General features: G+C 65.2%; 55 protein-coding genes (2 of these 55 only partly in view). 29 read left to right on the forward strand and 26 right to left on the reverse strand.

Annotated elements, in window-relative coordinates:
* Nucleotides 1-179, reverse strand: partial view of a threo-3-hydroxy-L-aspartate ammonia-lyase gene (locus MA07_RS23595; protein ID WP_052003473.1) — the beginning only. 823 nt of this gene lie to the left of the window's left edge; only the first 179 of its 1002 coding nucleotides appear in the window; it begins with the start codon at nucleotides 177-179; its stop codon lies off the left edge, out of view.
* Between the two features lie 223 nt (nucleotides 180-402).
* Between MA07_RS23595 and MA07_RS23600 the strand changes: the two genes are divergently transcribed.
* The 6 genes from MA07_RS23600 (at nucleotide 403) to MA07_RS23625 (ending at nucleotide 7006) form a co-directional block, all read left to right on the forward strand.
* Nucleotides 403-1467, forward strand: a complete 1065-nt coding sequence (locus MA07_RS23600) for a hemerythrin domain-containing protein (protein ID WP_160195488.1) — start codon at nucleotides 403-405, stop codon at nucleotides 1465-1467.
* 405 nt (nucleotides 1468-1872) lie between these two features.
* Nucleotides 1873-2682, forward strand: coding sequence for a septum site-determining protein MinD (gene minD, locus MA07_RS23605; protein ID WP_036357626.1), 810 nt, complete (start codon nucleotides 1873-1875; stop codon nucleotides 2680-2682).
* On the forward strand, nucleotides 2679-2957 hold the full coding sequence (gene minE, locus MA07_RS23610) for a cell division topological specificity factor MinE (RefSeq protein WP_036357629.1): 279 nt from the start codon (nucleotides 2679-2681) through the stop codon (nucleotides 2955-2957). The genes minD and minE overlap by 4 nt, the downstream gene beginning before the upstream one ends.
* A gap of 88 nt (nucleotides 2958-3045) precedes the next feature.
* Nucleotides 3046-3981, forward strand: a complete 936-nt coding sequence (locus MA07_RS23615) for a DUF5996 family protein (protein WP_036357632.1) — start codon at nucleotides 3046-3048, stop codon at nucleotides 3979-3981.
* A gap of 231 nt (nucleotides 3982-4212) precedes the next feature.
* The gene (locus MA07_RS28135) at nucleotides 4213-4884 is read left to right on the forward strand and encodes a helix-hairpin-helix domain-containing protein (RefSeq protein ID WP_052003474.1); all 672 of its coding nucleotides are present in this window, start codon (nucleotides 4213-4215) and stop codon (nucleotides 4882-4884) included.
* Nucleotides 4885-5185: 301 nt separating this feature from the next.
* Nucleotides 5186-7006: a PAS domain S-box protein gene (locus MA07_RS23625; RefSeq protein ID WP_036357635.1), complete on the forward strand. Its 1821-nt coding sequence runs from the start codon at nucleotides 5186-5188 to the stop codon at nucleotides 7004-7006.
* 73 nt (nucleotides 7007-7079) lie between these two features.
* Here MA07_RS23625 and MA07_RS23630 read toward each other — a convergent pair whose 3' ends face one another.
* The 3 genes from MA07_RS23630 to MA07_RS23640 form a co-directional block, all read right to left on the reverse strand.
* Nucleotides 7080-8252, reverse strand: coding sequence for an ABC transporter substrate-binding protein (locus MA07_RS23630; protein WP_036357639.1), 1173 nt, complete (start codon nucleotides 8250-8252; stop codon nucleotides 7080-7082).
* A gap of 126 nt (nucleotides 8253-8378) precedes the next feature.
* Nucleotides 8379-9155 carry an SDR family oxidoreductase gene (locus tag MA07_RS23635; protein ID WP_036357643.1) on the reverse strand — a complete coding sequence of 259 codons (777 nt, stop codon included), beginning with the start codon at nucleotides 9153-9155 and terminating at the stop codon, nucleotides 8379-8381.
* Between the two features lie 75 nt (nucleotides 9156-9230).
* A complete protein-coding gene (locus MA07_RS23640; protein WP_036357646.1) occupies nucleotides 9231-10430 on the reverse strand; it encodes an ABC transporter substrate-binding protein in 1200 nt (399 codons plus the stop codon).
* A 139-nt stretch (nucleotides 10431-10569) separates the two neighbouring features.
* On the opposite strand from MA07_RS23640, the gene MA07_RS23645 reads away from it, so the two are divergent.
* Nucleotides 10570-10962 (forward strand): GFA family protein, encoded by a 393-nt coding sequence (locus tag MA07_RS23645; RefSeq protein WP_036357649.1) that lies wholly within the window; start codon nucleotides 10570-10572, stop codon nucleotides 10960-10962.
* Nucleotides 10963-11010: 48 nt separating this feature from the next.
* Here MA07_RS23645 and MA07_RS23650 read toward each other — a convergent pair whose 3' ends face one another.
* Nucleotides 11011-11943 carry a 3-keto-5-aminohexanoate cleavage protein gene (locus tag MA07_RS23650; RefSeq protein ID WP_036357653.1) on the reverse strand — a complete coding sequence of 311 codons (933 nt, stop codon included), beginning with the start codon at nucleotides 11941-11943 and terminating at the stop codon, nucleotides 11011-11013.
* Nucleotides 11944-12224: 281 nt separating this feature from the next.
* Between MA07_RS23650 and MA07_RS23655 the strand changes: the two genes are divergently transcribed.
* A complete protein-coding gene (locus tag MA07_RS23655; RefSeq protein WP_348270421.1) occupies nucleotides 12225-13907 on the forward strand; it encodes a cache domain-containing protein in 1683 nt (560 codons plus the stop codon).
* A 139-nt stretch (nucleotides 13908-14046) separates the two neighbouring features.
* Nucleotides 14047-15282 carry a peptidase T gene (gene pepT / locus MA07_RS23660; RefSeq protein WP_036357656.1) on the forward strand — a complete coding sequence of 412 codons (1236 nt, stop codon included), beginning with the start codon at nucleotides 14047-14049 and terminating at the stop codon, nucleotides 15280-15282.
* 6 nt (nucleotides 15283-15288) lie between these two features.
* Here pepT and MA07_RS23665 read toward each other — a convergent pair whose 3' ends face one another.
* A complete protein-coding gene (locus MA07_RS23665; RefSeq protein WP_036357659.1) occupies nucleotides 15289-16044 on the reverse strand; it encodes a sulfite exporter TauE/SafE family protein in 756 nt (251 codons plus the stop codon).
* Between MA07_RS23665 and MA07_RS30290 the strand changes: the two genes are divergently transcribed.
* On the forward strand, nucleotides 16043-16192 hold the full coding sequence (locus tag MA07_RS30290; protein WP_160195489.1) for a hypothetical protein: 150 nt from the start codon (nucleotides 16043-16045) through the stop codon (nucleotides 16190-16192). The genes MA07_RS23665 and MA07_RS30290 overlap by 2 nt on opposite strands.
* A 13-nt stretch (nucleotides 16193-16205) precedes the next feature.
* Entirely contained in the window at nucleotides 16206-16442 is a 237-nt protein-coding gene (locus MA07_RS23670) for a hypothetical protein (protein WP_036357661.1), read from the forward strand.
* A 33-nt stretch (nucleotides 16443-16475) separates the two neighbouring features.
* Here MA07_RS23670 and MA07_RS23675 read toward each other — a convergent pair whose 3' ends face one another.
* Both MA07_RS23675 and trkA read right to left on the reverse strand, forming a co-directional pair.
* Nucleotides 16476-17966: a TrkH family potassium uptake protein gene (locus MA07_RS23675; RefSeq protein ID WP_052003475.1), complete on the reverse strand. Its 1491-nt coding sequence runs from the start codon at nucleotides 17964-17966 to the stop codon at nucleotides 16476-16478.
* A gap of 9 nt (nucleotides 17967-17975) precedes the next feature.
* Nucleotides 17976-19361, reverse strand: a complete 1386-nt coding sequence (trkA, locus tag MA07_RS23680; protein ID WP_036357664.1) for a Trk system potassium transporter TrkA — start codon at nucleotides 19359-19361, stop codon at nucleotides 17976-17978.
* 913 nt (nucleotides 19362-20274) lie between these two features.
* Between trkA and MA07_RS23685 the strand changes: the two genes are divergently transcribed.
* The 6 genes from MA07_RS23685 to MA07_RS23705 all read left to right on the forward strand — a co-directional run bounded on the left by MA07_RS23685 (nucleotide 20275) and on the right by MA07_RS23705 (nucleotide 22664).
* Nucleotides 20275-20484 carry a cold-shock protein gene (locus MA07_RS23685; protein ID WP_036357668.1) on the forward strand — a complete coding sequence of 70 codons (210 nt, stop codon included), beginning with the start codon at nucleotides 20275-20277 and terminating at the stop codon, nucleotides 20482-20484.
* A gap of 107 nt (nucleotides 20485-20591) precedes the next feature.
* Nucleotides 20592-20792, forward strand: coding sequence for a hypothetical protein (locus MA07_RS29800; protein ID WP_152569000.1), 201 nt, complete (start codon nucleotides 20592-20594; stop codon nucleotides 20790-20792).
* Nucleotides 20793-20835: 43 nt separating this feature from the next.
* Nucleotides 20836-21204: a DUF6481 family protein gene (locus MA07_RS23690; RefSeq protein ID WP_348270422.1), complete on the forward strand. Its 369-nt coding sequence runs from the start codon at nucleotides 20836-20838 to the stop codon at nucleotides 21202-21204.
* 16 nt (nucleotides 21205-21220) lie between these two features.
* Complete coding sequence (locus MA07_RS23695) at nucleotides 21221-21415, forward strand: hypothetical protein (RefSeq protein WP_036357674.1); 195 nt, start codon at nucleotides 21221-21223, stop codon at nucleotides 21413-21415.
* 87 nt (nucleotides 21416-21502) lie between these two features.
* Nucleotides 21503-21802, forward strand: a complete 300-nt coding sequence (rpsU, locus tag MA07_RS23700) for a 30S ribosomal protein S21 (RefSeq protein ID WP_036357677.1) — start codon at nucleotides 21503-21505, stop codon at nucleotides 21800-21802.
* Between the two features lie 142 nt (nucleotides 21803-21944).
* Nucleotides 21945-22664, forward strand: a complete 720-nt coding sequence (locus MA07_RS23705) for a lysophospholipid acyltransferase family protein (RefSeq protein WP_036357680.1) — start codon at nucleotides 21945-21947, stop codon at nucleotides 22662-22664.
* Between the two features lie 14 nt (nucleotides 22665-22678).
* Here MA07_RS23705 and MA07_RS28140 read toward each other — a convergent pair whose 3' ends face one another.
* From MA07_RS28140 to MA07_RS23730, 5 genes are all read right to left on the reverse strand, one after another.
* Nucleotides 22679-24952: an EAL domain-containing protein gene (locus MA07_RS28140; RefSeq protein WP_052003476.1), complete on the reverse strand. Its 2274-nt coding sequence runs from the start codon at nucleotides 24950-24952 to the stop codon at nucleotides 22679-22681.
* A gap of 166 nt (nucleotides 24953-25118) precedes the next feature.
* The gene (locus MA07_RS23715) at nucleotides 25119-28499 is read right to left on the reverse strand and encodes an ATP-binding protein (protein ID WP_081929139.1); all 3381 of its coding nucleotides are present in this window, start codon (nucleotides 28497-28499) and stop codon (nucleotides 25119-25121) included.
* Nucleotides 28500-28897: 398 nt separating this feature from the next.
* Nucleotides 28898-29986 carry a sensor histidine kinase gene (locus MA07_RS23720; protein WP_052003477.1) on the reverse strand — a complete coding sequence of 363 codons (1089 nt, stop codon included), beginning with the start codon at nucleotides 29984-29986 and terminating at the stop codon, nucleotides 28898-28900.
* Nucleotides 29983-31485: an ATPase domain-containing protein gene (locus tag MA07_RS23725; RefSeq protein WP_036357682.1), complete on the reverse strand. Its 1503-nt coding sequence runs from the start codon at nucleotides 31483-31485 to the stop codon at nucleotides 29983-29985. Before MA07_RS23725 ends, MA07_RS23720 begins: the two co-directional genes overlap by 4 nt.
* On the reverse strand, nucleotides 31475-31825 hold the full coding sequence (locus MA07_RS23730) for a HigA family addiction module antitoxin (RefSeq protein WP_036358019.1): 351 nt from the start codon (nucleotides 31823-31825) through the stop codon (nucleotides 31475-31477). The genes MA07_RS23725 and MA07_RS23730 overlap by 11 nt, the downstream gene beginning before the upstream one ends.
* 233 nt (nucleotides 31826-32058) lie before the next feature.
* On the opposite strand from MA07_RS23730, the gene MA07_RS23735 reads away from it, so the two are divergent.
* Together MA07_RS23735 and MA07_RS23740 are read left to right on the forward strand one after the other, a co-directional pair.
* A complete protein-coding gene (locus MA07_RS23735; RefSeq protein ID WP_036357685.1) occupies nucleotides 32059-32295 on the forward strand; it encodes a NepR family anti-sigma factor in 237 nt (78 codons plus the stop codon).
* Nucleotides 32285-32833 (forward strand): sigma-70 family RNA polymerase sigma factor, encoded by a 549-nt coding sequence (locus MA07_RS23740; RefSeq protein WP_036357689.1) that lies wholly within the window; start codon nucleotides 32285-32287, stop codon nucleotides 32831-32833. Before MA07_RS23735 ends, MA07_RS23740 begins: the two co-directional genes overlap by 11 nt.
* A 184-nt stretch (nucleotides 32834-33017) precedes the next feature.
* On the opposite strand, the gene MA07_RS23745 is transcribed toward MA07_RS23740, so the two are convergent.
* Complete coding sequence (locus MA07_RS23745) at nucleotides 33018-33254, reverse strand: BrnA antitoxin family protein (protein ID WP_036357693.1); 237 nt, start codon at nucleotides 33252-33254, stop codon at nucleotides 33018-33020.
* A 171-nt stretch (nucleotides 33255-33425) separates the two neighbouring features.
* Between MA07_RS23745 and MA07_RS23750 the strand changes: the two genes are divergently transcribed.
* The gene (locus MA07_RS23750) at nucleotides 33426-33725 is read left to right on the forward strand and encodes a hypothetical protein (RefSeq protein WP_052003478.1); all 300 of its coding nucleotides are present in this window, start codon (nucleotides 33426-33428) and stop codon (nucleotides 33723-33725) included.
* 45 nt (nucleotides 33726-33770) lie between these two features.
* Here MA07_RS23750 and MA07_RS23755 read toward each other — a convergent pair whose 3' ends face one another.
* Nucleotides 33771-34148 carry a hypothetical protein gene (locus MA07_RS23755; RefSeq protein ID WP_052003479.1) on the reverse strand — a complete coding sequence of 126 codons (378 nt, stop codon included), beginning with the start codon at nucleotides 34146-34148 and terminating at the stop codon, nucleotides 33771-33773.
* A gap of 241 nt (nucleotides 34149-34389) precedes the next feature.
* On the opposite strand from MA07_RS23755, the gene MA07_RS23760 reads away from it, so the two are divergent.
* Both MA07_RS23760 and MA07_RS23765 read left to right on the forward strand, forming a co-directional pair.
* Nucleotides 34390-34668 carry a SemiSWEET transporter gene (locus MA07_RS23760; protein WP_036357696.1) on the forward strand — a complete coding sequence of 93 codons (279 nt, stop codon included), beginning with the start codon at nucleotides 34390-34392 and terminating at the stop codon, nucleotides 34666-34668.
* A gap of 1 nt (nucleotide 34669) precedes the next feature.
* Entirely contained in the window at nucleotides 34670-35011 is a 342-nt protein-coding gene (locus MA07_RS23765) for a PQ-loop domain-containing transporter (protein WP_081929140.1), read from the forward strand.
* A gap of 57 nt (nucleotides 35012-35068) precedes the next feature.
* On the opposite strand, the gene MA07_RS23770 is transcribed toward MA07_RS23765, so the two are convergent.
* Together MA07_RS23770 and MA07_RS30540 are read right to left on the reverse strand one after the other, a co-directional pair.
* The gene (locus MA07_RS23770; RefSeq protein WP_036357699.1) at nucleotides 35069-35317 is read right to left on the reverse strand and encodes a hypothetical protein; all 249 of its coding nucleotides are present in this window, start codon (nucleotides 35315-35317) and stop codon (nucleotides 35069-35071) included.
* A 140-nt stretch (nucleotides 35318-35457) separates the two neighbouring features.
* On the reverse strand, nucleotides 35458-35595 hold the full coding sequence (locus tag MA07_RS30540; RefSeq protein WP_200879423.1) for a hypothetical protein: 138 nt from the start codon (nucleotides 35593-35595) through the stop codon (nucleotides 35458-35460).
* A 235-nt stretch (nucleotides 35596-35830) separates the two neighbouring features.
* Here MA07_RS30540 and MA07_RS23775 point away from each other — a divergent pair, with 235 nt between their 5' ends.
* Nucleotides 35831-36142, forward strand: coding sequence for a hypothetical protein (locus MA07_RS23775; protein ID WP_081929150.1), 312 nt, complete (start codon nucleotides 35831-35833; stop codon nucleotides 36140-36142).
* 11 nt (nucleotides 36143-36153) lie between these two features.
* Here MA07_RS23775 and MA07_RS23780 read toward each other — a convergent pair whose 3' ends face one another.
* Nucleotides 36154-36387 (reverse strand): hypothetical protein, encoded by a 234-nt coding sequence (locus MA07_RS23780; protein WP_036357705.1) that lies wholly within the window; start codon nucleotides 36385-36387, stop codon nucleotides 36154-36156.
* A 204-nt stretch (nucleotides 36388-36591) separates the two neighbouring features.
* Between MA07_RS23780 and MA07_RS23785 the strand changes: the two genes are divergently transcribed.
* Nucleotides 36592-36819: a hypothetical protein gene (locus MA07_RS23785; protein WP_036357708.1), complete on the forward strand. Its 228-nt coding sequence runs from the start codon at nucleotides 36592-36594 to the stop codon at nucleotides 36817-36819.
* Between the two features lie 26 nt (nucleotides 36820-36845).
* Here MA07_RS23785 and MA07_RS23790 read toward each other — a convergent pair whose 3' ends face one another.
* The 3 genes from MA07_RS23790 to MA07_RS28145 form a co-directional block, all read right to left on the reverse strand.
* Nucleotides 36846-38393, reverse strand: a complete 1548-nt coding sequence (locus MA07_RS23790) for an MFS transporter (RefSeq protein ID WP_036357711.1) — start codon at nucleotides 38391-38393, stop codon at nucleotides 36846-36848.
* Nucleotides 38394-38601: 208 nt separating this feature from the next.
* Nucleotides 38602-39042 carry a response regulator gene (locus tag MA07_RS23795; protein ID WP_036357714.1) on the reverse strand — a complete coding sequence of 147 codons (441 nt, stop codon included), beginning with the start codon at nucleotides 39040-39042 and terminating at the stop codon, nucleotides 38602-38604.
* Nucleotides 39039-40463 carry a sensor histidine kinase gene (locus MA07_RS28145; protein ID WP_052003480.1) on the reverse strand — a complete coding sequence of 475 codons (1425 nt, stop codon included), beginning with the start codon at nucleotides 40461-40463 and terminating at the stop codon, nucleotides 39039-39041. The genes MA07_RS23795 and MA07_RS28145 overlap by 4 nt, the downstream gene beginning before the upstream one ends.
* Nucleotides 40464-40589: 126 nt before the next feature.
* On the opposite strand from MA07_RS28145, the gene MA07_RS28150 reads away from it, so the two are divergent.
* Complete coding sequence (locus MA07_RS28150) at nucleotides 40590-41573, forward strand: histidine kinase dimerization/phosphoacceptor domain -containing protein (protein WP_052003481.1); 984 nt, start codon at nucleotides 40590-40592, stop codon at nucleotides 41571-41573.
* Nucleotides 41549-42001 (forward strand): response regulator, encoded by a 453-nt coding sequence (locus tag MA07_RS23810; protein WP_052003482.1) that lies wholly within the window; start codon nucleotides 41549-41551, stop codon nucleotides 41999-42001. The genes MA07_RS28150 and MA07_RS23810 overlap by 25 nt, the downstream gene beginning before the upstream one ends.
* A 146-nt stretch (nucleotides 42002-42147) precedes the next feature.
* Here the strand turns inward: MA07_RS23810 and MA07_RS23815 are convergent, their stop codons facing one another.
* Entirely contained in the window at nucleotides 42148-43467 is a 1320-nt protein-coding gene (locus MA07_RS23815; RefSeq protein ID WP_036357717.1) for a tetratricopeptide repeat protein, read from the reverse strand.
* Nucleotides 43468-43597: 130 nt separating this feature from the next.
* On the opposite strand from MA07_RS23815, the gene MA07_RS23820 reads away from it, so the two are divergent.
* Nucleotides 43598-44413: a helix-turn-helix transcriptional regulator gene (locus MA07_RS23820; protein ID WP_036357719.1), complete on the forward strand. Its 816-nt coding sequence runs from the start codon at nucleotides 43598-43600 to the stop codon at nucleotides 44411-44413.
* Between the two features lie 42 nt (nucleotides 44414-44455).
* Here the strand turns inward: MA07_RS23820 and MA07_RS23825 are convergent, their stop codons facing one another.
* On the reverse strand, nucleotides 44456-47839 hold the full coding sequence (locus MA07_RS23825; RefSeq protein ID WP_036357722.1) for a hybrid sensor histidine kinase/response regulator: 3384 nt from the start codon (nucleotides 47837-47839) through the stop codon (nucleotides 44456-44458).
* A 391-nt stretch (nucleotides 47840-48230) separates the two neighbouring features.
* Between MA07_RS23825 and MA07_RS23830 the strand changes: the two genes are divergently transcribed.
* Nucleotides 48231-49247, forward strand: coding sequence for an LLM class flavin-dependent oxidoreductase (locus MA07_RS23830; protein WP_036357725.1), 1017 nt, complete (start codon nucleotides 48231-48233; stop codon nucleotides 49245-49247).
* A 33-nt stretch (nucleotides 49248-49280) separates the two neighbouring features.
* On the opposite strand, the gene MA07_RS23835 is transcribed toward MA07_RS23830, so the two are convergent.
* From MA07_RS23835 to MA07_RS23845, 3 genes are all read right to left on the reverse strand, one after another.
* A complete protein-coding gene (locus MA07_RS23835) occupies nucleotides 49281-50714 on the reverse strand; it encodes a phospholipase D-like domain-containing protein (RefSeq protein WP_244445339.1) in 1434 nt (477 codons plus the stop codon).
* A gap of 414 nt (nucleotides 50715-51128) precedes the next feature.
* Nucleotides 51129-53420, reverse strand: a complete 2292-nt coding sequence (locus tag MA07_RS23840) for an EAL domain-containing protein (RefSeq protein WP_160195491.1) — start codon at nucleotides 53418-53420, stop codon at nucleotides 51129-51131.
* Between the two features lie 474 nt (nucleotides 53421-53894).
* Nucleotides 53895-54497: a hypothetical protein gene (locus MA07_RS23845; RefSeq protein WP_152569002.1), complete on the reverse strand. Its 603-nt coding sequence runs from the start codon at nucleotides 54495-54497 to the stop codon at nucleotides 53895-53897.
* Nucleotides 54498-54915: 418 nt separating this feature from the next.
* On the opposite strand from MA07_RS23845, the gene MA07_RS23850 reads away from it, so the two are divergent.
* On the forward strand, nucleotides 54916-55495 hold the 5' portion of the coding sequence (locus MA07_RS23850; protein WP_244445340.1) for a class I SAM-dependent methyltransferase. 188 nt of this gene lie beyond the right edge of the window; 580 of the gene's 768 nt are visible here — the first part of the coding sequence; it begins with the start codon at nucleotides 54916-54918; its stop codon lies off the right edge, out of view.

Raw genomic sequence — 55495 nt, forward strand, 5'->3', positions numbered from 1 at the left:
AAGTTCTCCGCCTTGAAGAACAGCCTGCCGCATGTGCGCTCGTCGGCGGTGCGGGAGGTGAGAACCGGGGTGCGATGGGCCAGGCCCTCGATGCGCTGTGCCGCTGCCAGCACATCCTCATAGGTGGGTAACCCCGCCGGGACAGCGCGAAGGGCATGCTGCTGTGCTTGTGCGTTCATCCGTTTCCCGTGCTCCTCAGCGTTACCGGATCACGACATCACACCTCGACAGGGGCGGGTCCGGCCTGAGCCTTTTCATAGCAATTCCGGCGGAGCCTTGTCAGTAACGGATTGCAGGCGGGCAGTTCCTTCATGGCGACTTCGCCCAAAGGAGCGCCCTGGTCGGAACAGCCGTCCACCCAAGCCGTTCATGCATCAGGCAAAGGCTCTGAAGGAGGCTTCCATGGACCTATGGCAGATGGTGACGAACGATCACGCGAATATCGAGGAGCTCTGCCGCGAGGTGCTGCGGGCCACCGGCACCGGCCCGAACAGCCGCTCCGAGCTTTTCGACGATCTGCAGGACGAGCTGGAGCGGCACATCGCAGCACAGCAGAACGTGCTCTATCCCGCCCTGTCCCACCATGAGCGCACAGCCAGCTATGTGGCCGATCTCGAGCGCAAGCAGGACGAGATCCTGCGCCAGGTCGACGAGCTGTCCGCCCGACCGGACAAGGACAGCCACGATTGGGCCGTGGATTTCAAGGACCTGACCGGCTCCATCAGGCATGCCTTCACCCTGGAGGAGAACGGCGTGATGATCGTCGCCCGGGGCATCTTCTCGCCCAGCGAGCTCAAGAGCCTGCAGCGGGACTATGAGCGCGAGCGCATTGCATCCTATGAAGCCAGCCGCTGGCACATGCCGCAGGCGATGATGCCGAGCCGCTACGGCCTGCCCACCGGCACCGTGTTCGGCGCGCTCGCCGGTGTGATGGCCGTCGGTGCCGGAGCCCTGCTGTGGAACATGAATCGGTCCGGCTCCATGGGTTCCGGGCGGAGCCAGCCCATGCGTCCGGCCTCGCGCCGTCCGCAGCCGCCGTTCCCGCTCAGGAGCGGCGTCATCGACCGCAGCCTCGAAGGCTCGCGCCGCAGCGGCATGGGGCAGGGGGCTTCCGGGGTGCGGACCTATACCGGAGCCGGCGCAGCATCGGCAGCCGGAGCTTCCGCCACCTCGGGCACCGCTGGCCGGACAGGCGGCCAGACAGGCCAGGGTGCGGCCCAGGCGGACGACGCCCTGCTGCATGGCGCAGGCAGCGGATCCTCGCCGGCGGCTGGCGGCAGCCCGTCAGACGACAACTGGTTCTCGTCGGCCCACCCGCCAAAGGCTCCGTCGGGCCTATCCACGCCGCTGCAGCCGAGCGGAACCCTCCCGGCCGGCGGCCCCGCTGCCTCCGCTGGTGCCATCGGCACCGGCGGCGCCCAGACCGGCGGGGCGGATTCAGGCGGCCTGAAACGCGACGGACGGTAAGAACGACAGGGCCTCACGGTCTGCGTGAGGCCTTTTCCAACCCCATCGCGATCCGGGCAGGACTTGGCCGAATGGTCGTGGCGCACCGAGCTGCCGAGCGGAGGATTATCCGCTGGCGCTGTTACCGTATTGAGAAGCCCAAGCTCGCTCTGCAGTTCGCCGCATCTCGCAACGGCACTCGGCGAAATCCGCCAAAAACCTTTGTTTTCCGCCGAAAATCTCCCTTTCTGACCGAAATCTTAACCGTCCGGTAACCATAACGGGCGTCGAATAGATTTCATTCCGTTGCGTAAGAAATCGCGACAGCTCGATCCGCCTCCGCTCTCCGAACATGTTCTGCGGTTTTCCGGGGAACCTGCTGGTGATGCCGTCGCAACAACAGTTCTGAAGGGTAGGAGACCAAGGATGGCGAAAGTTCTTGTGGTGACATCGGGCAAGGGAGGCGTCGGCAAGACGACCTCCACGGCGGCCCTCGGCGCGGCGCTGGCCCAGTCGGGACAGAAGGTGGCGATGATCGACTTCGATGTCGGCCTGCGCAACCTCGACCTGATCATGGGCGCCGAGCGGCGGGTGGTGTATGATCTGATCAACGTCATCAAGGGCGATGCGAAGATCGAGCAGGCGCTGATCCGCGACAAGCGCGTCGAAACCCTGCACCTGCTTCCCGCGTCCCAGACCCGCGACAAGGACAACCTGACGGACGAGGGCGTGGCCCGCGTCATCGAGGGCCTGCGCGAAAAGTTCGACTGGATCATCTGCGACAGCCCGGCCGGCATCGAGCGCGGCGCAACGCTCGCCATGCGCCACGCGGACGTGGCCGTGGTGGTGACCAACCCGGAAGTGTCGTCCATCCGCGACTCCGACCGCATCATCGGTATGCTCGATTCCAAGACCTTGAAGGCGGAGAACGGCGAGCAGGTGGAGAAGCACCTGCTGCTCACCCGCTACGACGCGGGCCGCGCACAGCGCGGTGAGATCCTGAAGGTCGAGGACGTGCTCGAGATCCTCTCCATCCCGCTTCTGGCGATCATTCCCGAGAGCACAGAAGTGCTGCGCTCTTCCAACCTCGGCGCTCCGGTGACGCTCGGCAGCCCGAACTCCGCGCCGGCGCGTGCCTATCTCGATGCCGTGCGCAAGCTGCAGGGCGAGACGCTTGTCGAGGTGCAGAAGCAGCGCGGCCTGTTCAGCAAACTCTTCGCCAGGAGGGCCGCATGAGCCTCTTCAGCTTCTTCAAAAAGAACACCACGTCCGCTCCGGTGGCCCGCGAGCGCCTTCAGGTCCTGCTCGCCCATGAGCGCACCATCGTGGGAGGCGGCGAGTCCGACCTCGTGGCGATCCTGCGCGAGGAGATCATGGCCGTGATCGCCAAGCACCTGGCGGTGCCGCAGGACAAGGTGCAGATCAAGATGGATCGCGGCGCCTCCGTGTCGACCCTCGAAGTCGACATCGAGATTCCTGCCGCCTTGACGGGCCTGCGTCCGGCCGCATGACAAAACGTGATCGCAGGCTGTGCTGTCCAGCCTGCGATCCTGCCTCTATACTGGCCATCCGCAATCCCGCTCCGCCCGGAGGTGATTCATGGATGACGGTGGCTGGCCTGAGCTCTCCTATCCTGAATGGCGCGAGACCGCCGCGACCCTGCAGCTCTGGACGCAGATCGTCGGCAAGGTCCGTCTTGCGCTGACGCCCTGGCTCAATCACGGCTGGCATGTGCCGCTCTACGTCTCCGCACGAGGCCTGACCACCTCGCCCATGCCCATCGGCCGCGAGATCCTGGAGATCGAGTTCGACTTCATCGCTCATCAGTTGCTCGTGCGCACCAGCCGCGGCGATGAGCGCATGCTGCCGCTCCGGGCGCAGAGCGTCGCGGCGTTCCATGCGGATCTCTTCAGCCTTTTGAATGAGATCGGCGTCAGGGTCTCGATCAACGAGATGCCGAACGAGGTGCAGAACCCCATCCGTTTCTCGGAAGATCACCAGCATGCGTCCTACGATTCAGACGCCGCCCATCGTTTCTGGCGCGTGCTGATGCAGGCGGACCGGGTGTTCAAGCTCTTCCGCAGCGGATTCCTGGGCAAGGTCTCGCCGGTGCACTTCTTCTGGGGTAGCTTCGATCTCGCCGTCACGCGCTTCTCAGGCCGCGAGGCACCGCACCATCCCGGTGGTGTGCCGGGCCTGCCGGATACGGTTACCCGCGAGGCCTATTCCCATGAGGTGTCGAGCGCAGGCTTCTGGCCCGGCAGCGATGCCTATCCGCAGGCCGCCTTCTACTCATACGCCTATCCCGAACCGCCGGGGTTTCGCGATGCGGCTATACCAGTGGGCGCAGAGTTCGACTCAAGCCTCGGTGAGTTCATCCTGCGCTACGACGTCCTGCGCCAGGCGCCCGATCCGGACGCGATGCTGCTCGAGTTTCTGACCTCCACCTATGCGGCGGCGGCCAATGCAGGGCACTGGAACCGCGCCGCTCTCGAATGCGATTTCGGCAAACCCGCACGCGTGCGCAAGGTGTGACACGCGTATTTGCGAAAGGTGATGACGTTGCCGAAGCAGGCATCGTCCCGCAGAAAACTCGCGCACCTATCCCGAATTGCCGTTGATCCGGGAAGATCCCGGCAGATTGCCACGCCTCTGCCACATCCCGCCTCTAGCCCTAGCGCTGCATGCGGAAAGACGAACTCCGCTTTTCGCACGCACGCTCATCAAGAGTGGAGCATCCACCACGAGTAAAGGTGCGAGGACCCCATGCAGATCGGCAACCTGTCACGAACCCGCCATCCCCATGAAGGGCACGACAATCCAGCGCTTCAGGCGCTGCGGGTTCTTCTGGTGGCTGGCCTCATGGCTGGCGGATCGCTGGCCCTGTGGCTCTCCGGGGGCACCAGCGCCCCTGCCGGCGGCATGGTCACCGCCGCACCGCCGCAGATCCTGGCGGGCGAGCCGCAGATCGTGGAACTGCCGCAGCGGGATGAGCGCGTGCAGGTGGCCGATGCGGATCTTTCGACGATCATGAGAGCCTCAGGCCCACGGGCGGAAGCGCCTTACCTGCCGGCGTCGGGTCCCCAGGACTCTGTCCCGGCTTCCACGACAGCCGAGGTCTTGCCGCTTGCCCACGGGCAGGTCTCCGCTGCTCCGGAGCCGACACTGTCCGCCCCTCCCACCGACGTCGACATGACGGGTACTGTCGCCAAGCATGCGAGCCTTACGGAGCCCACAGGCCTTGAGAGCCCAGCGGCCGATCTGGTCGATCTCAACCGGGCCTCCTTCGAGCAGTTGAACTCCCTGAAAGGCGCAGGGGCCCTCGGCCGCGCCATCATCAAGGGGCGGCCCTACAAGTCCGTCGACGACCTGATGCGAAAGAAGGTTCTGCGCCGCCCGATCTTCGAGAAGATCAAGCACCAGGTGAAGGTGCAGTAGAGGCGGCAGCGGAGCGCGGCACTCCCGGCGCCTGCGTCAAGGAGGTGCTGCCGGCCCCATTGCCCCGGCCGGGGAAGGCGCTACAAAACATCAAAGCGTCGCCATTCCAAGCCATAGACTGATCCCATGCCTTTTCGAACAGCTCCGGACGTGTCCGTCACGCCAGAGCTTCCAAACCCGATCCCCGTGGGAGCGGGGTTCATCGTCCCTTGCGGATCCAGCCAAGCTGTACTGCTGGACCGTTCCCTGCCGGGCGGGCGCATCGTCCGGGCCGAGGCTGTCGGGAGGAGGGGGCAGGGCGATGGACATTAGAACCCCGCCAAATATCGATTTCCTCCGGGATGGCGGCGAGGCCGGGGCGCTGATCCGCGGCTATGACTGGGCCGGCACTCCCATCGGGCCTATCTCCGGCTGGCCCCAGAGCCTGAAGACCACCGTCGGGCTGATGCTCCGCTCCCCGATCCCCATGGTTCTGCTGTGGGGCGAGCATGGGGTGATGATCTACAACGATCCTTACTCGGTCTTCGCCGCGGGACGTCACCCGCGGCTTCTGGGCTCGAACGTGCTGGAGGGCTGGCCTGAGGTCGCCGAGTTCAACGCCCATGTCATGCAGGTCGGCATGGCAGGCGGCACCCTCTCGTTCCGGGATCAGGAGCTGACCCTGTACCGGAACGGGGCTCCTGAGCAGGTCTGGATGAACCTCGATTACTCTCCCGTCATCGATGAGAGCGGGCAGCCCGGGGGCGTGCTCGCCATCGTGGTGGAGACCACCGACCGCGTGACCATGGAGGCCGCCCTGCGCGAGAGCGAGACACGCCTGCGCGGCGTGCTCGACGGCATGGGGGAGAGCCTGGCCCTCATGGATCGGGATTTCCGCATCATCGACATGAATGCGGAAGCCCTGCGCCTCGAGGGGCGGCCCCGGCAGGAGATCATCGGCAAGACTCATTGGGAAGCCCACCCCGATGCCGATCCCGCTCTCGGAGATATGTTCAGACAGGCCATGACGACCAAGATGCCTGTTGAGATGAAACATCGCTATGTCTGGCCCCACGGACGGGTGAGCTGGATCGCCATGCATGCCTACCCGGTCGGCGAGGGTTTGGCGGTGTTCTACGGCGACGTCACCGAGCAGGTGGAATCCGAGGAGCGTCTGCGGGAGAGCGAGGAGCGCCTGCGGCTCATGGCCGATGCCGTGCCGCAGATCGTCTGGGTCACCGATGCTGAAGGGAGGACCGAGTTCTTCAACCGTCAATGGTTCGAGTACACGGGTTCGACAAGCAAGCCTGAAAGCGCAGACCAAGTGGCGACCGACTTCGTTCATCCCGATGATCAGGCGCCCACGATCCACGCTTTCGAGGAGGCTATACGCAACCAAAGCATCTTCGAGGTCGAGCACCGCATCCGCTCGAAGGCAGGGGAGTATCGCTGGTTTCTCGTGCGGGCGGAGCCCTACTGCGATCCAAGGACAGGCGAGGTCGTGCGCTGGTTCGGCGTCTCCATCGACATCCACGACCGCCGGATCGCGCAGGAGCACCAGCAGCTGCTCATCAACGAGCTGAACCACCGGGTGAAGAACACGCTCGCCACCGTGCAGTCGGTGGCGTCGCAGACCCTGCGCAATGCGGGCTCGACCGAGCAGGCCAAGGAGGCGCTGGAAGCCCGCCTGTTCGCCCTGTCCCGCGCCCACGACGTTCTCACCCGCGAGAACTGGGAGGGCGCGGACCTGTACGACATCGTCGAGCAGGCCGTGGCGCCTTACTCGAGCCGTGGCGAGGATCGCCTGCACCTCGAAGGCGCAAGGGTTCGCGTGCCGCCCCGCATGGCCCTGGCGGTCGCCATGGCGCTGCAGGAACTGGCCACCAATGCGGTGAAGTACGGAGCTCTGTCCAACGAGGCGGGGACGATCAGGATCGTCTGGAGCGTGCATCCCGGCGACACCGGGCCGCGCCTGCATCTCAAGTGGGAGGAAAGCGGCGGCCCCGTTGTCTGGCCGCCGTCGCGGCGGGGTTTCGGATCGCGGCTGATCGAGCGCAGCCTCTCACAGGATCTCGATGGCACAGCCCAGATCGCGTTCCCGTCCACCGGCGTCGTGTGCATCGTGGATGCGCCGCTCACCTGAAGCCGCAGAGATCCATGAATCGTCATGTGAAAAGCGCCGCTCTTCAGCGGCGCTTCTCTGCTTATTACTGTGATCAGTTGGCCTTTGCGGCCTTGACCGGGTCCTTGACGTTCGGAATCGTGGCGAACTCCACGTTGTAGAGCTCCCCGTCCTTACGCTCCACCTTGCGCACATAGATGTTCTGGATGATGTCGCGCGTCTGCGGGTCGATGGAGACCGGGCCGCGCGGGCTGGTCCAGCTCATGCCCTTCATGGCGTCGATCAGCGCCTGACCGCCCTGGCCGTTGGTCTTCTTCAGACCCTCGTAGATCAGGTGCATGCCGTCATAGCCGCCCACACCCATGAAGTTGGGACGCGTTCCGTTGCTGATCTTCTTGAAGGCTTCCACGAACGCCTTGTTCTCAGGGCTGTCGTGCGCGACCGAGTAATGGTGCGTGGTGATGGCGCCCAGCGCCACATCGCCCATATTGTTGAGCACTTCATCGTCCGTGACGTCGCCGGGCCCGATCAGCTTGATGCCGCTCTTGTCGAAGCCGCGCTCCACGAACTGCTTCATGAACTGCGCGCCCTGGCCTGCGGGCACGAACACGAAGAGCGCGTCGGGTTTGGCGTCGGCCACCTTCTGCAGGAAGGGCGAGAAGTCGGGATTGGCCAGCGGCACGCGCAGGTTCTCGACCTGGCCGCCCGCCTTGGTGAACACACCCGAGAAGGCCTTTTCGGAGTCGATGCCCGGCCCGTAATCCGACACCAGCGTCACGACTTTCTTGATGCCGTTCTTGGCAGCCCAATCGCCCATCGGCTCGGTTGCCTGCGGCAGGGTGAAGCTTGTGCGCGCGATGAAGGGCGAGGCCTCCGTGATGGTTGCCGTTCCCGCCGCCATCACCACCATGGGGACCTTCGCTTGGGTCGCGAGCGGCGCGGTGGCCAGCGCCAGCGGCGTGAGGCCGAAGCCCGCCAGCACGTTCACCTTCTCGTTGACGATGAGATCCTGGGCCGTGCGCTTCGTCGTGTCCGCGACGCCGCCATCGTCCTTGACGATAAGCTCGATCGTGTGGCCCGCGACCGTATTGCCCTTCTGCTGCATGTAGAGCCTGGCGCCCGTTTCGACCTGGCGCCCGATGGCCGTGAAGGGGCCGGTCAGCGGCAGGATCAACCCGACTTTGACGGTCTGCTGCGCCTGCGCGCCGGACATGGTCGCCATGAGCGCGGCGGCGCCTGCGGCAAGAATAAGCGTTCTGCGGTGCATCGTTGGTCCTCCCATCGTTTCTCTGTCTTATGGCACAGGATGAACAAGGATACTCGGGCGGCCAATGGATAAAGCAAGCAGGAGATTGGACGAATCGAACATCTCAGGCACGCATGCCGGTCACGGTCATGCGAGGGACTGGGTGTCCCCGTCTATGGCGATGGCCTGGCCTGAGATCGTTCGTCCGCGCGGCGAGCACAGGAACACGATCTGATCGGCGATCTGCTGCGGCTTGACGGCGGTTCGCAGGGAGACATGCCGGAGGAGCTCGTTCTCCATCTCCTCGTAGCTGATCCCGCGCGCTTCGGCCTTGCTGCCGATCACGCGGCGGATCCTCTCCCCTTCCACCACGCCCGGCAGGATGGCGTTGACGCGGATCCCGAGCGGGCCGAGCTCCATGGCAAGCGTCTTGGTGAATCCGACCGCTGCCCATTTCGCAGCGGAGTAGGGGGAGCGTAGCGGAAAGCCGAAACGGCCTGCCGCGGACGAGAGGTTGATGATGGAAGCGTTGCTGCTCTCCCGCAGATGCGGGACGGCGAGCCGCGCGCAGTTGAACTGACCCGTGATGTTGACCGCAAGCGTCCGGTCCCAATCATCGGGATCGACCTCGTCCACCCGTGCGGTCGGACCGGCAATGCCCGCATTGTTGACGAGCACATCGAGGCCGCCGAGCCCCTGCAGGGCCTCATTGAACAGGCGGCTCACATCCTGCCGGTTCGCCACGTCGGCGCGGGATTGCGTGAGATCGGGATCGCTCGTCACGAGGGAGGCAAGCGCCGCATCGTCCACATCGCAGACATGCACCTTCGCACCCTCGCGGACGAAGCTTCTGGCGATTTCCAGCCCGATGCCGGCGGCACCGGCCGTCACCAGAACACGCAAACCTTTGATGTCCAGATCCATGGCTATCTCTCTCCGTCGCCGAACCACAAAAGAGATAGGGCCGGGCAAACCCGACCCTATCGTTGCCGTTTGCGATCAGCCCTTCACGAGGGGGCAGCCGCCTTCGTTGAGAGGCCGGAAGGCCTGGTCGGCCGGGATCGTGGCGAGCTGCTTGTAGAGATCCCACGGACCCTTCGACTCGGCCGGCTTCTTGACCTCGAACAGGTACATGTCGTGGACCTTGCGGCCATCCTGACGGATCATGCCCTTGCCGAACAGCGGATCGTCGGTGGGCATCTCCTTCATCTTGGCCATGACCTGAGCGGTGTCCTTGCCCTTCAACGCTTCGACAGCCTTGAGGTAGTGAAGCGCGCCGGCATAGACGCCCGCATGAACCATGGTGGGCATCTTGCCGCCGTTCTTCTCGGCGAAGCGCTTCGACCAAGCGCGGGTCTGGTCGTTCTGATCCCAGTAGAACGCTTCGGTCATCACGAGGCCCTGGGCCACCTGAAGGCCGAGGGAGTGAACGTCCGTGATGAACACGAGGAGCCCCGCGAGGCTCTGCCCGCCCTGAACGATGCCGAACTCGGCCGCCTGCTTCATCGTGTTGGTGAAGTCACCGCCCGCATTGGCCAGTCCGATCACCTTGGCGCCCGAGGATTGCGCCTGCAGCAGGAACGATGCGAAATCCTGGCCCGGGAACGGGTGCCGAACCGTGCCGACGACCTTGCCGCCCGCCTTGGTCACGAGCGCCGAGGTGTCACGCTCGAGCGCATGCCCGAAGGCGTAGTCCGCCGTGACGAAGAACCATGTGTCTCCGCCGCGCTTCACCATGGCGCCGCCGGTGCCGTTCGCGAGCGCCCAGGTGTCGTAGGTCCAGTGGACGGTGTTGGGCGAGCATTGCGATCCCGTCAGATCCGACGTACCGCCGCCGGAGTTGATCAGGATCTTGTTCTTCTCACGAGCGATGCCGTTGACCGCGAGCGCCACCGAGGAGGTTGGAACGTCGAGGATCACGTCGACGCCCTCCTGGTCGTACCATTGCCGGGCGATGCTGGCGCCGATATCCGGCTTGTTCTGGTGGTCTGCCGCCACGATATCGACCTTGATGCCCTTCTCGGCCGCCTTGAAATCCTCGGCGGCCATGCGGGCCGCGATCACCGATCCTTCGCCGGTGAGGTCGGAGTAAACACCGGACCGGTCGTTCAGGACGCCCAGCTTGACCGAAGTCTGCGCCTGCGCGGCTCCTGCCATGGCCATGACGGCCAGAGCGCTGAGAACATAACGCGTTTTCATTGTTTCCTCCCTGTTAGGGTGTCCATCTTAGGCATGCCTGCAAAGGATTGGAAAGCCGGGCGGAAGCGGCGGGCAAGTGCCATGACAATGCTCTCGGTTATGATAACTTCCGCCCGCTTGATCCTGGAGGAGGCGCAGCATGGACCGGTTCACGGGCGGATGCTTGTGCGGCAATGTCCGGCTTGTGGCGTCAGGGCGCCCATACCGGGTCGGTCTTTGCCACTGCCTCGACTGCCGCAAGCACCATGGCGCCCTCTTTCACGCTTCAGCGATCTTCCCTCAGGATGCGGTGACGATCGACGGTGAAACACGCGACTATGCCGGGCGGTTCTTCTGTCCCCGCTGCGGCTCGTCTGTCTTCTCACGCAGCGCAGACGAAGTCGAAGTGAACTTAGGCTCCCTCGACGCTCCTGATCAACTGGTGCCCACTTACGAACTCTGGACCGTCCGTCGCGAGTCCTGGCTGCCGCCGTTTCCGCTCAAACGGCGATACGAGCGCAATCGCGATGCCACCAGCCGTTCCGAGGAATAGGCCGCGCTCACGGCAGCGGGCTCTTCGGCGCGGCTCTCTCACATCGTTTCAGAAGGCTGTGTTCTGGCGCCCTTTCGTCTGAAGCATGCTGCGCGCATCGTCCGGGGTCGCGATGGTGAGGGAAAGCTCCTCCAGGATGCGGCGGATCTTGCGGACCTGATCGGCATTGGACGGCGCGAGCTCGCCCTTGCCCAGATAGAGGTTGTCCTCCAGGCCCACGCGCACATGCCCGCCGAGGATGGCCCCCATGGTCACATACGGCAGCTGATGGCGGCCGGCGGCCAGGATGGAGAGGTAGTAGTCGTTCCCGAACAGCCGGTCGGCCGTCGCCTTCATGTGCATGAGGTTCTCGGGCTCCGGCCCGATGCCGCCGAGAATGCCGAAGATGGCCTGCACGAAGAACGGCGGCTTGACGAGTCCGCGCTCGGCGAAATGGGCGAGGTTGTAGAGATGGCCGACATCGTAGCACTCGAACTCGAAGCGGGTGCCGAGCGCACCGAGTTCGGTCATGCCCCGCTCGATCTGCGCGAAGGTGTTGGACAGGATGAAGTCTTTCGTCATGTCCAGATAGGGCTTCTCCCAGTCGTTCTTGAACGACGCGATGCGTCCGCCCGCGCCGGAGATGTTGAAGTTGAACGATCCCATGTTCATGGAGGCGATTTCGGGCTGCGCCCATTTCGCGGCGGCGAGACGTTCGTCGAGGCTCATGCCGAGCCCGCCGCCGGTGGTGATGTTCACGATGGCGTTGCTGCCGTCCTTGATGGCCGGCAGGAATTGCTTGAACACCTCGGGGCTCTGGGTCGGGCGGCCGGTCTCCGGGTCCCGCGCGTGCAGGTGAAGGATCGCGGCCCCGGCCTCCGCCGCCCCGATGGCGCTCTCGGCGATCTGCTGCGGCGTCACCGGCAGGTAGGGCGACATGCTGGGCGTGTGGATGGACCCGGTGATCGCGCAGCTGATGATGACTTTGTCCGACCGCTTCATCGAAACCTCCGGGGCCCTCAAGACCGCCTTGTTCCTAGGGAACAATCCCCAGGTTAGGCGAAACGGCAGGTGCGGGTCCATAGAGCAGCGGGGCCAGCGCGTGATTTTCGCTAAAATGCCGACAGTTCAGCGCCGCATGAACCGCTTTTTAACCAAACGCGACAACTTATAGGTTCGTCTGCTCCCGCAAGAATTCAGATGAAGCTGACGGAAGGTTCTTCCGCGTCGGATTGGGCAGAACATCACCATAAGCAAAAGAATTGCAGATTCTGGGGGACTGCATGCGCATGAAATTCGGTATCGGGACGAAAATCCATTCCATTACATTGACCGCGCTGGTCGGCATTGCTGCGATCATCGCCGTTACATTGTTTTATCTGCGCGAGGAGATCACCCAGGCGCAGATGGTCAAGACCCAACATGTGGTCGAGTCGGCCTACGGCATTCTCGCGCATTACGAGGCCGAGGAGCGTGCCGGTCGCCTGACCCGCGAGGCAGCCCAGAAAGCGGCGGCCGATGCGATCAGGGTTCTGCGGTACGACACCCAGGAATACTTCTGGATCAACGACATGCATCCCAAGATGGTGATGCATCCCATCAAGCCGGAACTCGTCGGCGCCGACCTGACGGAGAACAAGGATCCCACGGGCCTTCGCCTGTTCGTCGCCTTCGTCGACAAGGTGAAGGAGAGCGGCGCCGGGTTCGTGCCGTATCTGTGGCCCAAGCCAGGCGCGCAGGAGCCCGTCGGCAAGATTTCCTATGTGAAAGGCTTCAAGCCTTGGGGGTGGATCATCGGCTCGGGCGTCTATACGGACGACACCGCGTCCAAAGTGCGGAGCACGGCCCTGAAGCTCCTGTCCGGCGTGGCCATCATCGTCCTGGTCATTGGTGTGGTGGCTACCTTCATCGGCCGCAGCGTGACCAAGCCCATCCTGGCTCTTGGGCAGGTCATGCGATCCCTTGCAGAAGGCGACCGGCAGATCGACGTGCCAGCGCGGAACCGCAGTGACGAACTCGGCGCCATGGCCCATGCGGTCGAGGTGTTCAGGGACACGCTGATCGCCAAGGACGAGGCGGACAAGATCTATGCGGTCGACGCCGATGCGCAGGCCCGCCGGGCGCAGCGTCTCGACCAGCTGACACGCCAGTTCGAAGCCAATGTCGCGGCTCTCACCCAGACACTCTCGGGCGCAGCATCCGAGATGGAGGGCACGGCCCAGACGATGGCGTCCACCGCCCAGCAGACCAACATGCAGTCGCAGACCGTTGCGACGGCGGCCGAGCAGGCATCCCTGAACGTGCAGACCGTGGCTGCGGCGACCGAGGAGTTGTCGATCTCCACCCGCGAGATCGCTGCCCAGATCTCCCAGTCGGCAAGGGTCGCAGGCGCGGCCGTCGAGGAGACCCGGCGCACGGACGTTACCGTTCAGGCCCTGGCCAGCACGGCGGAGAAGATCGGCGCCGTCATCGCGCTCATCAACACGATTGCCGGCCAGACCAACCTTCTGGCGCTCAACGCCACCATCGAGGCGGCCCGCGCCGGCGAGGCCGGCAAGGGCTTCGCGGTCGTGGCCTCCGAGGTGAAGGAGCTGGCGAACCAGACCACCAAGGCCACGGAGGAGATCTCGGCCCAGATCGTCGAGATCCAGCAGGCGACCCGCGAGGCGGTGAGCGCGATCCAGAACATCGGCAGCACCATCAGCCAGATGTCCGAGACCTCGGTGGCGATTGCCGCCGCGATCGAGGAGCAGGGGGCAGCGACCGGCGAGATCGCCCGCAACGTGCAGGAGGCCGCGCGCGGCACCGCATCGGTCAGCGGCAGCATCCTCGACGTGAGGCAGGGCGCCGAACTGACCGGCACGGCCGCAAGCCGCGTGCTTGGCGCGGCCCAGGAGCTGGCGCGCCACTCCAGCGATCTCAGCCGCGAGGTGCAGAGCTTCCTCACGGACGTGAAAGCCGCCTGAGCACGGCATTTCAAGAAGCCCCAGGTCGACACATCGGTTGACCTGGGGCAGCTATCCTGTCGATTTCCCGGCACCCCATTCACGCGGCGTCCTTTCCCGGCTACAAGTCCACGTCCCTTCGCGATATGGATGACAATTCATGGCCGTCAGCGTTACCGACCGTTTCCTCCGTTACGTCGTCATCGATACCCAGTCCGACGCCTCCTCCAAAACCCAGCCCTCCACCGAAAAGCAGAAGAATCTCGGCCGACTGCTGGTCGATGAGCTCCTGTCCATCGGCGTCTCCGACGCGCATCTCGACGAGCACGGCTACGTCTACGGCACCATTCCGTCGAACACCCCGAAGAACAGCGTTCCGGTCATCTGCATCTGCGCGCACATGGATACGGCGCCGGACTTCTCCGGCACGAACGTCAAGCCGCAGATCGTCAGGAACTACCAGGGCGGCGACATCCGCCTGCCGGGCGACTCCTCCCGGGTCATCCGCGTCGCCGACCATCCGGTCCTGAAGGACATGATCGGCCACGACATCGTCACGTCGGACGGCACCACGCTGCTCGGCGCCGACGACAAGGCCGGCGTCGCCGAAATCGTGGCGGCCGCCGAGTTCCTGATCAACAACCCGGACATCAAGCACGGCACGCTGCGCATCCTGTTCACCACGGACGAGGAGATCGGCCGCGGCGTCGACAAGGTCGACCTGAAGAAGCTCGGGGCCGATTTCGGCTACACCATGGACGGCGGAGCCGCCGGCAGCATCGAGGACGAGACCTTCTCGGCCGATGCGGTGGAGATCGCCATCAGGGGCGTGGCGATCCACCCGGGCCAGGCCTATGGCCGGATGGAAAACGCGATCAGGATCGCGGGCGACATCGTCGCGCGCCTGCCGAGGGACATGGCGCCCGAGACCACGAAGGGCCGCGACGGCTTCATCCATCCCACGGGTGTGTCGGGCATGATGGAGAAGGCGAACCTGAGCTTCATCATCCGCGACTTCACGGAAGAAGGCCTCAAGACCAAAGAGGCGCTGCTGGAGAAGATCACGCGGGACGTGATGGAGAACTATCCGGGCTCCAGCTACACCTTCACGGTCAAGGAGCAGTACCGCAACATGAAGGAAGTGCTCGACCGGCATCCGGAGATCATCGAGCACGCCGTTGAGGCGGTCCGCCGGGCCGGCATGGAGCCTCGGCGCGACAGCATCCGCGGCGGCACGGACGGCTCGCGCCTCTCCTTCATGGGCCTGCCCTGCGCCAACATCTTCGCGGGCGGCCATGCCTTCCATTCCCCACTGGAATTCGTCTCCAGCCAGGACATGGAGAAGGCGGTGAAGACGATCGTCGAACTGGCGAAGGTCTGGGAGGAGCGTTCCTAGCGCTTATCAAGCCTGAAGAGCCGATTTCAGCACGAGTTCAGCCCCGAGAAGCAGCAGGCCGATGAGAAACCATCGCCGGAACGTTTCGGGGCTGACCTTGCGCCTGACGAGCTGACCCAGCCACATGCCCGCGAGTGCGGGCGCGATGGCGAGCGACGACAGGACGAGGCCGTCGAGCTGGAACGCTCCGCGCCATCCAAGGCCAACCGCAAGCGCAATGGTCGATACCGTGAAGGACAGCCCTAAGGCCTGGATCAGGTCGTCCTTGCGCAGCCCGAGGGCCTGAAGGTAGGGAACGGCCGGGATGACGAAGACGCCCGTGCCTCCCGTGACGATGCCCGTCGTCAGGCCGACCAGGGGCGATGCCCATGTCTCCCACCGAGTCGGGACGAACAGCTGCCGCGCCAGCAGGGTGAACCCGGCATAGACCACAAGGGCGGAACCTAGGCCCGCCGTGGTCCATCGCGTGTTCCCGTCGACGAGAACGAACGAGCCGGCCACGGTGCCGATCACGATGCCCAGCATCATCGGCCACAGCCGCCGGATCAGCGCCGTGAAGCTCGGGCCGGCCGCCAACTGCCAAATATTGGTGACGAAGGACGGCACGATCAGCAAAGCGGCGGCCGTCACGGGCGCCATGAGCGCTCCCAGCACCCCCATGGCCACCGTCGGCAGGCCCATGCCGGTGACGCCCTTGACGATGCCGGCAAGGAAGAAGGTCAGGCCGACGGAGAGAATGAGCCACAGGGACGGATCGCGCATGCCCTATTGGCCCATGAGCGGACGGAGGCGCAATGCGTATCTGGCGCAGCAAGCCTTCGCGGGGGAGACGGGTGAAGCGGGGATCGCGCCGATGGAACGCGTCGGCGGGACGGGAATTGCCTTGGGAGGCGGCGATGAGGCCGCCTGAAGGAGTTCGCCCCATGCCCAACCGCATGCAGGATGGTCAACAGCCCGAGGCTCTGCGCTCCCTGAAATCGGCCGCCAAGGCGGGCAGCCAGAAGCCCGACGATCAAGGTCTGGAAGCCCGCGCCGACACCGCGCCGGTTCCGGCCTCCCCGGAGCAGGAGCAGGATGCCGCCGCGAAGGTGCTCCGGGAGGGAGTGAAGAAGAACCCTCGCGGCATGGAGGAAGCCGCCAAGAAGGCTCCCCGGCGCTGATCGCCTGATGCCGTTCTTTCCAGCCAGCTGGCCTTAGCCGCGCCAGAACTGGGGGAAGAACAGGATCAGCACGGTGAACAGCTCCAGACGGCCCAGGAGCATGCCGAAGCACAGAAGCCACTTGGAGGCATTCGGCAGCGCGGCGAAGTTGCCGGCCGGGCCGATGATCGGCCCTAGGCCCGGACCGATATTCGAGAGCGCCGACACGGCGGCGCTGGCGCTGGTCAGGAAGTCGAGATCGAACGCCATCATGGCGACCGTGAGCGCGCTGTAGCAGATGAAGTAGAGCGAGAAATACACCACCACCGAGCCGATCACGTCGTCCGGCAGCAGCCGGCCCGCGTAGATGCGTGGAAACACGCCCCGGGGATAGAGCAGGCGCAGGAACTGGCTCTGCAGCATGCGGATCATCACCTGGAAGCGGAAGATCTTCATCCCGCCCGTGGTCGATCCCGTGCAGCCGCCCACGAACATGAGGCCGAAGAACAGGCCGACCATCAGGTTGCCCCACAGGGTATAGTCGGCCGTGGCATAGCCGGTCGTCGTCACCACGGACACCACGTTGAAGGCGGCCAAGCGGAGAGCATCGGCAAGGCCATGCCCGGCCACCAGGATCAACCATGCCGCAACCGCCATGATCACGGCCACCAGGAGGATCGCCAGGAAACGCACCTGGCTGTCGCGCAGGGCATCCTGCTGTCCCTGGAGCAGCCGCAGGTACAGAACGAACGGCACGGCGCCGGAGAGCATGAACACGGTCGCGATCCAATGCAGGGCGGGATCGTTCCAGCGGGCCAACGAGACATCGGATGTGGAGAACCCGGCCGTCGAGACCGTCGTCAGCGCATGGGCGATGGCATCGAACGGCGTCATCGCCACCAGCCAGTAGGCAAGCGCGCATGCTGCCGTGAGGGCCGCATAGATCAGGACGATGCCGGTTGCGATCTCCCGCACGCGCGGCATCACCTTCTCGGACCGGTCGGAGGATTCCGTGCGGAACAGCTGCATGCCGCCCACGCCGAGGGCGGGCAGGATCGAGATGGCGACCCCGATGATGCCGATGCCGCCGAGCCATTGCAGGAGCGCCCGCCACAGAAGAATGCCCTTGGGAGCGTCGTCGAGGCCGACGATCACCGTGGCGCCCGTCGTCGTCAGGCCTGACACGGACTCGAAGAACGCGTTGGTGAAGTGGTCCCTGAGCTGGGCGTAATCGGAGATGTAGAGGGGAATGGCTCCGAACAGGGCGATGGTCGTCCAGGCGACCGGCGTGAGGAGAAAGGCCTGGCGCAGGGTCAGCCCGCCGGACAGCCGGCAACGGGTCACATAGGTCAATGCGGCGGCGCAGACGAAGGTGATGCCGCTGCCGGTGAGAAAGGCTCTCCAATCCGGATCGCCCGTGAAGGCGTCGGCCCCTGCGGGCAGGAGCATGGCCGCCGCGAGAGCGAAGAGCATGCGGCCCGTCAGATGGAACACTGGGCGGATATAGGGCGGCGCCCATCCGCCTGAGATCAACCTCTCGCGCATCGATCGACCCTAGTGTCCCGTCTCGGTCGACGGGCCGGCCAGGATCGCCTCGGCCTTGCGCAGAGCCCGGTAGGCCACCACGGCGATGATGCTGTCGCCGGGATGCACCCTGGTCGAGCTGGTCGGAATGATGACCTCGTGGTCGCGGACGATGGCTCCGATCAACATGCCGTCCGGCATGCCGACATCCCGCAGGGTGCCCTTCACCAGCCGTGAGCCCTCCTGGGCCGTCGCCTGGATCACCTCGCCGAAATCCTCCCGCAGCGTATAGAGAGCGGAGATCGAACGGTGGCGCACATGGCGCAGGATCGTCGAGATCGTGATGGCGCTCGGGCTCACGACCGCATCGATCCCCAGCGCCGGCAGAACGTGCTCGTAGGAGGTCTTGTTCACCAGGGTGATGGCCCGGGTGCAGCCCTCGCGCTTGGCCAGAACCGAGGCGAAGATGTTCGTCTCGTCGTCGTTGGTTACGGCGATGATCGTCTCGGCGCTCTGCACATTGGCTTCGAGCAGAACCTCCTTGTCGAGGGCATCGCCCTGGATCACCACGGCGGAATCCCTCAGCTCGCGCGAGATGTACTCGGCCCGCTCCCGCGAATGCTCGACCAGCTTGAGTGCGACATAGGGGGCATGACGGGCGATCCGGGTCGCGAGGTTGAGGCCGACATTGCCGCCACCCACGATGACGATGCGGCGGGCGACCTGTTCCTCGTGGCCCAGGAACGTCATGACGCGATCCACGTGCGACGTCTCCGTGATGACGTAGACGTCGTCGCCCTGCTGCACCTGATCCTCGGCTCTCGGCACGAAGGCCTGACCGTTGCGCACGATCACACCGACGACGATCCCGGAGCCGCCCGACGCGGAAAGCTCCTTCATCCGCCGCCCGACCAGGGAGCATGAGCCCGTGTTGCAATGAACGCCGAGGAGATGAACCCGGCCATCGGCCAGCGCCACGGTGTCGAAGGCGCCGGGCGTCTTGAGACGCCGGACGATCCCGTTGGCGACCTCAACCTCGGGCGAGATGATCACGTCGATCGGCAGCTGGTCGGAGGCGTAGAGACCCCGCCAGATCGGCTCGAGGTAGCCGTGATGGCGGACACGGGCGATGCGCCGGCGGACATTGAACAGGGAGTAGGCCACCTGGCAGGCGACCATGTTGACCTCGTCGGACCGGGTCACCGCGATGAGCATATCCGCATCGCGTGCGCCGGCCCGCTCGAGAACCTCGGGGTGAGCCGCGTGGCCCACCATGCCGCGGACGTCGTAGCTCTCGTCCGCCCGTCTGGCCTGATCGGGTGAGAGATCCACCACCGTCACATCGATGCCCTCGGAGGCGAGGTGGCGGGCGATGGTCGAACCGACCTGTCCGGCACCACAGACGATTACTCTCACGGCAACTTTACTCCCCGGATACGCTAGAGCATCGGATGCATCCGATGCTCAATCTTTCAAGCAGCGCATCGTGTGGGCCGGACCCAGGAGTCCGCACGATACGCTTGGCTCCGGGATAATGTAGGGCACAGGTCCGTGGAATACACAAACCCTCTTCAGGACCGGCCCGCTTCCGGGTCTCGCGCCTGAGGGCCGGGCGATCAGCCGATCATTTCAAGGACGATCTGGCGGATCTCCTCCCGGGACAGGCCGGAAGATTGCGGCTTGGGTGCCGATTTGGCCTGCAAAGGGGCCTTGGCATGCTGATGAGACTTCTTGGAATTCTGGGATTGAATGACAGTCGACATGATAAACCTGTGGCCGCATGGGGCAGGGCCCTGACGGCTTCTTCTGTGAGTGAAAACGGTCGGCGCCGCGCGCCGACAGGCAAAATCCGCCCGAAAGGGCCGGAGGTAACAAACGATGGGAACGGTAAGCGGGCTCGGCGGCTCGATCACGAGCTAGGGAGAGCAGGCCGAACATCTCGGTTGGATACAATCCATATGGGGCAGCCACCGGCTCATGGCAAGATAAAACTTCCCAAAACAGGATAAATTGGCACTTTCGAGGAAAGTAAAACCACGGGCCAGGCGGGGATTATCTCATGGTTTTCCCAGAAAAATCATCCCGCCTCGAAGAACAATGCTCATGTGAGCGGCGGCACTTTCTCGAAATGGTGTCTTGTATTTGGGGTTTGGAAGCCCTACATCAGGATCATCGACCTTTGGCCGGACAATTGGGCCGTTTCGCCTTGGCATGCCAGGCGCACGTTCAGACGCTCTTCCCAAACTTCGACGAACCCGAGCTTGAGGGCGTGCTTCCGCACGTCTCCAAGCTCACGTGCACTAATGCATAAACTCCAAGGAATACCGCCATGATGACAGGCACCGTCAAGTTCTACAACGATCAAAAAGGCTTCGGCTTCATTCAGCCGGACAATGGCGAGAAGGACGTGTTCGTCCACGCCACTGCTCTCGAGCGCGCCGGCATCCGCGGCCTGCGTGAAGGCCAGAAGGTGTCCTTCGACACCGCCGAGGATCGTCGTTCCGGCAAGGTTGCCGTCAACAACATCCAGACGGCCTAATGATGACGGGCGCCTCATACAGCGCCTGAACGACGAAGCCGCTCCCGCGTGGGGCGGCTTCTGCTTTTTGCAACGCCATCTTCGATGGCAAAACCGGCGAGGACGCGATGAACACCTTTAGAAAAGCGACTGCGGCGAAATCCGTGATGTTCGTGGTGGATTATGCCGACGCTCGCAGGGCCTATCTCTGGGTCGACAATCCAGGCAAAGCCAGCGATCCCCGCGCCGTCGGGCTGATCGCACGCACCCAGCAGGAGCAGGGCACTCTCCCGGGCGGCGATATCACGAGCATCCGACGCGTTCGGTAATCGGCCTCGAATTCGACAACGTAACGAAGGATCAATAAGCGGAATGAAGCATCAGAATTTCGGCGAGCGGCTCAATGCGGCCAAGAACGCGAAGCAGGCCATGGCGGAAAAGTTTCGGCAGCGTCCGGGACTCGACGATCCGGCGGTTGCGGAGCGGCGGGCTGCCCGGGCCTCGGTGAGCGCCGCGCGCGATGCTCGCATCGCCGAGCGCGAGGCCAAGCGCCTTGCCGATGATGCCCGCATGACCGCCGAGCGCGAAGCCCGCGCGGCCGAACAGGCCGAGCAGGACAAGTTGCAGGCTGAGCAGAACGAGCGCATGGCAGCCGAGAAGGCTGCCGATGACGCAAGGCTCGAAGTCGAGCGCAAGGCAGCCCGCGACGCCCGCTATGCGGCCCGCAAGGCCCGCAAGTAAGGGAGGAACCCAAGCGATGACTCACAAGTTCAAAGTTCGACAGATGGTTCGGTTGGCGCAGCCGGGGTTTTCCGATACCCGGATGAATGCCGGCAACGTCTATGAGGTCGTGCGGCTCATGCCGGCCGACCAGACCGGCGAAGTGTCATACCGGATCAAGTCGGGCATGACCGAGAAAGCCGTCCGCGAGGGCGAAATCCGGAGCGCCTAGGCGTCCGCGCCTGACATTCGTCATTCGTCGATCCGCCAGGCGCAAGCCGAGGCGGAGCAACACACCAACATGTAGAGAGGACATCCATTGCAGGTTCTGGTACGCGACAACAACGTCGATCAAGCTCTCAGGGTTCTCAAGAAGAAGATGCAGCGCGAAGGGATCTTCCGCGAGATGAAGGCGCGGAAAGCCTATGAGAAGCCCTCCGAGCGAAAGACCCGTGAGAAGGCCGAGGCCGTCCGGCGCAATCGCAAGGCCGCCCGCAAGCAGGCCATCCGCGAAGGGTTGATCGCGGCTCCCAAGCCGAAGCCCCGTCCCGGTGCCGGTGGCCCCCGCCGGCCGATGGCGGCTCCGAGCGCCGCGCCTCGCACCGAGGCTGCAGAGTAAAGCCTGACAACAGGACACCCCATCGGTTTTGCAGGCGGCGCATGTGATCATGCGCCGCTTCGTTTTTTGTTGATCGTAAGCCGGCGTCGCGGCAGAGCGTATTGCGCATCGAACGCTGATTCATCTGAAGCATTTCATTGTCATGCAGTTTCTCCGCTCCAAACTCTTCGATCTCTATCTGGCTGTCTGGACCGGCCTCTTCGCGCCCGTGCTGGCCGTGCTGTGGCTGTGCGGTTCTCCCGAGCGCAGCGTGCGCCTGGCCTCGCGGCTGTGGGCGCGGGGCATCCTGGCCGGCTTGAAGTGGATCGTCGGCCTGACCTATGCGGAGCGCGGGCTGCACAACATTCCCGACGAGCCCTGCCTGATCATCGCCAACCATCAGTCGACCTGGGAGACCCTGGCGTTCCTGGCGCTCTTTCCGGACGTGGCCATCGTGGCCAAGCAGGAACTGCTGACCATCCCGGTTTTCTCGTGGTTCCTGCGCAAGTCGCCGATGATCCTGATCGACCGGGAGAGCGGCTCGAAGGCCGTTCGGAAGATGGTGGACGAGAGCCGCGCCGCCCTGGCTCAAGGGCGCTCCGTGCTGATCTTTCCGGAGGGCACCCGAAAGTCCGTCTCCGAGCCCATCGCGTTCAAGCGCGGCGTGGAGCTTCTTTATACGAAGCTCGACCGGGTGGTTCTGCCCGTGGCCTTGAATTCAGGGCACTTCTGGGGGGTGGACCGGTCCGTCAAACGGGGAGGGACCATCTCGGTCTCCTATCTCGACCCGATCCAGCCGGGACTGCCCGGCGATGAATTCACCCGCCGGGCCGAGCAGCTTCTCGAGGCGGAGAGGCAGCATTCCTGGCCGCAGGCTGCCTGACGCCAAATCCAGGTTCAGGCGACGGCTCGAGCACTCTGCTGAGGGCTTTGAATCCCGGCCATGAAAGCCTCGAGGGCTTCGCGAGGCATGGGCTTGGCGATCAGGTAGCCTTGGGCCTGCGAGGCGCCGGCCACGCGTAGCGCATTGAGCTGCTCCTGCGTTTCGACGCCTTCTGCCGTCGTGCTCATCTTCAAGTCATTGGCAAGACCGATCGTGGCCTTGATGATCGCGCGGCTGCCCGCCGATTCCGTCATGCTGCGCACGAAGGACTGATCGATCTTGATCTTGTCGAACGGAAAGCTTCTGAGATAGCTCATCGACGCATAGCCGGTGCCGAAATCGTCGAGCGAGATCCCCACACCGAGTGTCTTGAGCCGCCTGAGCGCCGCGGTTGCTTCCTCGGTGAGCTTGACGGATTCCGTGATCTCCAGGACGAGGCGCTGGGCCGGCAGTCCGGAGAGGTTCAGGGCCTTCGTGACGCTGGCGAAAACATCCCGGCGCTTGAACTGCACCGGCGAAAGATTGACCGCGACCTTCATCGGAAGGTTCCAGGTCATGGCCGTCGCGCACGCCTCCTCCAGGATCCAGTCGCCGATCGGGGCAATGAGGCCTGACTCCTCCGCGGTCGGGATGAACTGCAGGGGCGGGATCATGCCCTTCGTCGCGTGCTTCCAGCGCACCAGGGCCTCGCAGCCCCACATCCGGTTCGTCGCAAGGTCGAGAATGGGCTGGTAGAACAGCTCGAACTCCCGGTTGTCGAGGGCGCTCTTGAGAGCCCCCTCGAGGGCACGTCGCTCTGCGCGGGAATCCTGGATGTTCGGATCGTAGAAGCGGTAGCTGCTGTCGGGGTCTGACTTGGCCGCGAAGAGCGCGATGTCGGCCGAGCGCATGAGCTCGGTCGAGGTCTTTCCGTCGGCGGAGGCAATCGCAACCCCGATGGAAAGCCCCACGTCGATCTCCGTGTTGCCGATCGTGCAGGGCGTCTTCATTGCAGCCTGGATGGCTGTCACGAGATCCGTGACCTGCTGCCGGCCCCTGACCGGCCTTTGAATGATGGCGAACTCGTCGCCGCCGATGCGGGCGATGAAATCGCCCTTCCGAAGACGCTCGCGCAGACGCCGCGCCACGGTCTGGATGATCTCGTCCCCGGCGCCATGGCCGTGGTTGTCGTTGATGTCCTTGAAGCGGTTAAGGTCGAGAAGATGCAGGGCGAAGTCCGTGCCGGATCGCTGCGAGGCGAGGTAGGTGCGCTTCAGCTCCTCGATGAAGAATGGCCTGTTAGGGAGCCGGGTTAGAACATCGTGGCGCGACAGGTAGCTCTCGCTCGCGGCCCTGAGGATTCCGGTCTTCACATGCCTCAAGCCCATGAGGCTCGCCGTGTCGACCGCAACGCCCATGATGTAGGCGATGAACCCGACCACCCGCGCCTCGAGGCGCTGTCCCGCCATGAGCTCCGCCACGGTGCGGCTCACCGCGATGCCGCACGGCTGATTGGCCAGCGGGTGCAGGGCGAACAGCCGCTCCTGGCGGTCGATCCAGCTCACGTCGCGAATGAGCGTCGGGCTGTTCTTAGCGATCATCCGCTGCAGCGGCGTGTCGGGCTTCCAGATCTTGCGGCCCAGCGCGCGCTCGGACAGCGGACTGTGCGCCAGCACCACGCCGTCGCGCCGGTAGAGCGTGACGGCTGACGATGGCTTGCGCAGATGCTCCTTGAAGAGCGTCTCGAAATGCGTGAGGTCGATGGTGGAGACCACGGCGCCGAGGAAGTTTCCCTCGGTGTCGTTGATCCTGCGTGCGAGCGACAGAACCTTCTTGCCGGTCGCGCGGATCCGCATGGGCTCGCTCAAGTACGAGGCGAGCGACGGGTCCGTCGAGAGAGCCTGGTAATAGGATGCGCCCGTCAGGTAGATGGGATCGGACATCGGGCGCGGGTTCGAGGTGCCGACGAGCCTGCCCCGGGCGTTGACGAGATCGATGCGCACGAACTGGGGCAGGGAGCAGGAGGCGCCGACCAGAACGGCCTTCGTGGCCTGCGATCCGGCGAAGCCGTCGAACTCCGATGTCCGGAGGCTCGCCTGCGGAATGCGGTCGACCAGATCGCGCAGAACGCCCTCGATGGATTGAAGGATCCCGTCCGTGCGCTCCTGAAGGGTCAGCGCGAGGTTCGCCAGATCGCCTTCGGCCCGCGCGAGATCGTCGGTGTGGCCCCGCACCAGAAGGAGCACGGCGCCGATGATGACCGCCGCCGCGAGAACGACGCTGAGGATGATGAACAGGGAGGCGGGCACGACGGGTTTCGACTAAGCCTGTGAGCGACGATCTGCACCACCATCCGCCCGCAGGTGTAGTTATTCCGTTAACTTTTTGTCGAGCCCAGCTTCCTTTAGGTAAAAAAGCAAAGCTTTATTTCCGGCCTCGATCGGGAAGCGTCCGGAATTGCCCGGGACAGGCCCGTCACCTGTCCTTTGCGTGGAGTACCTGTGCAACCGCGGTGCCGAGTTCGCTGACCGTAAACGGCTTGCGCAGAACCGGACCCGAGCCATCCGGCACGCCCTCGGCATACCCGCTGATCAGAAGGCTTCTGAGGCTGGGGCTGACCTTGCGCAGCTGCGAGATCATCTCGCCGCCTGTCATGCCGGGCATGGCATAGTCGACGAGGATGAGGTCGAACGGCATGTCGCCGGATTCCAGACGATCGAAACCTGCGCGGGCGCTGTCGCCTTCCACCACATCGTATCCCAGCTCCGTCAGCATCGCGGCTGTTGCCATCCGGACTTGGGCATCGTCGTCGACGACCAGAACACGGGCTTTGCCTGCGGGGATTGCCAAGGCCGACGATTCCCGTGCGTGCTCCGGCAAAACGCCGGCCTCGCTCCTCGGCAGGTACAGGTCGACCGTCGTGCCCTGACCCGGCTCGCTGGCGATATGCATGTCGCCGCCGATCTGCCGGATCATGCCATAGACCTGCGCCAGCCCGAGGCCTGTGCCCTGTCCCGGTCCCTTGGTGGTGAAGAAGGGCTCGGCGGCCCGCGCCAGAACCTCCGCGCTCATGCCCTGGCCCGTGTCCTGGATGCGGATGCGCACAGCGTCCGTGCTCAAGGTCAGCGTCTTCGGCCGCTGCGGATCGCCCGCCGCGATGTTTTCCGTCTGGAGAACGACCTCGCCGCCGCCCGGCATGGCATCGCGCGCGTTCACCGCGAGATTAAGCACGGCCAGCTCGATCTGGTTGGGATCGGCCATGGCCGGCCACAGATCCTTTCCGAGCAGCGTGTTGACGCCGATGCGGCCGCCGAGGGCGCGGTGCATGAGATCCGCCATGTTGGACAGCACACCGTTCACGTCGGTCGGCCGCACCTCGAGCCGCTGCTTGCGGGAGAACGCCAGGAGCTGCTCGGTCAGCCGCGCCCCGCGCTGGGCCGCCTGCATGGCATTGTGAAGGAGACGCAGGGCCCGGTCGTCGCCGGCCACGCGTCTCTCCATGAGATCGAGGGAGCCAATGATGGCTGCCAGCAGATTGTTGAAGTCGTGCGCCACTCCACCCGTCAGATGCCCGATGGCATCCATCTTGCGGGCCTGGGCCGCCTGTTCCTCGGCCTCGCGCCGCAGGCGCGCAAGCTCCAGATGCGTGTGCACCCGCGCCTGAAGTTCGCGCGCCGAGAACGGCTTGACCAGATAGTCGTCGGCTCCTGCCTGCAATCCCTCGACGCTGGCCTCGTCACCGGCCCGGGCGGACAGCATGATGATCGGGAGCGTGCGGAGCCTGGTCTGGTCCCGAACCTGCTGAACGAGCTGGAACCCGTCCATGACCGGCATCATCACGTCGGTGACGAGAAGATCCGCTCCGTTCTCGAGAAGCTCCTGCAGAGCCGCTGCGCCGTCCGGCACGGCCACGACGTCATGCTCGTCGTCGAGAAGGCGTGTGATGTAGGCCCTCATGTCGGCATTGTCGTCGGCAACCAGCACGCGCGCCTTGGGTGTGCCATGGATGCCGGCGTTGCGCTGCGGCAGCCGGAGCACGTTGCTGGGTGGGGCAGGGGCATCCGGCAGCCAGCGAAGGGCTTCCTCCACGAAGGCATCGGCGCCGATTCGTGTGGAGGTGAGCTCGCCTGCGTCGTCGACATGGTCGCGCGGCAGATGAGCGTGCCCCTGCGGGATCGTCACCGTGAAGGTCGTGCCCTGGCCGACCGTGCTGTCGACGGCAACCGTCCCGCCGTGCAGCGTGACGAGCTCCCGCACGAGCGCCAGGCCGATCCCGGAGCCCTCGTGGGTTCGGCTCCTGGCGCCCTCCACGCGCTGAAAGCGGTCGAAGATGCGCTCCGTGCTGTCCGCCGGAATACCCACCCCGGTGTCGCTGACGGACAACCTGAACGATCCCTCGGACTCCGTGAGCCGAACCGCGATCCGGCCCTCGAAAGTGTGCTTGAAGGCATTGGACAGCAGGTTGAGAACGATCTTCTCCCACATGTCCCTATCGACATAGGCGGGCATGGACAGGGGCGGGCACTCCACCTTGAATGCCAATCCTGCCCGTTCGACGGCGGACCGGAAGGTGCTCGCCAGGTCACCGGTCAGGCGGGACAGGTCCGTCTCGCGGAAGGTGGCCTGAATCCGTCCCGCCTCGGCCCGGGAGAAATCGAGCAGGGTGTTCACGAGCCGCAGCAGGCGCAGGGCGTTGCGGTGCACGACCTGGACCTCGTCGCGGGTGGCTGCGGACAGATCCGCCTGCCGCAGGAGGTCCTCCAGGGGGCCGAGCATCAGGGTCAGCGGCGTACGGAACTCGTGGCTGACGTTGGAGAAGAATTGGGTCTTGGCCCGATCGAGCTCCGCCAGCGCATCGGCGCGCCGCCGCTCTTCCTCGTGAGCCCTGGCGTTGCGGATCAGGGTGGAGACCTGCCCGCTCAGCAGGCTGAAGAACGAGCGGTAGCCCTCGTCGAGGGCGCGGCTGGGACTGACGCCGGCAATCAGAACACCGAGTTCCTCGCCGCCGCCCGAAATCGGCATGGCCAGCGCGGTGGTCACGGGGTCTGCCCAGAGCCCGCCCGCAATCGACACCAGGGGGGCGACCCCGCATTCGACCGTCTTGCCTGCAAGGACCTGTGCCACGGGCCAAGGCTCGTCAGCATCGGCCTGAAGGATCGTGGGTGCGCCCGGATTGCGTTCATGGAGGCCGGCAGAGCCCTGGAGGGATAGGGCTCCGTCCTCGCCGCGGAGGTAGATCAGGGCGAACGGCACGTCGAGCGGGCCACGCGAGAGCGCGGCCGCGATGTCCTGGGAGGTCGTCTCCAGGCTGCGGATCTCCGCCGCTTCCGTGCCCACGTCGCGCAAGAGGTTCAGGCGGCGTTCGCCGACGACCTGGGCCGTGACCTCGCTGCACACGGCCAGCATGCCGACGATGCGGCCCTCGTCGTCCTCGGCCGGAGCATGGGAGACGCTGAAATAGGCCTCTTCCCGGTAGCCGGCCCGCTCCATGAGCAGGGGCAGGGCGGGCGTCCAGTTGGCGGTGCCGGTGGCCATGACCCGCTCGATCATCGGCCCGAGGGTGTCCCAGCTTGCCGCCAAGGTGACGCGGATGTCGTTGCCGAGCGCCGCCGGATGCCCGGCTCCGATGAGCTTCGAATAGGCGTCGTTGTAGACCTGGGTGAATTCAGGGCCCCAGGTCAGGATCATGGGGTACTGCGACGACAGCAGGGTGCGCACGATCGAGCGCAGGCTCTGCGGCCAGGCCGAGACCGGGCCAAGCGGCGTGCGCGACCAGTCGAGCGCGCGGGCCAGGGCACGAACCTCGCCAGCCCCCTGGAAAAGCGTCAAGGCTGCCTGATCGGGGGAGGTGCTCATTCAAGCCCGGATTTCATATGATGGCGGCAATCGAACACCGAAGGGAGCCTGCGGGCTTACGCTTGCCGGGTTTGTCGTTTGTCGAACGCCTTGCAGGCAAGTTGCCTGAACGGCCGATGGCACAGACATATCGCTGCGTTCGGCGGTGTCAAATGCGCTGCTTTGCAGCACGGGCCCTATCGGGGCGGCCAGCCCTCCACACCGTCATGAGCGCGACGGCACCGCGCCAGGTCTCCCTGGCCGTTCTGTGAAGCTGGGAGCTCTTTATTGGCTTTCCGAGGGCTGCCCGACCCAGCCCGGGCCGCGCCCAGATCGGCAAGGGTCGGGTGTTTGCATCCGGCCGTCCGAAGCCATCTCGTTCTCTGCCGAGAGATGGATCCAGGGCTCGCTCCAGGCAGCTAGGCAACAGGGGCATCGACCGTACAAACCACCCCCGTCGGGGCGAATGCGATTTCCACCTGGCCGTCGAGATCGTTGGCCAGACTGCGCTCGATGAGGCGGGAGCCGAAGCCCCGCCGGCGAGGGGGGACAAGGGGCGGACCGCCGGTCTCCGTCCAGCGCAAGGCCAATCGGGGCGGTGCGGTTCCGTTCGTCACTTTCCACGACACATCGATGGTGCCGGTCTTGTTGGCCAGGGCGCCATACTTCACCGCGTTGGTCGCCAGTTCGTGCATCGCCATGGCGAGCGCGAGCGACATGCGGGGCGTCACGCGCACATGCGGGCCGGTGATGCGGAGCCGGTTCTCGCCCGAGATCTGGTAAGGCTCGAGAGCCTTCTCGATGACCTCGACCAGGTCGGCCCCGTCCCAGCTCTCACGGGTGAGCACGTCATGCGCTCGGGAGAGGGCGAGGAGCCGCCGCTCCAGCGCATCGCGCGCCTCCTCTTTCGTGTCCGCCGTGCGCAGGGTCTGGGCCGAGATCGATTGCACCGTCGCAAGCGTGTTCTTCACCCGGTGGTTCAGCTCGTCGATCAGCAGGCGCTGGTGCTCGGCCGCGCGCTTCTCCTTGTCGAGGCCGGCCCTCAGGAGCTCTTCGCCCTGATGCAGGTCTTCGAGGCGGGCTCGCGCCTCGTATTGCCTGCGCCGCCCGCGCAGGGCCGAGCGGGCGACGCTCACCAGCGTGCCGGGGTGGAAGGGACGCTCCAGGAACACGACGTTGCCGAGAACATCGGAGAGACGCGCCAGGGCCGGATTGCGCTCGATGCCGCCGCCGCGAAGGGTAAGAATCACGAAAGCGAAATCGGACCACGGAGGCTGATCGGCCAGCCAGCGGGAAAGATCCTTCAGATCCGCATTGCGGAGCGCCTCGTCTGTGACGAGCGCGAAGCCCGCACCCCGCGCGATGCCGCGAACGAGCGCCGGGATGTCGGGGCAGATTTCCGACGCGATGCCGACGCTGCGCAGAATGTCGGCAGCAACCGCCGCATCCCGCCCGTGAGGCGCCAGGATGATGGCGCGCTCCGAAAGCGAATGAAGAATGTCGTTCATTCGGGGCGATCTTTGAGGAGTCGCGTGCGGTCGCCATCGGCAAAGACCGGGGTGCCGCGCAGAATGCCCTGGAAGCCCTCCAGGGGTTCGCCCAGGGCGATGCCCGCGTTGGTGATCCGCATCTCGCGGATGGTGTTCTCGTGCGAGCCGAACCGCTTCTTGATGATCGAGATTGCCCGCCGGACCTGACCGAAGGCCTCGAAGTAGCGCAGCAGGATCACGGTGTCGGCCAGATAGGTGACGTCGACCGGGGACTTCATGTCGCCCACAAGCCCGTGCTGCGCGACCGTCAGGAAGGTCGAGACGCCCTGCCGGTTGAGGTATTGCAGCAGCTCGTGGATGTGCAGGGTCAAAAACTCTTCTTCCGGCATGGCGGCCTGGTAGCCGTTGAGCCCGTCGATCACCACCGTCTTCACCCCATGGCGATGGATCTTGGTGCGCACCCGGTCGGTGAACTCGCCGGGGGAGAGTTCGGCGGCATCGACCTGTTCGATGAACAGGTTGCCGGAAGCGCACAGCGCGTCGAGATCGATGCCGATCAGTTTTGTCCGATCGATGAGCAGGCCGAGTTCCTCATCGAAGATGAACAGAGCCGCCTTCTCGCCGCGTTGTGCCGCCGAGATGGCGAACTGCACCGTCAGGAGGGACTTGCCCGTGCCGGCCGGCCCCATCACCAGCGTGCTCGAGCCCTGCTCGATGCCGCCGCCGAGGAGCGCGTCGAGCTCGCCGATTCGGCTTGTCAGCACATCGCGGGCAAAGCCCGTCTTGTGCTCGCCGGAGACCAGGCGCGGAAACACCTGAACGCCCCCTGCCGCGATGATGTAGTCGTGGAACCCGCCCCGGAACGACTGGCCGCGATACTTGATCACCCGCAGGCGGCGGCGCTCGGCGCCGTAGGTGGGCGTCAGCCCCTCCAGGCGGATCACCCCGTGGGCGAGGCTGTGAACGGTCTTGTCGTTGGTGTCGGTGGTCAGGTCGTCGAGCAGGAGAACCGTCGCGCCCTGGCGGGCGAAGTAGTGCTTCATGGCCAGGATCTGGCGGCGATAGCGCAGGGAGCTCTGCGCCAGAAGGCGGATCTCCGACAGGCTGTCGATGACGATGCGGACCGGCTTCGTCCGGTCGATGGCGGCGAACACCGCCCTGGTGGTTTCACCCAGTTCGAGATCGGACGAGTAGAGCAGGCTCTGCTGGTGCTCGTCGTCGAGGAGGTTCTCCGGCGGGACGAGTTCGTACACATGAACGCTGTCGCCGAGAGACCAGCCATGGGACGCCGCTCCCTCGCGCAGCTCGGATTCCGTCTCCGACATGGTCACGTAGAGCCCGGTCTCTCCGGCCTTGGCCCCGTCGAGCAGGAACTGGAGCGCGATGGTGGTCTTGCCGGTGCCGGGGCTGCCCTCCAGCAGGTAGACGTGGCCGGGCGACAGGCCCCCGACGAGGATGTCGTCCAGGCCCTCGACCCCGGTCCGCGCTTTCGGAGCGGATTGAGGTTTAACGGTCATGATGAAGTCCGATCTCGGCCTGCAGGGCGGCCGGAAGCGTGTGGGTCGGGATCAGCCCGAGGATGCCTGTCAGCGCCTGCTCCGCGTGCCACAGGTCGTGCTGCTGCTGCCGGTCGAGCCAGAAGCGCGGCGTCGTGCCTGACAGACGGGCGAGGCGGGCGGCCATTTCCGGGCTGACCGCGGCCTTGCCGGCGAGAACCCGATGGAGCGTCTGGCGGGCGATGCGAAGTTCGCGGGCGGCCTGGCTGACGGACAGGCCGAGACCGGGCAGAACCCGATCGCGCAGGATCCATCCCGGATGGGGCGGAGCCACCGGAAGAGCGTCTCGGGAGCGGGGCATGATCCTGCCTTTGTTGGCCAACTGTAGCGTTATGGGTGACAGGCGGCGAAAGGCAAGAACCTGCATGGACTCGTGCGCAATAATATGGCTGAAAACCACTGTCGCCTGTCCTGCACCGTCGCACGCGCTTATCGTAGGTTAATGGCAGCACCCCTGCAGTCAGGTAAGGCAGGGGGTGTCCTCCCTACGCAACCGGCGCGCAGGGCATCCCGGCCATGTCTGGAGAAGCAAGCGTGTCCAAGAAAAATCACGACGACGCCGTTCTGGAACAGCCGGAGGTTCTTGAGGACCTTCTCAACGTCAACGGCGATCCCGGTCCGGAGCCGGCCCTGCCGTCCCATGTGGCAGCCCACCTGGGCGAGCAGCTCCAGACCTACTACGCCCAGCTCATGAGCGAGCCGGTGCCCGATCGCTTCGTCCAGCTCCTGAAGCAGCTGGACGGGAAGGAACGTGACCGCGATGGCGAGTGAGGATCCTATCCGTCAAGCGATGCTGGAGGCCATTCCGCACCTGCGCGCCTTCGCCATCTCGCTCACCGGCAACGTCACCTATGCCGATGACCTCGTGCAGGCGGCGCTCCTGCGCGGCCTCGAGAACCTCGACAAGTTCCAGCCCGGCACGAGCATGCAGGCCTGGCTCTTCACCATCCTGCGCAACCAGTTCTACACGGATATCCGCAAGAGCCGCCGGGAGGTGAACGACCCGGAGGGGGCGCTCGCCGGCAAGCTGGCGGTCATGCCGGAGCAGGGCGCGCGGCTGGACTTCACCGACATGCAGGTGGCGCTGGCCAAGCTCAGCGTCGAGCAGCGCGAGGCGCTGCTGCTGGTGGGCGCCGAGGGCGTGTCGTACGAGGAGGCGGCGCAGATCTGCGGCACCAATCTCGGCACGATCAAGAGCCGCATCAACCGCGCCCGCAGCCGTCTTGCGGAACTCCTGGCCCTCGATGCCCAGGAGGATCTCGGCCCCGACCGCTTGGTCAAGGCCGCGTTGTTCATGCAGACCTCCTGAAGGTCTGGCTCATAAAAAGGAACACACCTCAGCGTCCGTCATGGCCGGGCTTGTCCCGGCCATCCCGATGCTGAAAAGCACGGCGCTTCAAGGCATCGGGATCACCGGCACAAGGCCGGTGATGACGTAAAGGAGAGCGGCCGGTTCTTTATGAGCCAGCCTTTGAGGCTGCCTGGATCGATCCCTACTTGCCGGCAACCTTGCGCAGGGCCGCGTTGATGCGGTCCTGCCATCCCGGGCCGTCCTGCTGGAAAAATTCGAGCACGTCCTGGTCGATCCGCAGGGTGACGGATTCCTTCACGCCTGGGATGGAGGGAGCCTGCGACGGCCCCTCGATGGGCTTGGTCGTGACCTTCTTGAAGGCGGCCTCGGCTGCCTTCAGGGGATCGGTCGTCCGGCGTCCTCCGGGTGATCGCGACATGTGTCTCTCCGTTGATTGATGCCCTCACGATAGGCGAGATGGCAGGCTTGCGCCAAATCGGGAAACCCGCGGCCGTTCCGACAGAGCCGGGCAGCCAAGTCGAGCGCTGCAGGAACGAGACCTGATCATCTCGGTTGATCCCCATAACCCATGTGGAGGTCGAGGTTGGCCATGACAAAGCTGAGACGCGTATCGGCTGTTCTTGCAGGATGCATTCTCGCCGGCAGCCTCGTCACCGGGGTGTCGGCGCAGTCCAGAATGGATCGCGACTGGGATAACGGCCGCGACTGGCAGGACCGCGACCGAGGCTGGGAGCGTGACAGAGAGTGGCGCGACCGGGATCGAGATCGTGACTGGGATCGCGGCCGCCGTTGGCGGGAGCGCGATCGCGACTGCTACTACGAGACCCGGCGCGAGCGGAACCGCTTCGGCGAAACGGTCGTGAGGCGCTACCGCGTTTGCGAAGAGTAGGCGTTTGAGGCCGGTGGCAGTCCGTCGGCCACCGGCGTCGACGACCTATTGAGGTGTTGCAGGAGGCGTCGGCGCGCTCGTTGCCGCGCGCGGCTGCGACTGCACCCGGTCGAACATCCGCAGCGCCGCGTCCACGCAGGCCTGCGTCGATTCCCGGTCGCTGCAAACCACGCGAAGCTGCGTGTCCCCGCTGCGCACGAAGAAATGAGCGTTGCCACCGGGAGGGTCATCGTCATCGTCGTCCCGCATGGCCCGCCGGCGACGCTCGCCCCTATCGCCGCGGTCCCTGTCGCCATCCCATCGGTCGCGGCTGTCATACCACCGCCTATGGCGGTCATCATCGTCATCCCGCGATGAGCTCTGACTCCAGGCCGATGTTCCTAACAGGACCAGTCCCGCTGCTAGTATGAGGGCTTTCCGCATATGGGCCTCCATCAGGCGACGCCTTTAGAGGAATGCGCGCGAACATTCCGTCGGAGCGGCGTCATGGATCGTGAAAACGGGCGCCTGGGTGAACCGGGGGCTCGATTGGAAGTTCCGACGGGGATACCGCCATCAGGGTCCACGCTCCCGTGATCCCGTGCATCCCTGCGTCACGACCGCCCGCACCGGAACCTGCCTTCCGTGATTCAGTTGACGACGCTTCTGTGACAGGAGCGGGAACATGCAGACAGGGTGGCTGACGGTGCTGGGTTTGGCAGCGGGGCTGTGCACCAGCCTCAGCTTCGTCCCGCAGGTGCTCAAGGCATGGCGCGAGGGCGACACCGAGGCGATCTCGAAGCGCATGTACGTGGCCTCGCTCATCGCCTACGGGCTCTGGATAGGCCACGGGCTGATGATCGCCAGCGTGCCGGTCGTCCTGTTCAACGTGATCAACGTGGTCTTCGCGGGCATCATCCTGACCCTGAAGCTGCGAAGCTCCAGACTCGCGCGGGTGCGCTGACATGCAGGCAACCCTCTCCACGCTTCTCGGTGTCGCGGCAGGCTGCATCGGTCTCTACAGCCTCGTCCCGCAGGTCGTGAAGTGCTGCCGCAGCGGCGATGTCGCGGCCATCTCGCTGCGCATGTTCGCGGTGCGCACCTTCGGGCTCCTGCTCTGGACCGTCTACGGCTTCGCCCTCGGGTCCCTGCCGATCCTGGTCTTCAGCGCGCTCGGCTTGGTTCTGAGCTCGGTCATCCTTGTCCTGAAGGTCCGCGGCTCCCGTCTGCAGGCCGCCGGCGAACCCTGCCGTCAGGATGCATCGCCGCATCAGGCGCCGGGTGCCGCCGAACCCGTCGCGCGTTGAGAGAGGTCGCCGCACATCAGAGCGAGCATCGTCGCTCTCAGAGGCCGCCTTGCAATCTCAATGAGTCTGTTGCGTGAACGGGACGGCTTCTAGAAAGGGGAATTCCAGGATGATCTCGTCCAGGTCGTCCTTCACCTCGATATGCGCCGTGGCCCAGTTCACCGGCTGCTCGAATTCCGTGCTCATGAGGTTCTGAGCCATCGCCCTCGCCACCTCCCAGGCCTGATCCGCATCGCGCAGGTCCTGTCCCTCGGGGTCGGGGAGGGCGTCTGCACCGATATGCACGTTGAAGAAGTAGCGCGGCATGGGTGTCCTTGAAGCTTGGGTGGATCATGGCCAATCGGGCCGGATGCGTTCGGTTCCGTGTGGTCTCCCGAATTGCCAATCGATGCAAGGCGGCTCGGCGATGCTCCCTCGGCCCATGAGGGAATCGGCTCCAGAACGAACTAACGTTGGGCCACCGTGAACCGTGACGACCACAAGGGCCGAAGAAGCGGTTCGGCCACGACGCCGCCGATCATTGCGAAGGCCATCAGGATGAGGCCAAGGCGACCATAGAGCACAACGCGATTCTTACGGGTCATGAACCCTCGCAACCGTTGGGCCGGAATCAGCCTCAAGGATCCTTGTTGCCAATTGTGGCGATAATACTGCCCGAATGGGACCGCCATCTCTGCACCAAGTCTTAACCATGCGAGGGCAAACGCACTCACCTCCCTCTCTTCCAAAAGCCCTGATGGGAACGGAGGCCGTGCAGAAGGGTTGGACCCACTCACGGGGCGGCTGGGGAGCAGGTCCTTCGAGTTCTCATTCACGTCGATGCCATTGCTCAGATCAGAATTATCCTCCAGTCATGTTGCCGAGCACCTGAGCGCCCTTACTGAGAAGGTCGATGAGATTGCGCAGCGCGCGGGTGTGTCGGCGGTCGCGCGCTTGGACCTCGAAACCACTCTTGCCGCGTTGCCGTGGCCAAGCCGACGCCGCCTCCGCCTGGTGCTCGAGAGCGCCCGTGTCGGTACGGGCGACAAAGCCGTGGGCGAGGCTGTCGCGGTGATGCTTGCGCTGTCGGCCGATGTCTGGGCTCGCACGCCTCCGCCGGGCGAGAGCGACCGCGGCGGCTCACAGGGGTGAGATCATGCCGCTCACGAGAGCCTGGAATATGTGTCCCGTCCCGCATCCCACACCACGATCCGCTGGCCGCCTTCTTCCATCACGACGCCTGCGGCCTTGCCGAGACGGGCCGACGCTTCGGCCACGACCACAGCCGCTTCGATGGCCTGCGGCCGTTCATCGAACCGGCCAAGGGTCTCATCGGCGAGGTGAACGGCCCAGCCCTCCTTGGACAGACGGATGATGTAGAGATCCTGCTCGCTCATGAGGCCCTCCCGGACCGTACCGTTGCCGGATCGAAGATTAACGAACGGCCGGCGGGTTTATTCCGCAACAATCTCTCATCATCTCGTTCAATGGGCGCCGACCGGGCGGAAACTATATTGCCTGGCCGGATTCCGATCCGCCGATCTCGAAAGGCTTGAAGGAGCCCGGGACGGCCGTGCGCCGGTTCAAGTCATGGATGGTCGATGCGCTGCTACTTTCATCTGGTGAACGGTCACGAGATCATTGAGGACGACACGGGCGTTGAGGTCCCCGACCTTGCCAAGGCGCACGCGTTCGCCCTGCAGACCATCGAGGACGTTCGCGCCGAGGCGATCCAGTTCGGCGAATCGTGGCAGGACTGGCGGCTCGATGTGGTCGACTCATCCGGCACCGTCCTCCTGTCCATTCCGCTCGAGCCGATCCTGCACTGACCCTGCCGATTCCGCGCGGGACCCGGTCAGTGAGGCATCGCGGCGGTCTCATCGACATGAGCGCTGGAATAGATCCTGTACGCGAGCGCGGCGAGGCCGAGCAGCGTGATCGCGGCAAGCGCACAGCAGGTTGCAAAGCCCAGCGAGAAGCCGCTGCGCGCCACGTCCAGCCAGACCGGTGCGGTGCCGCCCATCGCTTTCGCCGTCTCGACCGCGCCTGCGAGCGTGCTCGAGACGGCGAGCTGCTGGGCGGCGTTCAGCCCGCTCAGGTCCACGCCGTCCATGCTCATGCGGTACACGAGCGTTCCGAGGCTTCCGAGCAGGGCGACGCCGAGCGCTCCGCCGAACTCCGCGCTCGTCTCGGAGATGGCGGAGGCGGAGCCTGCCTGCTCCGGCGGTGCGGTGCCGACGATCAGGCCCGTCGTGGTGAGGACGACGGGCACGAAGCCGAGACCGACCAGCATGCTGGCCGTCAGAACGCCGACGAGGCTCTCGGCGAAGGCGGCAACGGCCATCGCGGTGACGCCGACCGCATAGACGAGCAGCCCGAGGAGAACGGTCTTGACCGGCCCGAGCCGGTTCGTGAACCGGTACGCGTGCAACGACATGATCGTGAAGACGAGCGCGGACGGCACGGACCAGACGGCCGCCTCGAGAGGCGACAGGCCGAGAACGAGTTGCAGGAACAGGTTCTGAAACAGGAATACCCCGAACACGAAGAACATGCCGGCCAGATTGACGATCAGCGATGCGGTGAAAGCCGGGATGCGGAACAGGCGCAGATCGATCAGCGGATGCGCGAGACTCTTCTGGCGGCGCACGAACAATACGCCGATCAAAAGGCCCGCCGCGATCGCCAGCAGCTGATGGGGCGCGAAGCCATCGGCCGCCATGTGCTTGAATCCGTAGATGATCGGCAGCACGGTCCCGAGGGACAGCGCCACACTGACGAGATCGAGCCTTTCGCCGCCCTCGCTCCTGTATTCCGGCAACAGGAAAGGCGCCACGACCAGCAGCGCGAGCATGATCGGGATATTGATCAGAAACACCGATCCCCAATGAAAGTATTGCAGCAGCACGCCGCCGATGAGAGGTCCCACCAATCCTCCCAGAGCGAAGGCGGTGCCCCAGATGCCGATGGCGCGGTTCCGCTCGTGTTCGTTCTGAAACAGGTTGACCACCAGGGACAGGGTCGACGGCGCGATGGTCGCGCCGGCGATGCCGAGCAGCGCGCGCGCCATGATGAGCTGCTGGGCCGTGCCTGCAAAAGCGGCCACTGCGGATGCCAGACCGAACGCGAAGGCGCCGATGAGCAGCACGCGCCTGCGGCCCACCCTGTCGCCGAGCGTACCCATCGTCACCAGGAAGCCCGCGACCATGAAGCCGTAGATGTCGTTGATCCAGAGCAGTTCCGATGCCGACGGGTCGAGATCCGCCACGATGGCAGGCATCGCCAGGAAGAGCACCGACAGGTCCATCGAGTAGATCAGGCAGGCGACGGACAGAACGCAAAGCCCGATCCACTCACGGCGTCCGGCAAGCGGCTGGTTTTCAACGGTTGCCTGTACCTGCATGAACCGACTCTCATCTTTCGAAGGGCCGGCACTTTCACGGGCTCGTGGGGATTTGGCAAGCCTCGAGAAAATTAGACGGGTGGTTCTACTGAACCAAGATCCAGCTCAAAAGCCGGTCGCCTGGTGTTCCTCAGATTTCTGGCCATCGCCTCGGCCACGTGCATTTCGACACACGAAAACCGTCGATATGCAGCAGCGGCCCCAACCTTCACATGGCTGCCCGAAGAGTCTGGTTGAGGCCCAGCCAATAGGCGTCGATCTGCTCGACCATCCGTAACAGTTCCTCGGGACGCGCCGGCTTCACAAGATACGAGTTCGCGCCAAGGTCGTAGGCCCGCTCGAGATCGACGTTCTCCCGCGAGGAGGTCAGGATGATCACAGGAACCCTCCGGAAGATGGGGTGTCCCTTGATCCATTCGAGCACCTCGAATCCGGATCGGCCTGGAAGCTTCAGATCCAGGAGAATGACCACCGGGCGTTGGGGATCCGGAGCGCGACTGATCCCATTGAGAAATGCCAGCGCTTCGTCGCCATCCACTGCGAAATGGAGGGGTATCTCCACCTTCGCCTTGCGGCAGGCCCGAGCGAGCAGGTGTCGATCGTCGGGATCGTCCTCGACGATCAGGATCACGTCGTCGGTAGGATTCATTCCGGCCTCTCCTTCTGCGCCGACCTGAGCTCGATCCAGAAGCGGCTTCCCTGTCCTGGACTTGAGATCACGCCGCTGCGGCCGTCCATGCGTTCAAGGCTTCTGCTGACGATGGCCAAGCCAATCCCCGTCCCTGGGTAGCTTTCCACGCCATGGAGGCGCTGGAAAGGTTGGAACACGCGCTCCTGATGATCGGGATCGATGCCGATGCCATTGTCGTCGACCCAGAGCCGGACTCGTCCGTCCCGTTCTTCGGCTCCGATGCATATCTGGGGCGTCCGGCCCGGCGGGACGAACTTGATGGCATTCGACAGCAGGTTCGCCACCGCCTGAGCGAGCGTGGGCGGGTGAGCCATGACATCGGGCAGGGGATGTTTCACCTCTACCGCGGCATTCGACTCCCTGATTTGCAGCTCGGCATCGGCAATCACCCTTTCCACCGTGGCTTTGAGGGCGACCGGGCGCACGCTCACCTCTTCCCGGGCCAGACGGCTGTAGCTGAGGATATCGCGGATCAGCTCCTCCATGCGACCGGCTGCGGCAACGATACGCTCCACGAAACCATGGCCTTCCTTCGGTAGGGCTGAGCCGTAATCCTCCACGAGGGCGTCGGCGTAGCCGTGCATGGCGCGCAGCGGCGCCCTCAGGTCATGGGAGATCGTGTAGGCGAACGCATCCAGCTCCCGGTTGACCTGGGTAAGCTGGACGGTGCGTTCCTCTACCTGCCGTTCGAGGTTGTGCCGGAAGCCTCGCTCCGCATCCAGGAGCCGGGCATTGGCGCGCTGGCGTCCGATCCAGATCACGCCGAGGATGGTGCTGACCAGGGCCAGGACTCCCGTGAGCGCAGCGACCCGGCTGGTCCAGACGGCCTGCTGCTCCAGGCGCTGGGTCCGGGAGACCATGATGTCCCGCTCAGCATGTTCGAACTCGACGATGGCGGCGTCGATCTCCTCCATCAGCCTCTGGCCAGTATCCGTCCGGACCACTGCGAGGGCTTCCTCGAAGCTCCTGTGCCGAAGCTCGACCGTTTGAGCCAGCTCGCCCAGCTTGGCTTCGACGAGAGGGCGCAGGTGACGAAGGCGTGTTGCTTGCCCTGGATCCTGCACATCGCGCTCCAGTCGCTGGAAGCTGTCCCAGACATGTCCGGTCGCCTGCTCGTAGGGCGCAAGGTAGCGGCGTTCCCCGGTCAGGATGTAGCCCCTCTGGCCCGTCTCGGCGGCGCGAACATCCACGTGCAGTTTGGCGACGCTCTGAAGGATGGAGCTCGCATGCAGAACCAAGGCGCGGGCTTCCGAGAGGCTTAAGAGAAACACGTTCAACGTGATCGCGCTGGCGACCAGCAGCGCCCCAGCAACCGCAAGCGCCGCTGACCCGAGGAACGGCTTGATGCGGGACGGTCCGGAGGTAGCAGGGCCACGCATGGGCGGTGTCTCGACGCCCGTTCTTGCCCGATGGCTATCGGCGGACAGGATCAACGGAGCTTCCCGTTCGTTGCCTTTGTGGCCTCGTGCGCCAATTCATCCGTCGCTTCTTGCCTGAATGGTCCCATGCGCATCCTCTTTGTCGACGACGACCCCGATACCCGTGCTCTGGCAATTCGGGCCGTCACCCAGGAGTTCCCCGACGCCGAGGTCCGGGAGGCGCCCGATCTGAACGGGCTCGATGAACTCCTGCGGGAGCAAGCACCCGACATCTTGGTCACCGATTACGACCTGCGCTGGTCGGATGGGATCGCCGTTTTCGACAAGGTCAAGGCGGCCAATCCCTTCTGCTGCACAGTCATGTTCACGGGCACCGGCAATGAGGAGTTGGCGGTTCGCGTTCTCAAGCACGGCTTCGACGATTACGTGGTCAAGGGCGCCAAGCAGCTTCGACGCCTGGCCATGGCGGTCCGCTCTGCTTTTGACCGCAGGCGGGAGTTGCTTGAGCTGGGCGAGAACCGCGACTTGGTTCTCAAGGAGCTATATCACCGGTTGCACAACAACCTTCAGATCGTGATCAGCCTCCTGCGGATGACGGAGAAGGCTATCACGAATGCCGGTGACCGGGAGCAACTCGCGGACCTTCAGCGCCGCATCCAAGCGCTGAGCGCCCTCCAGGAGGAGTTCTACCGCTCGGAGGACTTCCGCCGGGTGGACTTCGCAGCCTTCATGGAACGGCTTTCCGGAAGCCTCGCCGGCCTGTCAGGCGGGCGTGTTCGGCTTGCTCTTCGTCTGGAAGCGGTGGAGTTGCCCGTTGACTTGGCAGTGCCGTTCGGGCTCATTGCCAATGAAGTTCTCACCAATTCCTTGAAACATGCCTTTCCGGACGATCGCACCGGGCAGTTGTCGGTCACACTCCAGGCGACGGCGGGTGGAGCGGTCCTGACCATCGTAGACGATGGCGCGGGATACCCTGAGAATTTGGATCTATCTGTTGCGTCCGGTGTCGGAATGCGCCTCATCCGACGGCTGACGGACCAGATAGGGGGCGAAGTGTCGTATGAGCGAGGTGAGGTGGGAGCACTATGCCGGATCAGCGTTCCACTCTGAACGGGAGACTGCGTGTCCTTATCGTCGAGGACGAGGCTCTTGTGGCGGATTATATCGCCGATGTGCTTGAGGAAGCCGGTCACGAAGTGGCAGGCTTCGCTGCGACCGGAGAGAAGGCGCTCCAGTCTCTGGAGCGGGACCGGGTCGACGTCGCCATCCTGGACATCAAGCTGAAGGGCGGCATGACCGGGATCGATGTCGCCCACGCGGCGCGTGATCGCGCCATCCCGTACCTGTTCATTTCCGGTTCGGGCGAACCGTTGACGCGTTTGGCCGCTGAGGCAACCGGACCGCTCGCCTTTCTCCAGAAGCCGTTCAACCAGGAAGAACTCGTCTCGGTTCTCAGGACCGCGGCGGAACGTGAGGTGACATCCAGGGATGCTTCGGCCTCTGCAGCGACGACGGAGCCGCCGCGCAACGGCGTCTGACAGATCTCAGCCAAGGCCATCCGCCCCGAGCGCTCCCGACTTCCGGCGTGATGGCATCGCTCCGAGGCCATCAATATGCGTTGCCCCGCGGGCAAGACGGTGCCGGATCTCGGCCGCACTGGTATCAACGGATAACATAAGTCGCCTCAAGCGGCGAGTAGGCCGTGCCAGTGCGCGTCGCGCGCGGACGGGCGGCGGTGCAGGCGGCGGTCGAGCAGTTGGCCGGCCTTCACGGCCTCGCCGCTGCGCATGAGGGCCAGCAGCAGCATGTCCTCGATCATCTCGCGCTGGGCGCCGCTGCCGCCGATGCGCACGACTTCCGCCGCGACCGGCTCCAGGATGCGCGCGCAGGCCGCGTAGTCCTCGTCCGCAAACGCGAGAGCCGCGCGGCAGATCGCCGGCACCACAGGCCCGGCCGGCAAGGCTCCTGCCTCAACCAGCGCCATCAGAGCCTTCACGCGCTCTTCGACCGCAGCCTTGTCGCCGGTCGCGGCCGCGAGAAGCGCCATGTGCACGTCGGCAAAGGCGAAGCCCGCCTTCTGAAAATACTTTTCGGAATAGGCTGCTGCGTCCTCCCATAGCCCTGCCGGCACTGTGTGGCCGTAGGCCTTCAGCCGCCACAGGAAGGACGCGGTGTCGCTCACCACATTGACCGGCATGCCGGCCGTCACCGAGGGCTGGATGTGATCGGCGTAGATCGCCAGCGCCCCTTCCGGATCGCCGCGTTCCAGGGCGCCCAGCGCCGAATGCCAGGCGATGTGGCCGTGGAGAACGCCTGTGCGGTCGTAGCCCGGCAGCCAGTCGGCGATCAGGCGCTCCGCCTCGTCGTGCGCGCCGCCTTCGTAAAGGGCGTGCGAGAGCGCATGCGCCGCGTTGGCGTTGTTCCGGCGCAGGTCGTAGCCGCGCTGCGTGAGAGCCCGGCCATGCGCCACGTTGCCGTTCTCCGCATGCGACCAGCCGCGATAGGTGAGGAACCACCAGTCGTCCGCGTCGAAGTGCCGGGCGTGGCGCTCGCAGAGATCGACGCGCGCCTGATCGTGACCCGCCATGCCGGAGAAGGCGAAGAGCCCGAAGGCGCCGAGCGGCAGCGACAGGATCAGCACGTCCCGCGGCCAGGCATCGGCATGGGCGAGCGCCCGCTCCAGCGCCTGGGCCGAGAGGCCGTTGATGGCGAGCGACAGGACCGTCACATGGCTGCGCTCGCGCTCGGTGCCGCGCCGGGCGACGATCTCCTCCGCCGTGGCGATCCGCGCCTTGGCCTTCGCCAGCTCGGACCGGATGGCGTGCAGGCGGGCGCGGGCCGCATGGGCGAGGGCGAAGTCCGGATCGGCCGCGATGGCCTCCTCCAACACCTCGGCCGCTCCAGGCCAGGCCGAGAGGAGCAGGTCGACGCCATGCCGGTAGCGCTCGGCCGCGATGTCGGACGTGGTCGAGAGCGGCAGGCCACGGCTGTCGAAGCGGGTCATGGCGGATTCCTCATTCCGGGAGCGTGCAGGCAGCATGGCCCGTCCCGGCGGTTTGTACGGGATCGCCCTCTGTCCGTCTTTTGACAGTCTGCCAAATAATATAGAGTAGGCGCCAAACTGGAGACCCGCGATGTCATGGGAAACGCTCGAGGCGCCGCCCGGGTTGGAGCCTCCTCGGCCGATCACCGTGCGGGCGCAGACCATCCCGGCGCGCCACTTCTTTCCCGAGCATTCGCACCGTTGGCACCAGATGGTCTACGCGATCTCCGGCGTGCTCACGGTCACTGTCGAGGGACATTCCTTCGTGATCTCGCCGGAGCAGGCAGTCTGGCTGCCGACGGGCTTAAGGCACCGCACCGGGTCCCTGCTCGGCGCGGAGTTCCGCAGCCTCTGGATCGCCCATGAGACCGGCCGGGGCCTGCCGACAACGCCGACCGTGTTCGGCGTCACGCCGCTGCTGAAGGCGCTGATCGTGGAGGCGACCGCCATCGGGAGCGACGAAGACCGGGACGGCTATGCGGGCCGCGTGACGGATCTGCTCCTCGACCAGCTCCGGCGGGCGCGGCCGCTTCCGGGCGCGCTTTCCTGGCCGCGCGGCGGATCCTCCCTGACAGTCTTGTGCGAGGCGCTCTATGCCGACCCCGCCGACCCGCGCGGGCCGGAGGCCTGGGGCCGGGAGCTCGGGATGTCGGAGCGGACGCTCACGCGCCGCTTCGAGGCGGAGCTGGGCATGAGCCTGCGCTCCTGGCGCCGGCGCCTGCGGCTGTTCAAGTCGATCGAGCTCATGGGCGGAGGCCTGGACGTGACCCGCACGGCCCTGGAGCTCGGCTACGGCTCCACATCGGCCTTCGTGTACGCGTTCCGCACCGAGATGGGCTGCAGCCCCCAGGCCTATATGCGCGGGCGCGGCGTGGATCGGAGCGCTCCGGGCGAGCCGTCCACATAGCCGAAGCCGCCCCCATCGTCGGGCTTCCGCACGCCGGAGACCTCAAGCGTCAGCGTCATCGCCTTTGATGATCGATCGGATCTTCTGCGCCAGGGCATCCACAGCGAAAGGCTTCGTGATCATCTGCATTCCCGGCTCCAGGAAGCCTGCTGCCAAGGTGGCGTTCTCAGCGTAGCCGGTGATGAAGAGGATCTTGAGGTCGCGCCGTCCTTCCCGGGCGGCATCGGCGAGCTGGCGCCCATTCAGGCCCGGCAGGCCCACATCCGTGACCAGGAGATCGATGCGCCGCCTGGATTGGAGGATCTTGAGCCCTTCCGGTCCATCCGCCGCCTCCAGGGTCCGGTAGCCGAGATCCTCAAGCACCTCGACGATCAGGCTGCGCACTACCGGCTCGTCCTCGACCACCAGAACCGTCTCGCCAGTCTCGGCCCGTGGCGCCTCGGCAAGGGTCGCCGATTCGATCTCCGCGTCCGTCTCGCCGCGATAGCGCGGCAGGTAGATCTTGATCGTGGTTCCTTGCCCGACTTCGCTGTAGATCTTGGCGTGCCCCTCCGACTGCCGTGCAAAGCCGTACACCATGGACAGGCCAAGGCCGGTGCCCTGACCGATGGGCTTGGTCGTGAAGAACGGGTCGAAGGCCCGTTCGATCACATCCTGCGACATGCCGGTTCCGGTGTCCGTTACGCAGATGCAAACATACTGTCCTGGCTTCACATCCCGTTGCGCGGCAACATACGCATCGTCGAGATGGGCGTTGCAAGTCTCGATCGTCAGATTGCCGCCGTCCGGCATGGCATCGCGGGCGTTGATCACGAGGTTGAGAAGCGCGCTCTCCAGCTGGTTGGGGTCGCACAGCGTCGGCCAGAGGCCGCCCGCCAGCACCACCTCCAGCGTGACCATCTCACCCACCGTGCGTCGGAACAGGTCCTCCAGAGAGGCGACGAGCGCGTTCGCCTGCACGGGCCTCGGATCGAGCGGCTGGCGGCGTGCAAAGGCAAGCAGGCGATGGGTCAGCGCGGCTGCGCGATTTGCCGAGGTCGCGGCCGCGGTGATGTAGCGATCGACATTGTCCGTCCGCCCCTGCGCAAGGCGGGTACGCAGCATGTCCAGGGAGCCGATCACCCCGGTCAGAAGGTTGTTGAAGTCATGAGCGATACCGCCCGTGAGCTGGCCCACCGCCTCCATCTTCTGGGACTGCCGCAGAGCCTCTTCCGTCTCCCGCAGGGTTTCGGCCGCAGCCCGCTCCGCCGTGATGTCGCGACCGATGGCATAGAACAATCCCTCCTTCGGCACGGCTGTCCAGGAGATCAGCCGGTAGCTGCCGTCCTTGGCGCGGAAGCGGTTCTCGAACCGGAACGTCCGGATTCCCTGGTCGAGGCGTGAAAGTTCTCCGAGCGTGCTCTCCACATCGTCCGGGTGGATGAGACCCAGGAAGTTGCTGGCCAGAAGCTCCGCCTCGGACCAGCCGAGCATGGCGGTCCAGGCCGGGTTGATCGCCAACAGGGTTCCGTCGGCCCGGCATACGTCCATCAGGTCCGTGCTGAGCTGCCAGATCTGGTCCCTTTCCCGGGTCCGCTCCTCCACTTCGGCTTCCAAGGTTTCGTTCAGACGCCGCAGCGCCTCTTCGGCGCGCCGGCGCTCCTCGATCTCCCACTGCGCTTTCTGGAACAGGCGGGCGTTGTCGATGGCCACCGCCGCCCCTGCGGCCAGCCCGACGATCAAGCGTTCAGAACGCGCGTGGAACACGCCAGGCTGTGCATGTCCGAAGAACAGGCCGCCGATCACCTCGCCCGAGCGCGACGTTACCGGCACGGCCAGATAGCTGCGGACGGGCAGGTGGCCCGCAGGCATGCCCCGGTGGGGCTCCATGTGTCCGTAGGCAGGATCCTTGGTGATGTCGTCCGACCGCACGATCCGCTCACCGTTGAACGTGGGAGCGAAGACATGGGTGTTGCGCGGCATCGGGAACTTGGAGAAGGCCTCGCGCGGGACGCCGGAGATCGCATAGAGCACGTAGCTCTCGCCCGCTTGGTTCTCCACGTTGTAGAAGAATGCGCCGAACTGGGCCCCGGTGAGTTCGACGCCCGCATCCGTCACCTTCTGCACCAGCCGGTCCAGGTCGAGCTCGGACGCGGCGGCCGCAAGCGCCGTGTTGAGGATTTCCAGGGCGCGGGTCTCCTCCAGCAGGGCCTCCTGGCTGGCTCGCCGCTCCGAGATGTCCTCCGTGGTGCCGTACCATTTGATGATCTGCCCATCGTCCCCGCGCCGTGGAGAGGCGCGCGAGTGCATCCAGCGATACTCGCCGGTGCGCATTCGGACGCGGTGCTCGATGTCGAAAGGCTCCCCCGTGGCAATGGAGTGCCCCCACGCATCCAAGGTCGGCTCCACATCGTCCGGGTGCATGGCCTGCGCCCAGGTCCCGCTCAGTCCCGTGGTGCCGGTCCAGTCCTGCCAGCGACCGGCGACGCGATCGAGCTGGCCGTTGGGGAGGGACGTCCAGCTGACCTGCGGATTCAGCTCGACCGCATGGCGGTAGTGGTCCTCCGCCTCGTGAAGCAGAGCCTCCGCATGCTTGCGCTCGGAGATGTCGCGGTAGAAGACCGCCAGGCCATCGGGAGCCGGATAGGCCCGGATCTCGATCCAGGCCTCCCGTCCGTCAGGCCACGTGTAGCTGTTCTCGAACATGACGGGGACGCGCTCCGCCATGGCCTTCCTGTACATCTCGCCCAGCAGGGAGTTCTCCGTGTTCGGCCAGACCTCCCAGTGCGTGCGCCCGACGATTTCGGCCTCGGCCCGTGTGTCCAGGCGCAAGCCGGCAGGGTTGATCCGAAGGATGCGGAACTCCCGGTCGAGCAGCACGAAGGCCTCGTCCATGCCATCGAGCACGCCCCGGGCCCGCTCCTCGCTCTGGCGCAGGGCCTGCTGGCCAAGGACCTTGCCGGTCGTCTCCGTCGCGGCGCAGAACATGCCGGCAATTTTGCCGTCGTCGTCCCAGGCAGGCGTGTAGGAGAAGCTGAACCAGGCCTCCTCTCGATAGCCATGGCGCTCCATCGGGATCAGCAGATCCTCGTGCCAGCTCGCCTGGCCGGCAAGGGTCTGGTCCACGAGCGGTTTGATCTGCTCCCAGATGTCGGACCAGACCTCGGCGAAGGGTCGGCCGAGGGCGCCGGGGTGCTTGGCGCCGAAGATCGGAACGTAGTCGTCGTTGTAGAGGAAGGCGAGATCCGGCCCCCAGGCGATGAACATCGGCTGCTTGGCGTTGAGCATCAGGCGCACGAGGGTGCGCAGCGTCCGTGGCCATGTGTCGGGCTGGCCAAGCGGCGACGTGCTCCAGTCATGCGCCCGCATGCGTGCGCCCATCTCGCCGCCGCCTTCCAGGAAGGGGTCCGTGGCGCTGGGACTCGGATCGCTCCTGCTAGTATCCATTTGGATCCTCGGTGACAGCTTGCGTGGGGACTAGCCGAGCATGCCGAGGCAGATCAAGCCGAGCGGACCAACAGCAGGGGTGCTCCCGAAGGAGGCTGAGATCGTTCTGGACCAGGATCATAGGCAAACGACAGGGGGATTCCCGATAGGGCGGATGGTTTGCCATGGGTGCAAAGGGAGCCGAAACGAGGGTGTGAAGGGGATACGATCTAGAGCAGGCAAAAGGGATCTCAACGCCAGATCTGTTCCTTCAAGGGAAGCTTCGCCCGCCGCTTCGAGGCGGAGATGAGCCTACGCCTGTGCTCTTGGCGGCGTGGATCGGTTGATCTGCCGCAACGGCGGGCGTACGAGGTCCTGACCCGGCTGAAGGCCTTTGCACAGGAACCGCCTCATGAAGAAGATCGGCTTTCTCTCGTTCGGACACTGGTCGCCTTCGCCCGGATCGCAGACCCGGTCCGCCCGCGACACGCTGCTCCAGTCCATCGACCTGGCCGTAGCGGCCGAGGAGCTCGGCGCGGACGGCGCCTACTTCCGCGTCCACCACTTCGCCCGCCAGCTCGCCTCGCCGTTTCCGCTGCTCGCCGCCGTCGGGGCCAGGACCAGCCGCATCGAGATCGGCACCGCCGTCATCGACATGCGCTACGAGAACCCGCTCTACATGGCCGAGGATGCGGGCGCGGCCGATCTGATCGGCGGCGGGCGCCTCCAACTCGGCATCAGCCGCGGCTCGCCCGAGCAGGTGATCGACGGCTGGCGCTATTTCGGCTACGCGCCCGAGGAGGGCCAGAGCGATGCCGACATGGCCCGCCAGCACACGGACGTGTTTCTCCGCGTCCTCAGCGGCGAGGGCTTCGCCCAGCCGAACCCGCGCCCGATGTTCCCCAACCCGCCCGGCCTGCTGCGCCTCGAGCCGCATTCGGAAGGCCTTCGCGAGCGCATCTGGTGGGGGTCCGCGTCCGACGCCACGGCCATATGGGCCGCCCAGCAGGGCATGAACCTTCAGAGCTCGACCCTGAAGGAGGACGAATCGGGCGAGCCCTTCCATGTCCAGCAGGCCCGACAGATCCGCCGCTACCGGGAGGCCTGGAAGGAGGCGGGGCACGCCCGCGCGCCGCGCGTCTCGGTCTCGCGCTCCATCTTCGCGCTCATCGACGACCGCGACCGTGCCTATTTCGGACGCGGCAAGGACGGCGATCAGATCGGCGTCATCGACAACATGCGGGCGATCTTCGGCCGTTCCTACGCGGCGGAGCCGGACAGGCTGGTGGAGGAACTCAAGGCCGACGAGGCGATTGCGGAGGCCGACACCCTGCTTCTCACCGTGCCGAACCAGCTCGGCGTCGCCTACAACGCCCATGTAATCGAGGCCATCCTGAAGCATGTGGCCCCGGCGATGGGCTGGCGATAGGCATCGGCGTGAGCGCGGCGTTTCCCGATTCCGTCACCGGAAGAGGGGCGGGCGGTGCCAGGACAGGGCATGCCAGAGGGAACGCGGCCGCTCCGGATCGAGGATTTCGCGGTCCGCCAAAGCCTTCTCGGCATCGTTGATCGTCGGCGGCTCGAACGGCCGCAGGGAGCGTCCGGGTCCCGACAGCCGCTCGATGGCTGCGATCAGCGACCGCCGCTCCGACACGATGGCCGTCACATGCTCCGCCGACGTGCCGAGATGCTCGGCCAGAAGTCTCGCCCGGAAGCCCCGGATCGCATGGGACAGATCCGTGTCGTCGTCCTCCGCTTCGAGCGCGAGGTCGCACTCGGTGTCGTAGCCCATGGAGCGGTTGTTCAGGTTGGACGACCCCACCCGCAGCAGCCGGTCGTCCACGATCATGATCTTGGCGTGCACATAGATCGGCTGCTCCCCGGCCGTGACGGGCGTGTAGACCCGCAGGCGCCCGAAGCGGTCGCGGCGCTCGAGCATGGACAGGAGACGGGCCCTGGCCGAGCCCATGGCCTCCTCCTCGAGCCAGCCCTCGGCGGATTCGGGGTTGACGATCACGAACTCGGGTCCGTCCGGCTCGTCGAGGCGCCGGGCGATGGCCTCCGCGATGACCCGCGAGGCGAAATACTGGCTCTCGAAGTAAACGCTCCTGCGCGCGGCCGCGATCGCCTTGACGTACAGCGCCTCGACCTCGCGCACCTCCGTCTGATCGCCATAGGCCGGGATGGTGCGGGCGATGGCGACCGCCACATCCCTCATGTCGACGGGCAGGCCGTCGGGCCACGGGTCCGAGCCGGTTGGCGGCGGCGCCAGCACCTCTCCCGATGCCTGCTGCCAGCGTTCGCGTGCATGGTCGCCCAGAGCCCTGGCCGCGGCGCCGCTGACCGCCGTGGTGGCGTCGTGCCATGGGCCATAGGCGCGCCGCGTGAAAGGGCGGCGGCGGCGGGGGTCGTCGTCGCGGTGCTCCGACGTGTCCCACCGGTCGCCGGTCATGTCGATGCCGCCGCAGAACGCCACGGCATCGTCGATCACGACGATCTTGTGATGGTGCGCCGCGCCCGGCGGGTGGGCGCCATCCAGCTTGAACGTGATGCGCTCATGCATGGCCCATTGGGCGACCCGGAAGAGGGTGGTGCCCCGCCACAGGGCCTTCACCGTGCCGAGGTCCCATTTCAGGATGTTGATGCGAAGACCAGGCCGGCTGTCCGCAAGCCATGACAGGAAGGCTCCCAGGTGCCTCGGGTGCGCCTCTTCGTCATCGTCCGGGTCGAGGTCGATCCGGGTGTCGAAATCCCACCCGATCAGGAGGATGGAATGCTGCGCCTCGAGCATGGCCGACCGGACGGCGCGGAAATAGTCGGCGGCATCGACGATGAGGGCAACGCGGTCAGCCTGCTCGATGCGCCAGCATGTCTGACCGGGTTGCAAGACCTGCACTGCCACTCCCTTTCCCGCCCTGCCGCGCCGAACCTTCGGGCGCCCCGCACGGGCGTTGCTTCATCAAAGCTGCCTTGGCTGTAAACCAATTCCGGTCAGTTGCAGTTCCGCAGAGAGCCAGGGGCGCAAAACCGGCCCGGTTGGGGCCAGAGGCTGAAGGAGCTGCTCCCTGAAGGCTCGGGAGATCGCAACTTCGCTCTCCCTGAGAAAGGGGAGGTGCCATTAGGGAAGGTCAGGGCATCCGCATCGCGCGATCCCGCCCTGCGGGACCGGCGCGAAGGTCAGCGCCGGTATGCACGTTGAAGGAGGAGGGAGCACGGGTTCGCCTTCGGCTTGACGTCGTCAGAGACCATCAGGCTGAGGCGATCCGTTTCATGTGGGACCCGCGAAGCGCCCACCAATGCACAGCCGCTCTCAGATTGTCGAGGGCGCAACCCTGAGAACGCTCCTCTGTTCAGGCCGTGGTGCGTGCTCGAGCAAGCGCGCGACCTGCTCCTTGGGCAGGGCTTTGAAGTATCGATAGCCCTGCAGTTCGTCACAGCCGGCATTGCGCAGGAGATGTTCCTGCTCTTTGGTTTCGACTCCCTCGGCCGTGACCGTCAGGTTCATGGCCTGGCCCAGGGCCACGATGGCGTTGACGATTGCCATCGCGCTGTCTTCCTTCCCCAATCGGCTCACGAACGATCGATCGATCTTGATCTTGTCGACTTCGTAGCGGTGCAGATAGCCGAGACTCGAATACCCGGTGCCGAAGTCATCGAGCGCAATTCTGAAGCCTGCCGCCCGCAAGATTCTGAGCGTCTCAGCGGTTTGACCTCCGTCGTCGAGCAGGACGCCCTCGGTGATCTCAAGTTCGATCTTTCCGGGGTCCGTGCCGCTCTCGCGGACAATCTGGATCATTCGTTCGGCAAGGCCCTCACCTCGAAACTGAATCGGGGAGAGGTTGACCGAAATGAACAGGTCAGGCCATCGGGACGATGTTGAACAGGCGTCGCGCAGAACCAACTCTCCTATCTGCGAGATAAGGCCTGTTTGCTCTGCAACGGGGATGAACTGATCCGGCAGAATCATCCCACGTGTGGGATGGCGCCACCGCACGAGGGCTTCGAGCCCCACGATGGGCTTTCCTGCTCCTGCGACCTGCGGCTGATAGGCGACTTCGAGCCCGTGGCCGGTTGCCAGTGCTTCGCGGAGTTCTTCCTCGATGGTTCCGCGGACCTTCACAGTCTCGTCCATCGCAGCCGTAAAGGTGCGGTAACAGCCGCGCCCGTCCGCCTTGGCCCGGTAGAGTGCGATGTCCGCCTTGCGCATCACTTCGACACGTTCCATCCCTGCGTCGGGAGCAAGAGCGATGCCGATGCTCACGCCCACGAAGGCTTGGTGGCCGAGAACGTCGAAGGGCTCGCGAACAGCCGCAAGAATGCGGATGCACAGGGCGTCCACGTCCTCATCGCCCATGACCCCCGTCTGCACGATGGCGAACTCGTCGCCGCCCAACCGCGCGAGGGTGTCGCTGCTTCTCAAAAGCTTCGACAATCGTCCTGCCAGCTCTCGAATGAGGCTGTCGCCGGCATGATGCCCCAATGTGTCGTTCACATGCTTGAAGCGGTCCAGGTCCAGCATCAGCACGGCGATTCTTTCACCGCGTTGGGTGCGGGCCAGAGCCTGATCCAGGCGGTCGTCGAACAAAGCCCGGTTCGGCAGGCCCGTGAGCACATCGTGGAAGGCAAGGTGCTGAGCCTGGGCCTCGCTGGCGCGGAGTTCGACGATCATGGTTTGAAGCGCCGACATCGCGCGCCCCAGCCAACCAAGAAGCAGCCCTATGAGGACCACAACGAGGACGCCGAACAGGGCGCCGACCGGTCCGATGATGCCGAGGATCTTGGTGCCTGGCGTTTCGGGTTTCCAGACGAAGTAGCCGATTTGGCCGCCCGCATCGGACTTGAGCGGCACCGAGACTTCGTCATCTGCCTTGTGATCTGTTGCTGAGAAGCGAAGCTCCTCAATCAGGTTCTTCTCGGAGAGTTGCTGGAGGAATGCGCCGTCGAGAAAACGAACGCTTACGAGGATGAACTCGCTCCCGGGTTGCTGTGTGATCTCGTTCGAATGGGGAACGATTTTCATGGCGCTCACGGCTGCGGGCCGGCCGATCAGCTTCAGGATGTGAGCATCGTAAACTGCTCGTCCCGAAGTCAGATGCTTGCCGTCCGGTGCAGCCCCGGCGGACGTCTGAAGAGGCGGTTGCCGCGCCTCCCGCAGTTCTGCCAGATGGCTTCCAAGATCCGGCTCGATCTGGCTGAAGGTTTGCGGCTCGACGGGGGCGCCCTCAGCCGCCGCAAAGACGGCCTCGTTTCGAGCGTTCAGAATGTAGACTTGGTTATGGCCATACGTACGGGTCAGCCAGGAGCCAAGGTTCGCGTCCAGCCACTCAGCGTCCAGAGGCGTCTTATCGAGCTGAAGAACAGGGTCGTCCCAAACGGCCACGACCTCCTGCTGCAGCGAAAGCTCGCGCAGGATGCCTCGAACACTTCGTTCGGTCATCTGAAGCTGACGCTCGGTGGCCGCCGCGTCACTCTGCCGAACCGCCCAAAGGACGGCAAATGCTGCGAGAGACAGCGCTGTCAGGGTGACCAGTGCAATCAGGGGCAGAGCCTTTCTCGAGACCTGCGGGCCCGCCCGGTTCAATGAGAAAACTTCGTTGCGCAATTCTTCCACCCTTTGCATGGGGGCGCCCGGCAAAATACTGCGGACCGCCCCACGCCAATTCGTTCTTCTTATGGCTTTGATTAGCCCGGGTATTCTGCGTCGTACGTCGGGAGAATGTCAGCCTGTATCGGCAGGTCTGAAAATGCTGGATTCTCACCAGCGCGGTGGAGCGGCCTCATGCCTTTGAGGGGAGCGCATCGCTGCTTCCTCAACCCACCACAATGTGTCGTGTTGACCACCTGAGCTTCGCTGATCGCAGCCTCAAGTCAACAGCATCGGAGTACATGTCCGGAAATAACCAGCAGTACGGTTAATCATCGGATCGGGTCTATGAATGAACTGTGACGATACATGGCAGCTCGCTCGCGCGCAGAGCTGCAGACCCCAGGGCCAGCTCCGGGTCGCAGACGAACATGGAACCGCACAGGCAGGGGGCCGCTGACAATCTCTTTTGGGATTGATCGCGGGCCTACTTCAAATCCCCGCCCCGTTCTCGAACGTCCAGCGATAGCGCTCATCATAGTCCCGCTCCTCGCGCTCGATGCGCTCCAGATGGGCCACGAGTTCGTCGCGCAGCTCGTGGAGGCTGCGGCGGGGCTGGTTGTCGATCTCATATTGCCCCGGCGGCAGGGGCGGGTCGGCGTGCTTGTCCATCTCGCCGAGCGTCCGGGTGAGGCGGGCGAGCGGCTGGAGGGCGCGGTGGGCGTGGACGATGGGCTGGTGCTCCAGCTCCTCCGCGTGGCGCTCGGCGAGGCGCCAGAGCTTCTCCGTAAGCTCCTGGCGCCGCTCGCCCGGGACAGGGCTGGGCGCTTTGCGCCGGCGCTCCGGCTCCGGGTTCGGCCGCTCGATGCGAGCGGCGGCCGCCGCCCCTCGCGGACGCTGCCAGCCGCCTTGCGCGGCATAGCGCGAGAGGGTGGAGGCCGAGACGCCCAGCGCCTCCCCGAGGCGCTTGAAGGAGACGGTGGAACCCTCCACCCATTCGCGCAGCTCCGCGATCCGCTCCGGGCTGAGCTTGTCCCGCGGATGCGATGGGGCTGAGGGGTCAGGGCCGGTAGGGGCGGGGTCGCTGGGCGTCATGGGCATCGGTTCTTTGTGATCATTGAGTACAAAACATGAACAAGATAATGTTCGCGAGGCAACCGTCAAGGTTTGGTCCTCACCGTCATTCCGGGGCCCGCACGCTCACGACGATGGATCCCTTCCCGGTCCTGCGGACCGGCGGGGATGACCCCGGGGCACGCACCTCCATGTCGTTCCCGGCCGGAGAGGGCGGAGCCATCGGAGGGGAAGGGAATCCACTCACATGCTGAGCCTTGCGGATCCCCCTGGCCTGCGGCCGCCGGGGATGACATCGAGCGGCAAACCGGCTCCTGTCTGTTTCGGGCGCGTTGTCGTGTACGAGCCTGGGCCGTACACTCCGTCGGGGGCGCGGAGGATTTGTCCGATGCCGATCGAGCCGGGTCTGTGGGGCGCGGGAGACGCTTACGAGCGCTATATGGGTCGCTGGAGCCGAGAGGTGGCCCCGCATTTCGTGGAGTGGCTCGGCGGGTCTGGCGGGTCCCCGTCGGGTGGCGCCGGCATCGATGTCGGCTGCGGCACCGGGATCCTGACCGCCGCCGTGCTGGAGGGGGCAAACCCCGAGCGGATCGTCGGGATCGACAGCGCGCCGGGCTTCCTCGAACTGGCGCGGGCGCGGGTGTCCGATCCGCGGGCGACGTTCACGCAAGGGGACGCGCTGGCGCTGCCGGCGCCGGACGATACCTTCGACCTTGCCGTCTCGGGGCTCGTGCTGAACTTTCTCCCCGACAAGGCGGCGGCGCTGTCCGAGATGGCCCGGGTGGTGCGGCCGGGCGGCCTGGTGGGGCTCTATGTGTGGGATTATGCCGGGCACATGCAGATCATGCGCCACTTCTTCGATGTGGCATCAGCCCTCGACCCGCGGGCGCGCGACTTCGACGACGGGGTGAAGGCGCCCGTCTGCCGGCCTAGCCCGCTGCGGGAGCTTTTTGAAGGCGCCGGCCTCCAGGGCGTGGAGGTGCGGGCCATCGACATCGCGGCCGCGTTCGAGAGCTTCG

Source organism: Microvirga sp. BSC39 (genome assembly GCF_000739015.1).
Lineage (GTDB): Bacteria > Pseudomonadota > Alphaproteobacteria > Rhizobiales > Beijerinckiaceae > Microvirga.

Coding starts and splice junctions, on each gene's coding strand:
- MA07_RS23625 (WP_036357635.1), top strand. CDS start 5,186: ATGGACATTAGAACCCCGCCAAATATCGATTTCCTCCGGGATGGCGGC.
- MA07_RS23825 (WP_036357722.1), bottom strand. CDS start 47,839: ATGGATACTAGCAGGAGCGATCCGAGTCCCAGCGCCACGGACCCCTTC.
- MA07_RS23755 (WP_052003479.1), bottom strand. CDS start 34,148: ATGCGGAAAGCCCTCATACTAGCAGCGGGACTGGTCCTGTTAGGAACA.
- MA07_RS23780 (WP_036357705.1), bottom strand. CDS start 36,387: ATGAGCGAGCAGGATCTCTACATCATCCGTCTGTCCAAGGAGGGCTGG.
- MA07_RS29800 (WP_152569000.1), top strand. CDS start 20,592: ATGAACACCTTTAGAAAAGCGACTGCGGCGAAATCCGTGATGTTCGTG.
- MA07_RS23630 (WP_036357639.1), bottom strand. CDS start 8,252: ATGCACCGCAGAACGCTTATTCTTGCCGCAGGCGCCGCCGCGCTCATG.
- pepT (WP_036357656.1), top strand. CDS start 14,047: ATGGCCGTCAGCGTTACCGACCGTTTCCTCCGTTACGTCGTCATCGAT.
- MA07_RS23785 (WP_036357708.1), top strand. CDS start 36,592: ATGCGCTGCTACTTTCATCTGGTGAACGGTCACGAGATCATTGAGGAC.
- MA07_RS23650 (WP_036357653.1), bottom strand. CDS start 11,943: ATGAAGCGGTCGGACAAAGTCATCATCAGCTGCGCGATCACCGGGTCC.
- MA07_RS23765 (WP_081929140.1), top strand. CDS start 34,670: ATGCAGGCAACCCTCTCCACGCTTCTCGGTGTCGCGGCAGGCTGCATC.
- MA07_RS23600 (WP_160195488.1), top strand. CDS start 403: ATGGACCTATGGCAGATGGTGACGAACGATCACGCGAATATCGAGGAG.
- MA07_RS23675 (WP_052003475.1), bottom strand. CDS start 17,966: ATGCGCGAGAGGTTGATCTCAGGCGGATGGGCGCCGCCCTATATCCGC.
- MA07_RS23830 (WP_036357725.1), top strand. CDS start 48,231: ATGAAGAAGATCGGCTTTCTCTCGTTCGGACACTGGTCGCCTTCGCCC.
- MA07_RS23775 (WP_081929150.1), top strand. CDS start 35,831: ATGCCATTGCTCAGATCAGAATTATCCTCCAGTCATGTTGCCGAGCAC.
- MA07_RS23770 (WP_036357699.1), bottom strand. CDS start 35,317: ATGCCGCGCTACTTCTTCAACGTGCATATCGGTGCAGACGCCCTCCCC.
- MA07_RS23845 (WP_152569002.1), bottom strand. CDS start 54,497: ATGACGCCCAGCGACCCCGCCCCTACCGGCCCTGACCCCTCAGCCCCA.
- MA07_RS23795 (WP_036357714.1), bottom strand. CDS start 39,042: ATGAATCCTACCGACGACGTGATCCTGATCGTCGAGGACGATCCCGAC.
- MA07_RS28150 (WP_052003481.1), top strand. CDS start 40,590: ATGCGCATCCTCTTTGTCGACGACGACCCCGATACCCGTGCTCTGGCA.
- MA07_RS28135 (WP_052003474.1), top strand. CDS start 4,213: ATGCAGATCGGCAACCTGTCACGAACCCGCCATCCCCATGAAGGGCAC.
- MA07_RS23750 (WP_052003478.1), top strand. CDS start 33,426: ATGACAAAGCTGAGACGCGTATCGGCTGTTCTTGCAGGATGCATTCTC.
- MA07_RS23635 (WP_036357643.1), bottom strand. CDS start 9,155: ATGGATCTGGACATCAAAGGTTTGCGTGTTCTGGTGACGGCCGGTGCC.
- MA07_RS28145 (WP_052003480.1), bottom strand. CDS start 40,463: ATGCGTGGCCCTGCTACCTCCGGACCGTCCCGCATCAAGCCGTTCCTC.
- MA07_RS23670 (WP_036357661.1), top strand. CDS start 16,206: ATGCCCAACCGCATGCAGGATGGTCAACAGCCCGAGGCTCTGCGCTCC.
- MA07_RS23715 (WP_081929139.1), bottom strand. CDS start 28,499: ATGAGCACCTCCCCCGATCAGGCAGCCTTGACGCTTTTCCAGGGGGCT.
- minD (WP_036357626.1), top strand. CDS start 1,873: ATGGCGAAAGTTCTTGTGGTGACATCGGGCAAGGGAGGCGTCGGCAAG.
- MA07_RS23720 (WP_052003477.1), bottom strand. CDS start 29,986: ATGAACGACATTCTTCATTCGCTTTCGGAGCGCGCCATCATCCTGGCG.
- MA07_RS23810 (WP_052003482.1), top strand. CDS start 41,549: ATGCCGGATCAGCGTTCCACTCTGAACGGGAGACTGCGTGTCCTTATC.
- MA07_RS23740 (WP_036357689.1), top strand. CDS start 32,285: ATGGCGAGTGAGGATCCTATCCGTCAAGCGATGCTGGAGGCCATTCCG.
- MA07_RS23615 (WP_036357632.1), top strand. CDS start 3,046: ATGGATGACGGTGGCTGGCCTGAGCTCTCCTATCCTGAATGGCGCGAG.
- minE (WP_036357629.1), top strand. CDS start 2,679: ATGAGCCTCTTCAGCTTCTTCAAAAAGAACACCACGTCCGCTCCGGTG.
- MA07_RS23695 (WP_036357674.1), top strand. CDS start 21,221: ATGACTCACAAGTTCAAAGTTCGACAGATGGTTCGGTTGGCGCAGCCG.
- MA07_RS23690 (WP_348270422.1), top strand. CDS start 20,836: ATGAAGCATCAGAATTTCGGCGAGCGGCTCAATGCGGCCAAGAACGCG.
- MA07_RS23815 (WP_036357717.1), bottom strand. CDS start 43,467: ATGACCCGCTTCGACAGCCGTGGCCTGCCGCTCTCGACCACGTCCGAC.
- MA07_RS23655 (WP_348270421.1), top strand. CDS start 12,225: ATGCGCATGAAATTCGGTATCGGGACGAAAATCCATTCCATTACATTG.
- MA07_RS23760 (WP_036357696.1), top strand. CDS start 34,390: ATGCAGACAGGGTGGCTGACGGTGCTGGGTTTGGCAGCGGGGCTGTGC.
- MA07_RS23725 (WP_036357682.1), bottom strand. CDS start 31,485: ATGACCGTTAAACCTCAATCCGCTCCGAAAGCGCGGACCGGGGTCGAG.
- MA07_RS23730 (WP_036358019.1), bottom strand. CDS start 31,825: ATGCCCCGCTCCCGAGACGCTCTTCCGGTGGCTCCGCCCCATCCGGGA.
- MA07_RS23665 (WP_036357659.1), bottom strand. CDS start 16,044: ATGCGCGATCCGTCCCTGTGGCTCATTCTCTCCGTCGGCCTGACCTTC.
- MA07_RS23790 (WP_036357711.1), bottom strand. CDS start 38,393: ATGCAGGTACAGGCAACCGTTGAAAACCAGCCGCTTGCCGGACGCCGT.
- MA07_RS30540 (WP_200879423.1), bottom strand. CDS start 35,595: ATGACCCGTAAGAATCGCGTTGTGCTCTATGGTCGCCTTGGCCTCATC.
- MA07_RS23705 (WP_036357680.1), top strand. CDS start 21,945: ATGCAGTTTCTCCGCTCCAAACTCTTCGATCTCTATCTGGCTGTCTGG.
- MA07_RS23745 (WP_036357693.1), bottom strand. CDS start 33,254: ATGTCGCGATCACCCGGAGGACGCCGGACGACCGATCCCCTGAAGGCA.
- MA07_RS23640 (WP_036357646.1), bottom strand. CDS start 10,430: ATGAAAACGCGTTATGTTCTCAGCGCTCTGGCCGTCATGGCCATGGCA.
- MA07_RS23820 (WP_036357719.1), top strand. CDS start 43,598: ATGTCATGGGAAACGCTCGAGGCGCCGCCCGGGTTGGAGCCTCCTCGG.
- MA07_RS30290 (WP_160195489.1), top strand. CDS start 16,043: ATGCCCTATTGGCCCATGAGCGGACGGAGGCGCAATGCGTATCTGGCG.
- MA07_RS23685 (WP_036357668.1), top strand. CDS start 20,275: ATGATGACAGGCACCGTCAAGTTCTACAACGATCAAAAAGGCTTCGGC.
- MA07_RS23645 (WP_036357649.1), top strand. CDS start 10,570: ATGGACCGGTTCACGGGCGGATGCTTGTGCGGCAATGTCCGGCTTGTG.